This window comes from Kitasatospora sp. NPDC048540 (assembly GCF_040651175.1).
GTDB lineage: Bacteria > Actinomycetota > Actinomycetes > Streptomycetales > Streptomycetaceae > Kitasatospora.
The window spans coordinates 38618-96055 of sequence record NZ_JBEZIR010000006.1 but is presented as its reverse complement, the minus strand read 5'-3'; the positions used below and the strand labels follow the sequence as shown (position 1 = coordinate 96055).

47 protein-coding genes, 4 tRNA genes and 1 pseudogene (1 of these 52 running past the window's edge) are annotated in these 57438 nt (G+C 70.2%); 24 read left to right on the top strand and 28 right to left on the bottom strand.

The genetic code is table 11. The features are described 5' to 3' along the window. A protein-coding gene (locus AB0D08_RS05115) for a helix-turn-helix transcriptional regulator (protein WP_359886236.1) crosses the window boundary here: on the bottom strand, positions 1 to 814 show its 5' portion. Its footprint begins 434 nt before the window's first position; the window shows 814 of its 1248 coding nt (coding positions 1–814); it begins with the start codon at positions 812 to 814; the stop codon falls past the left edge of the window. Positions 815 to 968: 154 nt separating this feature from the next. On the opposite strand from AB0D08_RS05115, the gene AB0D08_RS05110 reads away from it, so the two are divergent. Further along, positions 969 to 2627: a PE-PGRS family protein gene (locus tag AB0D08_RS05110; RefSeq protein WP_359886235.1), complete on the top strand. Its 1659-nt coding sequence runs from the start codon at positions 969 to 971 to the stop codon at positions 2625 to 2627. On the opposite strand, the gene AB0D08_RS05105 is transcribed toward AB0D08_RS05110, so the two are convergent. The 5 genes and pseudogenes from AB0D08_RS05105 to AB0D08_RS05085 all read right to left on the bottom strand — a co-directional run bounded on the left by AB0D08_RS05105 (position 2557) and on the right by AB0D08_RS05085 (position 6242). Next, on the bottom strand, positions 2557 to 3402 hold the full coding sequence (locus AB0D08_RS05105) for a PE-PGRS family protein (protein WP_359886234.1): 846 nt from the start codon (positions 3400 to 3402) through the stop codon (positions 2557 to 2559). The two genes, AB0D08_RS05110 and AB0D08_RS05105, sit on opposite strands and share 71 nt — an antisense overlap. A 123-nt stretch (positions 3403 to 3525) precedes the next feature. Further along, the gene (locus AB0D08_RS05100) at positions 3526 to 4053 is read right to left on the bottom strand and encodes a hypothetical protein (protein WP_359886233.1); all 528 of its coding nucleotides are present in this window, start codon (positions 4051 to 4053) and stop codon (positions 3526 to 3528) included. 354 nt (positions 4054 to 4407) lie between these two features. After that, complete coding sequence (locus AB0D08_RS05095; protein WP_359886232.1) at positions 4408 to 5364, bottom strand: pirin family protein; 957 nt, start codon at positions 5362 to 5364, stop codon at positions 4408 to 4410. Between the two features lie 92 nt (positions 5365 to 5456). After that, positions 5457 to 5690, bottom strand: a pseudogene (locus AB0D08_RS05090) (pirin family protein); the annotation flags it as partial. A gap of 123 nt (positions 5691 to 5813) precedes the next feature. Continuing rightward, positions 5814 to 6242 (bottom strand): SseB family protein, encoded by a 429-nt coding sequence (locus tag AB0D08_RS05085; protein ID WP_359886260.1) that lies wholly within the window; start codon positions 6240 to 6242, stop codon positions 5814 to 5816. Positions 6243 to 6529: 287 nt separating this feature from the next. Between AB0D08_RS05085 and AB0D08_RS05080 the strand changes: the two genes are divergently transcribed. Beyond that, positions 6530 to 8359: an acyl-CoA dehydrogenase gene (locus AB0D08_RS05080; protein WP_033823613.1), complete on the top strand. Its 1830-nt coding sequence runs from the start codon at positions 6530 to 6532 to the stop codon at positions 8357 to 8359. A 279-nt stretch (positions 8360 to 8638) separates the two neighbouring features. Further along, positions 8639 to 9940 carry a M18 family aminopeptidase gene (locus AB0D08_RS05075; RefSeq protein WP_033823612.1) on the top strand — a complete coding sequence of 434 codons (1302 nt, stop codon included), beginning with the start codon at positions 8639 to 8641 and terminating at the stop codon, positions 9938 to 9940. A 57-nt stretch (positions 9941 to 9997) separates the two neighbouring features. Here the strand turns inward: AB0D08_RS05075 and AB0D08_RS05070 are convergent, their stop codons facing one another. Then, positions 9998 to 11818 (bottom strand): NHL domain-containing thioredoxin family protein, encoded by a 1821-nt coding sequence (locus AB0D08_RS05070; RefSeq protein ID WP_051813812.1) that lies wholly within the window; start codon positions 11816 to 11818, stop codon positions 9998 to 10000. 155 nt (positions 11819 to 11973) lie between these two features. Here AB0D08_RS05070 and AB0D08_RS05065 point away from each other — a divergent pair, with 155 nt between their 5' ends. Both AB0D08_RS05065 and AB0D08_RS05060 read left to right on the top strand, forming a co-directional pair. After that, entirely contained in the window at positions 11974 to 12468 is a 495-nt protein-coding gene (locus tag AB0D08_RS05065; RefSeq protein WP_359886231.1) for an LURP-one-related family protein, read from the top strand. A gap of 88 nt (positions 12469 to 12556) precedes the next feature. Further along, on the top strand, positions 12557 to 12979 hold the full coding sequence (locus tag AB0D08_RS05060; protein ID WP_033823609.1) for a DUF350 domain-containing protein: 423 nt from the start codon (positions 12557 to 12559) through the stop codon (positions 12977 to 12979). Positions 12980 to 13050: 71 nt separating this feature from the next. Here AB0D08_RS05060 and AB0D08_RS05055 read toward each other — a convergent pair whose 3' ends face one another. Then, a complete protein-coding gene (locus tag AB0D08_RS05055) occupies positions 13051 to 13644 on the bottom strand; it encodes a GNAT family protein (RefSeq protein WP_359886230.1) in 594 nt (197 codons plus the stop codon). 138 nt (positions 13645 to 13782) lie between these two features. Beyond that, on the bottom strand, positions 13783 to 15066 hold the full coding sequence (locus AB0D08_RS05050) for an adenylosuccinate synthase (protein ID WP_033823607.1): 1284 nt from the start codon (positions 15064 to 15066) through the stop codon (positions 13783 to 13785). Between the two features lie 126 nt (positions 15067 to 15192). On the opposite strand from AB0D08_RS05050, the gene AB0D08_RS05045 reads away from it, so the two are divergent. The 3 genes from AB0D08_RS05045 to purM all read left to right on the top strand — a co-directional run bounded on the left by AB0D08_RS05045 (position 15193) and on the right by purM (position 19067). Further along, complete coding sequence (locus AB0D08_RS05045; RefSeq protein WP_359886229.1) at positions 15193 to 16026, top strand: diacylglycerol kinase; 834 nt, start codon at positions 15193 to 15195, stop codon at positions 16024 to 16026. A gap of 219 nt (positions 16027 to 16245) precedes the next feature. Next, positions 16246 to 17823, top strand: coding sequence for an amidophosphoribosyltransferase (gene purF, locus AB0D08_RS05040; RefSeq protein ID WP_033823606.1), 1578 nt, complete (start codon positions 16246 to 16248; stop codon positions 17821 to 17823). Between the two features lie 158 nt (positions 17824 to 17981). Then, entirely contained in the window at positions 17982 to 19067 is a 1086-nt protein-coding gene (gene purM, locus AB0D08_RS05035) for a phosphoribosylformylglycinamidine cyclo-ligase (protein WP_033823605.1), read from the top strand. A gap of 138 nt (positions 19068 to 19205) precedes the next feature. Here purM and AB0D08_RS05030 read toward each other — a convergent pair whose 3' ends face one another. After that, positions 19206 to 19451 carry a DUF3073 domain-containing protein gene (locus AB0D08_RS05030; protein WP_033823604.1) on the bottom strand — a complete coding sequence of 82 codons (246 nt, stop codon included), beginning with the start codon at positions 19449 to 19451 and terminating at the stop codon, positions 19206 to 19208. 364 nt (positions 19452 to 19815) lie between these two features. After that, a complete protein-coding gene (locus tag AB0D08_RS05025; protein WP_033823648.1) occupies positions 19816 to 20931 on the bottom strand; it encodes a Glu/Leu/Phe/Val dehydrogenase dimerization domain-containing protein in 1116 nt (371 codons plus the stop codon). 217 nt (positions 20932 to 21148) lie between these two features. On the opposite strand from AB0D08_RS05025, the gene AB0D08_RS05020 reads away from it, so the two are divergent. Then, entirely contained in the window at positions 21149 to 22072 is a 924-nt protein-coding gene (locus tag AB0D08_RS05020; protein ID WP_233289267.1) for a hypothetical protein, read from the top strand. 572 nt (positions 22073 to 22644) lie between these two features. Beyond that, a complete protein-coding gene (gene bldC, locus AB0D08_RS05015; RefSeq protein WP_014137253.1) occupies positions 22645 to 22851 on the top strand; it encodes a developmental transcriptional regulator BldC in 207 nt (68 codons plus the stop codon). 351 nt (positions 22852 to 23202) lie between these two features. Here bldC and AB0D08_RS05010 read toward each other — a convergent pair. From AB0D08_RS05010 to AB0D08_RS04995, 4 genes are all read right to left on the bottom strand, one after another. Next, positions 23203 to 23276, bottom strand: a tRNA-Asp gene (locus tag AB0D08_RS05010). 104 nt (positions 23277 to 23380) lie between these two features. Then, a complete protein-coding gene (gene hrpA, locus AB0D08_RS05005) occupies positions 23381 to 27346 on the bottom strand; it encodes an ATP-dependent RNA helicase HrpA (RefSeq protein WP_359886228.1) in 3966 nt (1321 codons plus the stop codon). Between the two features lie 121 nt (positions 27347 to 27467). Continuing rightward, positions 27468 to 28139, bottom strand: coding sequence for a hypothetical protein (locus AB0D08_RS05000; RefSeq protein ID WP_359886227.1), 672 nt, complete (start codon positions 28137 to 28139; stop codon positions 27468 to 27470). A 149-nt stretch (positions 28140 to 28288) separates the two neighbouring features. Beyond that, positions 28289 to 28834, bottom strand: coding sequence for a PaaI family thioesterase (locus AB0D08_RS04995; protein ID WP_033823599.1), 546 nt, complete (start codon positions 28832 to 28834; stop codon positions 28289 to 28291). On the opposite strand from AB0D08_RS04995, the gene AB0D08_RS04990 reads away from it, so the two are divergent. Then, positions 28833 to 29579 carry a helix-turn-helix domain-containing protein gene (locus tag AB0D08_RS04990; protein WP_199520453.1) on the top strand — a complete coding sequence of 249 codons (747 nt, stop codon included), beginning with the start codon at positions 28833 to 28835 and terminating at the stop codon, positions 29577 to 29579. The genes AB0D08_RS04995 and AB0D08_RS04990 overlap by 2 nt on opposite strands. Positions 29580 to 29641: 62 nt before the next feature. On the opposite strand, the gene AB0D08_RS04985 is transcribed toward AB0D08_RS04990, so the two are convergent. Then, positions 29642 to 31018 carry an FAD-binding oxidoreductase gene (locus AB0D08_RS04985; RefSeq protein ID WP_033823598.1) on the bottom strand — a complete coding sequence of 459 codons (1377 nt, stop codon included), beginning with the start codon at positions 31016 to 31018 and terminating at the stop codon, positions 29642 to 29644. Positions 31019 to 31485: 467 nt separating this feature from the next. On the opposite strand from AB0D08_RS04985, the gene AB0D08_RS04980 reads away from it, so the two are divergent. Continuing rightward, positions 31486 to 32523: a glycosyltransferase family 2 protein gene (locus AB0D08_RS04980; protein ID WP_359886226.1), complete on the top strand. Its 1038-nt coding sequence runs from the start codon at positions 31486 to 31488 to the stop codon at positions 32521 to 32523. 131 nt (positions 32524 to 32654) lie between these two features. On the opposite strand, the gene AB0D08_RS04975 is transcribed toward AB0D08_RS04980, so the two are convergent. Then, on the bottom strand, positions 32655 to 32882 hold the full coding sequence (locus tag AB0D08_RS04975; protein ID WP_033823596.1) for a hypothetical protein: 228 nt from the start codon (positions 32880 to 32882) through the stop codon (positions 32655 to 32657). A 373-nt stretch (positions 32883 to 33255) separates the two neighbouring features. Here AB0D08_RS04975 and AB0D08_RS04970 point away from each other — a divergent pair, with 373 nt between their 5' ends. Further along, positions 33256 to 33459 (top strand): cold-shock protein, encoded by a 204-nt coding sequence (locus tag AB0D08_RS04970; RefSeq protein ID WP_359886225.1) that lies wholly within the window; start codon positions 33256 to 33258, stop codon positions 33457 to 33459. A gap of 115 nt (positions 33460 to 33574) precedes the next feature. Here AB0D08_RS04970 and AB0D08_RS04965 read toward each other — a convergent pair whose 3' ends face one another. Continuing rightward, positions 33575 to 34177: a CGNR zinc finger domain-containing protein gene (locus AB0D08_RS04965; RefSeq protein WP_359886224.1), complete on the bottom strand. Its 603-nt coding sequence runs from the start codon at positions 34175 to 34177 to the stop codon at positions 33575 to 33577. Positions 34178 to 34407: 230 nt separating this feature from the next. Between AB0D08_RS04965 and AB0D08_RS04960 the strand changes: the two genes are divergently transcribed. Beyond that, the gene (locus AB0D08_RS04960; protein ID WP_359886223.1) at positions 34408 to 36090 is read left to right on the top strand and encodes an FAD-dependent monooxygenase; all 1683 of its coding nucleotides are present in this window, start codon (positions 34408 to 34410) and stop codon (positions 36088 to 36090) included. Positions 36091 to 36257: 167 nt separating this feature from the next. Beyond that, a complete protein-coding gene (locus tag AB0D08_RS04955) occupies positions 36258 to 37580 on the top strand; it encodes an ALF repeat-containing protein (RefSeq protein WP_359886222.1) in 1323 nt (440 codons plus the stop codon). A 114-nt stretch (positions 37581 to 37694) separates the two neighbouring features. Here AB0D08_RS04955 and AB0D08_RS04950 read toward each other — a convergent pair whose 3' ends face one another. The 4 genes from AB0D08_RS04950 to AB0D08_RS04935 all read right to left on the bottom strand — a co-directional run bounded on the left by AB0D08_RS04950 (position 37695) and on the right by AB0D08_RS04935 (position 41408). Continuing rightward, a complete protein-coding gene (locus tag AB0D08_RS04950) occupies positions 37695 to 38240 on the bottom strand; it encodes a Uma2 family endonuclease (protein WP_033823593.1) in 546 nt (181 codons plus the stop codon). A gap of 106 nt (positions 38241 to 38346) precedes the next feature. Next, positions 38347 to 39087: an SMI1/KNR4 family protein gene (locus tag AB0D08_RS04945; RefSeq protein ID WP_359886221.1), complete on the bottom strand. Its 741-nt coding sequence runs from the start codon at positions 39085 to 39087 to the stop codon at positions 38347 to 38349. 376 nt (positions 39088 to 39463) lie between these two features. Then, positions 39464 to 40126, bottom strand: coding sequence for a hypothetical protein (locus tag AB0D08_RS04940; protein ID WP_359886220.1), 663 nt, complete (start codon positions 40124 to 40126; stop codon positions 39464 to 39466). A gap of 55 nt (positions 40127 to 40181) precedes the next feature. After that, positions 40182 to 41408 carry a DNA sulfur modification protein DndB gene (locus AB0D08_RS04935; protein WP_359886219.1) on the bottom strand — a complete coding sequence of 409 codons (1227 nt, stop codon included), beginning with the start codon at positions 41406 to 41408 and terminating at the stop codon, positions 40182 to 40184. A 263-nt stretch (positions 41409 to 41671) separates the two neighbouring features. Here AB0D08_RS04935 and AB0D08_RS04930 point away from each other — a divergent pair, with 263 nt between their 5' ends. From AB0D08_RS04930 to AB0D08_RS04910, 5 genes are all read left to right on the top strand, one after another. Continuing rightward, complete coding sequence (locus tag AB0D08_RS04930) at positions 41672 to 43843, top strand: N-6 DNA methylase (protein WP_359886218.1); 2172 nt, start codon at positions 41672 to 41674, stop codon at positions 43841 to 43843. A 32-nt stretch (positions 43844 to 43875) separates the two neighbouring features. Further along, a complete protein-coding gene (locus AB0D08_RS04925) occupies positions 43876 to 45510 on the top strand; it encodes a class I SAM-dependent DNA methyltransferase (RefSeq protein WP_359886217.1) in 1635 nt (544 codons plus the stop codon). After that, positions 45503 to 46726: a restriction endonuclease subunit S gene (locus AB0D08_RS04920; RefSeq protein ID WP_359886216.1), complete on the top strand. Its 1224-nt coding sequence runs from the start codon at positions 45503 to 45505 to the stop codon at positions 46724 to 46726. Before AB0D08_RS04925 ends, AB0D08_RS04920 begins: the two co-directional genes overlap by 8 nt. 29 nt (positions 46727 to 46755) lie before the next feature. Continuing rightward, positions 46756 to 49944 (top strand): type I restriction endonuclease subunit R, encoded by a 3189-nt coding sequence (locus AB0D08_RS04915; protein ID WP_359886215.1) that lies wholly within the window; start codon positions 46756 to 46758, stop codon positions 49942 to 49944. Between the two features lie 261 nt (positions 49945 to 50205). Next, positions 50206 to 50760, top strand: coding sequence for an NUDIX hydrolase (locus AB0D08_RS04910; protein WP_359886214.1), 555 nt, complete (start codon positions 50206 to 50208; stop codon positions 50758 to 50760). Between the two features lie 138 nt (positions 50761 to 50898). Here AB0D08_RS04910 and AB0D08_RS04905 read toward each other — a convergent pair whose 3' ends face one another. The 6 genes from AB0D08_RS04905 to AB0D08_RS04880 form a co-directional block, all read right to left on the bottom strand. Beyond that, positions 50899 to 51486: a hypothetical protein gene (locus tag AB0D08_RS04905; protein ID WP_359886213.1), complete on the bottom strand. Its 588-nt coding sequence runs from the start codon at positions 51484 to 51486 to the stop codon at positions 50899 to 50901. A 208-nt stretch (positions 51487 to 51694) separates the two neighbouring features. Then, positions 51695 to 52213: a hypothetical protein gene (locus tag AB0D08_RS04900; protein ID WP_359886212.1), complete on the bottom strand. Its 519-nt coding sequence runs from the start codon at positions 52211 to 52213 to the stop codon at positions 51695 to 51697. A gap of 254 nt (positions 52214 to 52467) precedes the next feature. Further along, a tRNA-Phe gene (locus AB0D08_RS04895) sits at positions 52468 to 52541 on the bottom strand. Positions 52542 to 52568: 27 nt separating this feature from the next. After that, positions 52569 to 52642: transfer RNA gene (locus tag AB0D08_RS04890), tRNA-Asp, on the bottom strand. A gap of 59 nt (positions 52643 to 52701) precedes the next feature. Further along, positions 52702 to 52774: transfer RNA gene (locus tag AB0D08_RS04885), tRNA-Glu, on the bottom strand. 148 nt (positions 52775 to 52922) lie between these two features. Continuing rightward, positions 52923 to 53264: a metallopeptidase family protein gene (locus AB0D08_RS04880; protein ID WP_033823592.1), complete on the bottom strand. Its 342-nt coding sequence runs from the start codon at positions 53262 to 53264 to the stop codon at positions 52923 to 52925. A 177-nt stretch (positions 53265 to 53441) separates the two neighbouring features. On the opposite strand from AB0D08_RS04880, the gene crcB (AB0D08_RS04875) reads away from it, so the two are divergent. The 4 genes from crcB (AB0D08_RS04875) to AB0D08_RS04860 all read left to right on the top strand — a co-directional run. After that, entirely contained in the window at positions 53442 to 53825 is a 384-nt protein-coding gene (crcB, locus tag AB0D08_RS04875; RefSeq protein ID WP_033823591.1) for a fluoride efflux transporter CrcB, read from the top strand. Next, positions 53822 to 54208 carry a DUF190 domain-containing protein gene (locus AB0D08_RS04870; RefSeq protein ID WP_051813805.1) on the top strand — a complete coding sequence of 129 codons (387 nt, stop codon included), beginning with the start codon at positions 53822 to 53824 and terminating at the stop codon, positions 54206 to 54208. The genes crcB (AB0D08_RS04875) and AB0D08_RS04870 overlap by 4 nt, the downstream gene beginning before the upstream one ends. Beyond that, positions 54205 to 54579: a fluoride efflux transporter CrcB gene (gene crcB / locus AB0D08_RS04865; protein WP_033823590.1), complete on the top strand. Its 375-nt coding sequence runs from the start codon at positions 54205 to 54207 to the stop codon at positions 54577 to 54579. The genes AB0D08_RS04870 and crcB (AB0D08_RS04865) overlap by 4 nt, the downstream gene beginning before the upstream one ends. Before the next feature lie 931 nt (positions 54580 to 55510). Continuing rightward, positions 55511 to 57438 (top strand): DEAD/DEAH box helicase (locus AB0D08_RS04860; protein WP_359886259.1); only part of this gene is annotated, 1928 nt, incomplete at its 3' end.

Sequence of the window (57438 nt, the reverse complement as noted above, 5' to 3'; positions counted from 1 at the left end):
CGACCGAATCCTCAGTGACCACGAGCAAACCTCTCCGCTCCAGCGCGTGCACCGTCTGTCCGGCCCCCGGGTCGTGCACACCATGCTGGCGTAGCCTTTCCTGCAACCGGGTGTACCCGACAAGAGAAGGCGCGGCCTTTAGCGTCAGCGGCAACTTGCGCCACTCGGTGGCTTTCGGCACAGGCAGCCGCTGGACCCGGCGCATCCACATCTCGGTCTCCGTCATGCGGTCGTCCCGCATGATCTCGCCCAAGTAGACCTGCTGGCGTTCATTCAGCGACTCCCACGTCGCCAACGCCGCCCGTGAAGGCTCCTGCTTCCGCTTCGTGACCAAGGTTGGAGCCTGCTCGTCCGGCCTCGTGCGCATCCAAGCGTCCAGGACCATCCGTACCGGGACTCCGTACGCCTTCGCCAGGGGGGCAAGAAGCCGCCCCGTCGCCTCGGGGTCCTGCCAGTGCCGCCCCTGGACCTGCAGCCCCTTCTCCAGTGCAGAGATCTTGGGCGCCGAGACAGACAACTGACGGCCTGGCACCGACGCCCGCAGAAGCTCGGCGACCCGTTCCAGCGTCAGCCCGGCGGCATACCTTAGATCGACCAGGGTCTCCTGTCCCTGCGGAGCCCCGGTGAGCGCATCCACCTCACAGCCGAGAGCGGATGCCAACTGCTCCAGTCGAGGCGGAGTGGGCGTGTGCCGGCCCTCCTCGTAGAAGAAGATCATCCGAGACGAGACCCCAGCCCTCGCAGCCAGCACTTCGCGTGTCAACCCCAGCTCGACACGTCTGGACACCAATCGCGCCGGGTCGATCGTGCGCAAGGGAAGAGGCATACAGCCATGGAAGTCTAATGAAGACTTCATTGCAACAGAGCCACACCTCGAAAGCCGCAGTGCGGATGCCGAGCGGTCCTCTTCTCGGCAGATTTGATCAATCGGCTTGTGCCGGACGGAAGTGAGGCGGTACCACGGCGGTATGCACCGCTGGACTCCTCTCAACGAGCGTCAGCTCGCTCTCCTGACTCGTATCAGTGCGGGTGTCGAACCCGTCACCTCGGACGAACCCGCGCTCGCCGTTACGGCACGGGCACTCAAGGGCCGCGGGCTCATCCTCATGCCGAAGGCTGCTGACACGAAGTGGCGGGCAGAGATCACCGACGTTGGACGGTTCTATCTGGACCATGGCCATCACCCGGACCAGCCGGCCAAGAAGGTCGGTCGGTCTGCTGAGCGAGGCCAGGTTCAGGAACCGGCTGCGAAGGTCGTCCAGCAGGACGCTCAGCCGGGCGAAGGGGCCATGAGCCCGAAGTCGGCGGCGCCTACCCGCCCCGCCCGCCCGCTGCCACCTCCTCGCTCGGTGACTGGGCCGGCGTTGGTCGAGCAGGTTCAGCAGGCCGGGCGCTTCCTGCGTATCTCGGATCCGTCTCCCGAGGAACGTGCGCGGCTACGGCGGGCCTTTGACGCCGCTCGCGAGTACGCGCCCGACGGCTACCAGCTGAAGTACAGCGGACGGGAGAAGGGCGACTTCTTCCTCGGCCTGCTGCGGACGAACGGGCTCGACGAGACCGAGTGGAACCGAATCCGCCTCCAGCGGAGCAGGGTCATCACGGACGTCGACGACGTGATCGCGGCGGTCAAGGCCGACCACAGCGCCTTCGAGATCTCCGAAGACGTGCTCCCACGAGTCCTGTCGATCGTCCGTCTGATCGCCGAGGAAGCCCTGTCGAGGCACGGGGACGTGACGATCCTGAAGAAGCGGCGCCAGGTCAGGCCGATGCTCAACGTCCACGGCAAGAGCTGGGAGATCGAATTCAAGGAGCGGCAGAGGCACGTCAAGTACGTTCCCGCCCCCAAGGGGCGACGCAAGACCTACGACTGGCAACGGGTCACACCCGCCCACCGATCTGAGCCGTCCGGCGAGCTCGACCTCTACCTGGTCGAACCTCACCACGGCTACAACCGCGCCAACGCCTGGACGAAGGAGTGCGGAGACACACCCAGCCGGCAGCTGGAGGAACAGATCGGGGCTGCCTTCCGGGCCCTGAGAGCACGCGCCGAGGAGCAGGAAACGCACCGTCTGGCGTACGAGGCCGAGCAACGACGGCTCAAGGAGGAGCGGGAACGGGCGGAGACCGAGCGGCGACGACTGGAGGCCGAGGAGAAGGAGCGCAAGCAGCGGAAGTGGGAGAAAGCCATCGCTGCCGCCAAGGTCCACGCCGCCGAGGCTGCGCGGGCGGAGACCTTCGGGGCGGCCCTGGACCGGTGGCGTGCTGCGGCTGAGATCCGCCGGTTCTGCACGGAGCTGGAGGAATCCGTATCTCGCGCCACGTCCGTCGCGGAGGCCGAGCGCCTGCGTCAGTGGGCCAAGTGGGGCGAGGAAGAGGCGGACAGGATCGACCCGACGTCGCCCGGCCGCGGGCTCGGCGTCGAGGACTTCGAGACCGAACCCACTGACGAGGCTCTGCGCCCCTTCCTCAAGGGCTGGAGCCCGCACCGGCCCGTCAAGGAAACACCGCCGGCTGAGCCTGCCCAGCCACCCCGCCAGCCAGACCCCTGGCGCGACCTCAGCGCCTCACCTCGGGACCAAGGCTGGAAATACGGACCCCAAGGTCGCGCTCAATGGTGGAGGCGATGACGCCGTGCCCGCGCTCGCGCAACGCCTTCACGGCCCGCTCGATAAGGGTGTTCAGCCGCTCCACCTCTTCGCGAAGCGCGAGCAGTTCGTCGTAACGGTCCACCCGCTCCTGGCCACACCACTCGCGGATGGTGCGGAGGGCGTCGTCCTCGGCCTTCAGCTTCCCCTCGTCCCGGCGGCGCTCCCAGGAGTGCCATGACGGAACGGCCCGCTCGCGGTCCACGGATTCCTGCCGGCGGTCGACCTCCGGCAGGATCTCCTCGGCCAGCATTTCCGCAACGCGCCGGGCGATCCGCTCGACGACCGGCCAGCCCGCCAGGCACAGCCCGGAGTGGTTCTCGTAGACCATCGGATCGGCGCGCAGCTCGGCCGGATCGAGGCCCAGACGCTGTGCTGTGGCATCCAGGTCTGCCAGCTCCAACACGCCAGCGTCAGCCACGCCTTTGCGCAGCCGGACCTGGCTCTTCGGGCGGACGAACCCCAGGATCGTCCGGGCCGCCTCGAACTCGGGGCTCTTGCGCACCTGCCGGGACGCCTCGGTCAGCCTCAGCTCCGCAGCATCGTCAGCACGGAAGACCTCAACGTCGGCCCACCGGGCGACCAGTGATGCCTGCGTCACCCACTCCTGCAGTCCGGCCTCCTCACCTTCAAGGAACCGGACGTGCACCTGGGCCGACCGACGCGGGCCTCCCACTCGGACGATCTCCACACGGCGGACAGCGCCACCGAGTAGCTTGGGCTGGGCACGATAGGCCCAGTTCTCGTTGATCTCCACGCACCTATTGAGCCAAAGCGGCGCCCTGCCGCGCTACCGCTTCCCAGGACCGTTACCGGCTGGGAATGGAGCTCGGACCGCCGTGATGACGCGCAGCGGACGATAGCTCCGTTGCAGCTGGCCTCAGGAACCCCGCGCAGTCTTGAGCCGCGCATTCTCGGCCTCCAAGGCCGCGATACGTTGTTCAAGCTGGGTGCGGGTGAGGCGGTTACTCTTGGGGGCTTGAGCGGGGGGCTTTCTGGCATTCGGTGGTTCAGCTACAGGCCCGAGTGGCTCGTAGGCCACGATGACCGACGGGTCCTTGCAACAGTCCGGGCACCGCATCGACGATGATCCGTGCATCGTGGGATTGGCGATGGAGCAGTGCCGCTTCGTCTCCACGATGTGGCCGCAGTAGAGACGCACGCGCCAGCGCATGATCTGATGATCTGGGTTCTTGAACGATCTGATCATCTCAAGCGCCTTTGCGCGGTGAGCGTTGCGCTGCCGCCCAAGCTCCGGATCCGCTGCCTCCTTGGCTTGCCGCTCTTCCGCCTGCTTGTTGACGGCGTTACGGATCTGATCTGAGGTCTTCTGTGAAGCATGATCTCGCCGAGTCAATTCATACGCTTCGAGCGGGACTCCATGCCTTTCATGAACAACATCGGCCATGTGTGAACCGTATCGATGGCTGGATCGGACTGCCCAGGCTGACCGATTGGTCTCCGCCAATCGGTCATGTGCCGAAGTATTTAATGGGGTGGATGCCTGTATCGGATCGCAAGTGATCAGTTGAGGACTGGATAGTGGCAGGCTGTCCGATGCGCTCGGACGTCGGCCCGACACCGGGTGACTTCGCCGTCCCAGCCTGCCCGCTACCCTGTCGCCGTTAGGCGTGGTTGGGGCTTTGGCCGTCCGGGGCAGGAGACCTCGGCCTGGGGACCGGGCTCAAGGTTCTCGGGACATGCACGGCGAGACCCCGGCCGCGGGGTGCGGTCGGGGTCTCGTCCGGCGTGGCGGTACGGGTCAGTTGGCGTCGGCGGGGATGGTGCCGAGGCGGCCGGCCTGGAAGTCCTCCATGGCCTGCTGGAGCTCGCGGTGGCTGTTCATCACGAACGGGCCGTAGTGGGCGACCGGCTCCCGGATCGGCTGACCACCGAGCAGGACGACCTCGAAGTTGGCACTGCGGGAGTCCTGGGTGTCGTCCGCCCGGATGGTGAGGGAGTCGCCCTCGCCGAAGACCACGGACTGGCCCATGTGGAACGGGCGCCGCTCCTCGCCCGCCGAGCCAGTGCCCGCCAGGCCGTACGCCAGGCCGTTGAAGTCGGCCCGCCAGGGCAGGGTGACCTCGGCTCCCGGGTTCACCGACACGTGGATCATCGTGATGGGCGTGTGGGTGGCGCCGGGGCCCTGGTGGCCCGCGATGTCACCGGCGATGAGCCGGACGAGCGCGCCGCCGTCCGAGGAGGCGAGCAGCTTCACGTTCGTGCCGCGGATGTCCTGGTACTTCGGCGCGATCATCTTGTCGGCGGCGGGCAGGTTCACCCAGAGCTGGAGGCCGTGGAAGAGGCCGCCGGACATGACGAGCGACTCCGGCGGGGTCTCGATGTGGAGCAGGCCGGAGCCGGCCGTCATCCACTGGGTGTCGCCGTCGGTGATGACACCGCCGCCGCCGTGCGAGTCCTGGTGGATGAAGGTGCCGTCGATGATGTAGGTGACCGTCTCGAAACCGCGGTGCGGATGCCAAGGGGTTCCCTTCGGCTCCCCAGCGGCATAATCCACCTCGCCCATCTGGTCCATCATGATGAACGGGTCGAGGTACTTCTGGTTGATCTTGGCGAAGGCGCGGCGGACGGGGAAGCCTTCGCCCTCGAAGCCCTCGGGGGCGGTCGACACGGCCAGCACGGGACGCGGCCGGGAGCCCTTTGCAGGGGCTGCGATGCGCGGCAGGACGAGCGGGTTTTCGACGGTCACGGCAGGCATGTCGACCTCCTCGGTCGGGTCTTTCTCAGGTGTGCGGTCCTGCTTTTTCGCAGGTCAGGCCCTATCGGTTGACTAGTCCCCCAACTGGTCTAACCTTTGGGCTCGCCCGCGGCGTACTCCACCTCGCCCATCTGGTCCATCATGATGAACGGGTCGAGGTACTTCTGGTTGACCTTGGCGAAGGCCCGGCGGACCGGGAAGCCCTCGCCCTCGAAGCCCTCGGGAGCGGTGACCACCGTCAGGACCGGCCGGGGCACCGTGAGGGTCGGGTCGGGGGTGGCGACGCGCGGGAGGGTCAGCGGGTTGTCGACGGTCACGGCGGGCATGTCGGCCTCCTTCGGGGGTTCTGTGGCCTACATCCAGCAGGTTAGTTCAATTCTCAACCAAAGGCAAGTTGAAACTTAAACCATTACTCCGTGCCGACCGTCCGGCCGCCCCTCGGCGGTCGGTCAGCCGTACATCCGGTGCATGGTGAACTCGACCATCTGCTCCACCGCCTTGGCGTCGAACACCATCCGGTGCTCGCCCTCCATGTCCAGGGCGAAGCCGTACCCGGTCGGCAGCAGGTCCAGCACCTCGGCGCCGCTGACGCTGAAGTGCTTGGACTCCTTGCCGGCGTAGCGGCGCAGCTCCTTGACCGAGCTGAACATCGGGATCACCGGGGTCGGCGTGTTGTGCAGGGCGAGGAAGCCCGGCCGGTCGCCGCGCGGGCAGAAAACCTTGGAGGTGATGAAGATGGCCTGGAAGTCCTCCACCGGCATCGAGCCGGTGGTGAAGGCCCGGACGGCGTCGGCCAGGGATGGCGGCGACGGTTCGGGGTACAGGGACTGCTGGGGTGCACCCTGCTGCGGCTCGCCGTACGGGGCGCCCCCGGGCATGCCGTTCATCCCCTGCTGCATGGCCTGCTGGTAGGGGTCTCCCTGGTACGCGGTCTGCTCATAGCCGTACACACGGACAGGCTATCGGGCCCGGGGGCACTGTGCGGCGGCTGATCCGGACAACTCGGATGGGCTCCGGGTTGTGGGACGTGACCACGTTCATAGCCGGGTTTCCGGTCCGAGGGCTTGAACAAGTTACCAACGGGTAGCATCATGGTGCCTACTGGTGGGTAAGTGGGGCGCTCGTAGCGGCGGACCCCCGGAGCGACGAACCGGAGATAACGGTCATGGGTCACTACAAGTCCAACCTGCGGGACGTGGAGTTCAACCTCTTCGAGGTGTTCGGCCGCGAGCAGGTGTACGGCACCGGTCCCTTCGCGGACATGGACGTCGAGACCGCGAAGAACATCCTCAGCGAGATCTCGCGCCTCGCCGAGAACGACCTCGCCGCGTCCTTCGTCGACGCCGACCGCAACCCGCCGGTGTTCGACCCGGAGACCAGCACCGCCCCGGTGCCGGCCTCCTTCAGGAAGAGCTACCAGACCTTCATGGACGCCGAGTGGTGGCGCCTGGGCATCCCGGAGGCCATCGGCGGCCAGGTCACCCCGTCCTCCCTGGTCTGGGCCTTCGCCGAGCAGATCCTCGGCGCCAACCCGGCGATCTGGATGTACTCCTCCGGCCCGGCCTTCGCCGGCGTCGTGAGCGACGAGGGCACCGAGGAGCAGCAGCAGGTCGCCCTGCGCATGGTCGAGCGCCAGTGGGGCGCCACCATGGTGCTGACCGAGCCGGACGCCGGCTCCGACGTGGGCGCCGGCCGCACCAAGGCGGTCAAGCAGGAGGACGGCTCCTGGCACATCGAGGGCGTCAAGCGCTTCATCACCTCGGGCGAGCACGACATGTCCGAGAACATCATCCACCTGGTGCTGGCCCGCCCCGAGGGCGGCAAGCTCGGCACCAAGGGCCTCGGCCTGTACATCGTGCCGAAGTTCGACTTCGACTGGGCGACCGGCGAGCTCGGCGAGCGCAACGGCGTCTACGCCACCAACGTCGAGCACAAGATGGGCCTCAAGGCCTCCAACACCTGCGAGCTGACCTTCGGCGCCAAGCACCCGGCCAAGGGCTGGCTGCTCGGCGAGACCGTCGACGGCATCCGCCAGATGTTCAAGATCATCGAGTTTGCCCGGATGATGGTCGGCACGAAGGCCATCGCCACCCTCTCCACCGGCTACCTGAACGCGCTGGAGTACGCCAAGGAGCGCGTGCAGGGCGCCGACATCTCCAACTTCCTGGACAAGGCCGCCCCCCGGGTCACCATCACCAACCACCCGGACGTCCGCCGCTCGCTGCTGACCCAGAAGGCCTACGCCGAGGGCATGCGCGCGCTGGTCCTGTTCACCGCCTCCACCCAGGACGACGTGCTCGCCGCCCGCCTGCGCGGCGAGAGTGACGAGGCCGCCGAGCGCCTGAACGACCTGCTGCTGCCGATCGTCAAGGGCTACGGCTCGGAGAAGTCCTACGAGCAGCTCGCCCAGTCCCTGCAGACCTTCGGTGGCTCCGGCTACCTGCAGGAGTACCCGATCGAGCAGTACATCCGGGACGCCAAGATCGACACCCTCTACGAGGGCACCACCGCCATCCAGGGCCTGGACTTCTTCTTCCGGAAGATCGTCAAGGACGGCGGCCAGGCGCTGACCGCCGTCTCCGAGCAGATCCAGAAGTTCCTCGGCGCGGCCGAGGGCGGCGACGCCCTGGCCACCGAGCGCGAGCTGCTCGCCAAGGCCGCCGGTGACCTGGAGGCGATCGTCGGCAAGATGCTGGCCGACCTCTCCTCGGTCGAGCAGGACGTCAAGAACATGTACAAGGTGGGCCTCAACGCCACCCGCCTGCTGATGGTCTCCGGCGACGTGGTGGTCGGCTGGCTGCTGCTGCGTCAGGCCACCGTGGCCCTGGCCAAGCTGGAGGCGGGCGCCTCGGAGAAGGACGTCGCGTTCTACCAGGGCAAGGTCGCCGCGGCCCGCTTCTTCGCCCGCAACGTGCTGCCCGCCGTCGCCCCGCAGCGCCTGATCGCCGAGGGCGTCGACAACGAGATCATGGAGCTCGCGGAGGAGGCCTTCTAGGCCCCGCTGCCACGACCGCCTGACCCACCCTCACACCGCGGGGCCCGGTACACCACCGGGCCCCGCGGTGTTCCGTCCACCCGCCGCCCGGGCTTCCGGCACGGCGGCGGACGGCGACGCAGGGCCGTTCCGGGCGGTCCGGTGTAGCAGCTGGGCACCAATGCTCACCGTTGTGTCACCGTTCTTGAGTTCACGGTGTCATGTCCGTGTACGGGCATATGCTCAGGTGCGGAGCCGGTCCCCCATCCGGCGTCCGAACTCCCTCAACTCAGGAGCAACATGTCGACCGCTGCCCGCCCGGCCTACTTCGACCGGACGCACACCGACGACCTGATCGCCTACCTCGGTACCTCGCCGTCGCCCTTCCACGCGGTGGCGAGTGCCGCGGAGCGACTGGAGAAGGCCGGCTTCCGCCGGATCTCCGAGACCGACGCCTGGGACGCGGCGACCGGCGGCCGGTACGTGATCCGCGGAGGCGCGCTGATCGCCTGGTACGTCCCCGAGGGAGCCGGACCCGAGACGCCGTTCCGGATCGTCGGCTCGCACACCGACTCGCCCAACCTGCGCGTCAAGCCGGTGCCGGACACCGGCACGGCCGGCTGGCGGCAGGTCGCCGTGGAGATCTACGGCGGCGTCCCGCTCAACACCTGGCTCGACCGCGACCTCGGCCTCTCCGGCCGGCTCGCGCTGCGCGACGGCTCGGTCCGGCTGGTCCAGATCGACGAGCCGCTGCTGCGCGTCCCGCAGCTCGCCATCCACCTCGACCGCCAGGTCAACGACGGCCTCAAGCTCGACAAGCAGCGTCACCTCACGCCGATCTGGGGAATCGGCGACGTCACCGAGGGCCTGCTGATCGAGTTCGTCGCCGACCGGGCCGGGGTGGCCGCCGCCGACGTGGCCGGCTGGGACCTGATGACCCACGACGTGCAGCCGCCCTCCTACCTCGGCCGCAACCGCGAGATGCTGGCCGGCCCCCGCCTGGACAACCTGCTCTCGGTGCACGCCTCCACGGCCGCGCTGGCCGCCGTCGCCACCGCGGGCGCCCCGCTGCCGTACATCCCGGTGATCGCCGCCTTCGACCACGAGGAGACCGGCAGCGAGTCCGACACCGGCGCCCAGGGCCCGCTGCTCGGCAACGTCCTGGAGCGCAGCGTGCACGCCCGCGGCGGTTCCCCCGAGGACCGCGCCCGGGCCATGGCCGGCACCGTCTGCCTCTCCTCGGACATGGGCCACGCCGTGCACCCGAACTACAGCGAGCGGCACGAGCCCGGCCACCACCCGATGCCCAACGGCGGCCCGATCCTCAAGGTCAACGTCAACAACCGCTACGCCACCGACGCCATCGGCCGGGCCGTGTTCGCCGCCGCCTGCGAGAAGGCCGGCGTGCCGTGGCAGACCTTCGTCTCCAACAACGCGATGCCCTGCGGCACCACGATCGGCCCGATCACCGCCGCCCGGCTCGGCATCACCACGGTGGACTGCGGCATCGCCGCGCTGTCCATGCACTCGGCCCGTGAACTGTGCGGCGCCGACGACCCGTTCCTGCTGGCCGCCGCCCTCAAGGCGTTCCTGGAGGGCTGAGCCCGGCCGGTGGCCGACGGACCGTCGGGGCCCGGCCGGGCCCCGACGGACGGTGCGTCACTCCATGCCCGCCAGCACCAGCGGCAGCCGCTCGGCGCCGCCCGGCGTCAGCTTCACCGGCACACCCCAGTCCTGCTGGTGCACATGGCAGGCCGGGTACTCGATCTCCGGGTCGTCGTCGCAGGACGCCGCCATCGCCGAGACGTGCAGCACCCCCTCGGTGACCGTCTCCGAGAGCACCAGCTCCCGGCTGAGCGCCGAGTCCGCGCCCGCGCCCGCGACCAGCAGCTCCGGCGGGGTGGAACTGACCAGCAGCCGGGTGGAGGGGCCGTAGCGCTCGTCCAGCTTCTGGCCGCTCGGCGCGGAGAACACCACGTCCAGCAGCAGCCGGCCCGGCGCCACCTCGGTGGCCGCCCGCTGGGTGCGGTGCGCGACCGACTCGACCCGGACGGCCTCCTCGGGCAGCCGCAGCCTGGTCAACCGGTGCCGCGCGGACTCGACCACCACGATGTCACCGTCCACCACCACCGCGCCCGAGGGCTCCCGCAGGTCGGTGGCGAGGGTGGTGACCTCGCCGGTGCCGGGCTCGTAGCGGCGCAGCGCGTGGTTGTAGGTGTCCGCGATCGCCACCGAGCCGTCGGGGAGGACGGTCACGCCCAGCGGGTGCTGCAGCAGTGCCTGGCCGGCGTCGCCGTCGCGGTGGCCGAAGTCGAACAGGCCGGTGCCGACCGCGGTGTGGACGGTGAGTGTTTCACGTGAAACCCAGCGCACCGCCGAGGTCTCCGAGTCCGCCACCCAGAGCCGCTCGCCGTCCGCGGACACCGCGAGACCCGACGGCTGCGCGAACCACGCCTCGTCGGCGGGGCCGTCGACCAGGCCCTCGTTGGTGGTCCCCGCCGTCACCCCGACCGTGCCCGCGGCCGGGTCGAACGCCCAGAGCTGGTGCACGCCCGCCATCGCGATCCACACCCGGCCGTCGAAGAAGGCCACGTCCCACGGCGAGGACAGGTCGACCTCGCGTGCCGGGCCCGCGGTGGCGGAACCCTGCCACCACTGCTTCCCGGTGCCGGCCAGGGTGGTCACCGAGCCGTCGGACAGCCGCACGCCGCGCAGCGCGTGGTTGACGGTGTCCGCCACCACCACGTCGTAGCCGAGGCCGAGGCCGGCCGGGACCAGCGCGAGGCCCTGCGGCTCGCTGAACCGCGGCGCCGTCCCGTCCAACAGCCCGCGCTCGCCGTCGCCGATCCGGCGCACCACGCTCTCGCCGTCCTCGGCCAGCTCCACCAGCGAGTGGTGGCCCGAGTCGGCGACCAGGTAGTGGCCGTCGGGCAGCCGGACCGCCTTGCCGGGGAAGCTCAGGTCGCCCGCCTGCGGCTCGGCCGGCACGTACGGGGAGTCGCCGCGCCGCAGGGTGCCCTTGGCCGCGTGCTCCTCCTCCAGCTCCTCCACCAGCCGGGCGATCGCGTGCGCGTGCCCCTCGCCGGCGTGCTGCGCGACCACGTAGCCCTCGGGGTCGATCACCACCAGGGTCGGCCAGGCGCGCACCGCGTACTGCTTCCAGGTGGCCAGCTCCGGGTCGTCCAGCACCGGGTGGTGCACCTCGTAGCGGGCGGTGGCGTCGACCACGGCCTGGTGGTCCGCCTCGTGGACGAACTTGGGGGAGTGCACGCCGACGATCACCACGGTGTCGCGGTGCTTCTCCTCCAGCTCCCGGAGTTCGTCCAGGACGTGGAGGCAGTTGATGCAGCAGAAGGTCCAGAAGTCCAGGATTGTGATCTTGCCGCGGAAGTCCGCCAGCGACAGGTCCTTGCCACCGGTGTTGAGCCATCCGCCCTTGCCCACCAGCTGGGGGGCGCGTACGCGTGCACGAGAAGCCATGTCCTCATCCAACCCCATCGGGCTGCGGAAGCATTCCGGCCTCGTCGCCCGGGCCTGCCGGACGGTGGGGCGGGTGCGGGTCTACGCTGGCGGCGGCCGCGGGTGGTGCTGCGCGGCCGTCACGGTGTTCGAGGCGACGACAGGCGGGTTGCGGCATGAAGTACGTGGTCAGGGAACGGCTGTTCGCGGTGGGCGACGACTACTGGATCGAGAGTGAGGACGGCGAGAAGGCCTTCCTGGTGGACGGCAAGGTGCTGCGGCTGCGGGACACCTTCGAGCTGAAGGACGCGGCCGGGCAGGTGGTGGCCGTGATCAAGGAGAAGGTGCTCACGGTCCGGGACGCGATGAAGATCGAGAACGCCGACGGGGACGTGGTCGCGACCGTCCGCAAGAAGCTGTTCACGCCGTTCCGCGACAAGTACCACGTGGAGTTCGAGGACGGCCGGGAGTGGGAGATCCACGGCGACCTGCTCGACAAGGACTTCCGGATCGAGCAGGACGGCGACGAGATCGCCGAGGTCTCCCGCAAGTGGTTCACCATCCGGGACGCGTACGGCGTCAAGGTCGCGGACGGGATCGCGGGGGCCGACGCCGGGCTGGTCCTGGCGGTGGCGGTCTGCGTCGACCAGCTGGTGTCGCACAACGACTGAGCGGGCCGCGGGAACGGCCACTCGGCCGGTCCGGGGCTGGGGCGATGGGATATGTTTTGCCGATCCTTGACGCGAGGGGGACCCCGGCATGAACGACATCGTCAACGGCCTCGGACACGCCGCCGTGTTCGGCCTGGTCGGCATAGCCCTGCTGCTGCTCGGCGTCGGCCTGGTCGACCTGCTGACCCCGGGCAGGCTCGGTCACCAGATCTGGCAGGAGCGCAACCGCAACGCCGCCCTGGTGCTCAGCTCCGCCCTGCTCGGGATCGGCGGCATCGTCTTCACCGCGATCCTCTACACCTACGACGAGTTCGCGAAGGGCCTGGCCTCCACCGCGCTGTTCGGGCTGCTCGGCCTGGTGCTGATGGCGGTCGCGTTCTGGCTGGTCGACCTGCTCACCCCGGGCAGGCTCGGCGCGATCCTGGTCGACCCCGAGCCGCACCCCGCGGTGTGGGTCACCGCCGCGTGCAACATCTCGGTCGCCGCGATCGTGGCCGCCGCCATCGCCTGAGGCCGCGCCGCCCGTCGCCCGCCGGCCGTCGCCCGCCGGCCGTCGCCCGCCGGCCACCGGCCTGCCGGTCCTCAGCCCGCCGCCAGCCGCTCGCTCAGCCGGGCCCTGGCGGCGGGCCACTCGTCCTTCAGCATCGAGAACCACACGCTGTCCCGCCAGCTGCCGTCCGGCCGCCGCTTCGCCCGCCGGAACGTGCCCTCGTAGCTGGCCCCGAGCCGCCGGATCGCGTTCTGCGAGCGCTCGTTGAGGTGGTCGGTCTTCCAGCACACCCGGCCCATGCCGAGCTCCCCGAAGGCGTGCTCCAGCAGCAGCAGCTTCGCCTCCGTGTTGACCTCGGTGCGCCAGGCCGAGCGGCCGTACCAGGTGCCGCCGATCTCCAGCAGCTCGTCCTCGGCGCTGAATTCGAAGTAGCAGGTCACCCCGACCGCGCGGCCGGTGGCGAGCCGGATCACCGCGAACGGCAGGCAGCGCTCGTCCGCGATCCGGGCGTCGTTGGTCTCGCGCAGCTCCTGCTCGGTGCGGGGCACGGGGACCGGGATCCAGCGCCAGACCTCCTCGTCCCCGCCGGCCGCCTCGAACAGGTCGGGGACGTGGGCGCGGGTCAGCGGCTCCAGGCGGACGTGGCGGCCGGTGAGGGTGACGGGGACGGGAAGCTTCGCGGTCATGGGGCAGAAACTAACCCCAGTTTGAACTAGATGCAAGAGATATCTGCACTAGTGCAATTGCGTGGAGGGAGCGAAAAGGCCCCGCACCGAGGTGCGGGGCCCAGTCGTGGCCGGCCGGATGAAGGACCGGATGAAGGATCAGATGAAGGAGTTGATCTGGATCGTCTCGGTCCGGCCCGGGCCGACGCCGATCGCGGAGATCGGGGCGCCCGACATCTCCTCCAGCGCCTTCACGTAGGCCTGCGCGTTCTTCGGCAGGTCGGCGAAGGTCTGGGCCTTGCTGATGTCCTCGGTCCAGCCCGGCAGCGTCTCGTAGATCGGCTTGGCGTGGTGGAAGTCGGACTGGTTGTACGGGAGTTCCTCGACGCGCTTGCCGTCGATCTCGTACGCGACGCAGACCGGGATCTGCTCCCAGCCGGTCAGCACGTCCAGCTTGGTGAGGAAGAAGTCGGTCAGGCCGTTGACCCGGGTCGCGTAGCGGGCGATCACCGCGTCGAACCAGCCGCAGCGGCGGTCACGGCCGGTGGTGACACCGCGCTCGCCGCCGATCCGGCGCAGCGCGTCGCCGTCCTCGTCCAGCAGCTCGGTCGGGAACGGGCCCGAGCCGACCCGGGTGGTGTACGCCTTGAGGATGCCGATGACCCGGTCGATCTTGGTCGGGCCGATGCCCGCACCGGTGCAGGCGCCGCCCGCGGTCGGGTTCGACGAGGTCACGAAGGGGTACGTGCCGTGGTCGACGTCGAGCAGGGTGCCCTGGCCGCCCTCCAGCAGGACGACCTTGTTCGCCTTCAGCGCCTCGTCCAGGACGAGGGTGGTGTCGGCGAGGAAGGGCCGGATCTTGTCGGCGTAGCCGAGGTACTCCTCCACCACCAGCTCGGCCGGGATGGCGCGGCGGTTGTAGAGCTTGACCAGCAGCTGGTTCTTGTCGTGCAGCGCCGCTTCGACCTTCTGGCGCAGGATCGACTCGTCGAAGAGGTCCTGGACCCGGATGCCGACGCGGTTGATCTTGTCCGCGTAGGTCGGGCCGATGCCGCGGCCGGTGGTGCCGATCCGGCGCTTGCCGAGGAAGCGCTCGGTGACCTTGTCCAGGGTGCGGTGGTACGGGGTGATCAGGTGGGCGTTGCCCGAGATCAGCAGCTTCGAGGTGTCGATGCCGCGCTCGTTCAGGCCGCTCAGCTCGGAGAGCAGCACACCCGGGTCGATGACCACGCCGTTGCCGATGACCGGGACCACGTTCGAGCTGAGGATGCCGGAAGGCAGCAGGTGCAGTGCATACTTCTGGTCGCCGATGACCACCGTGTGGCCGGCGTTGTTGCCGCCCTGGTAACGGACGACGTAGTCGACGGAGCCACCGAGGAGGTCGGTCGCCTTCCCCTTGCCCTCGTCCCCCCACTGGGCGCCAACGAGCACGAGTGCCGGCACAGGCGTACACCCCTTCCGGTTGGGGCATCCTGCGTAGGCCGCAGTCTGACCCGAGATAGACGAAGCCCCTGGCGCAATAGCGCAAGGGGCTCTTGCACCGAGAGATTACCTGAGGAAGGACCGGTCGTGTCGTCCCTGTCCACGCCCGCATCCCACCGCGCGGACCACGGTGGGCCCGGTCCGCTCCTGGTGATCCTCGACCCGGCGGCGAAGCAGGCCGACGGGGAGTCGGTGCGCGTCGCCAAGGACGTGCTGTGCGGGGGTGCGGACGTGAAGGTGGCGCTGCCGGAGAGCCCGTCCGAACTCGACCGGGTCCTGTCGCACCGCGGCCGTCGCCGGCCGGTGGTGATCGGGGCCGATCCGGCGCTGCAGCGGGTGCTGCAGGCGCTGCACCGCCAGCGCGAGTTGGGTACGGACCCGGTCGGCGTGGTGCCGGTCGGCCGGCCCGTCGCGACCGGTGCGCTGCGGGCCCTCGGGGTGCCGGTGGAGCCGGTCGCCGCGGCCCGTGCGGTGCTCGCGGGCACCCCGCGCAAGCTGGACCTGCTGGTGGACGACGGCGGTGGGGTGGTGCTCGCCGAGGTGCGGATCGCGCCGCTGCGACCCGGCGACGGGCTGAGCCGTTCAGGTGGCTTGCGTTCGCTATGGGCGAAATTCGCTGCGGCCGAGCAGGGGAAGTCCTCGGTGAACGGCCCGGTGGTCGAACTCAGGGTCGAGGCGGACGGCCGGCTGCTGGCCGATCTGCACCAGCGGGTCCGGCTGCTACGGGTGGCGCCCGCCGACGGCGTCCTGGAGCTGACCCTGCGGCTGGACGGCCACACCCACCGGCACCGGGTCGCCAGCCTCACCGTGACCGGCCGGCACTTCGGCTACGAGGCCGACGGCGCACCCGTGGGGCCGGTCCGGGCGCGCACCTGGACGGTGCACGCCGGGGCGTGGGAGCTGATGCTGCCTGCCGGGTGAGCAGCATCACGTCCGGGCGTGCGGCGCGACGGTGCGTCAGACCCCCGACCCGCCCGCCGGGCGCGCGTGACAAGGGCACGCGCCGTCCAGCCGAATTGCCCGCCGGGAAATGCCGTGGTGTGTAAGGGGTTTTGTCTACGCGCGTCGCCATTCGATCGGCCAATAACCGGGGCCTCCCCTGTTCGGGAAGGCGTACGGAACTGCCCTAGACTCGAAGACGTGCCACGTGGTGACGGACGACTCAATCACGATCTTCTTCCCGGCGAGAAAGGACCCCAGGACGCTTGCGGCGTCTTCGGTGTCTGGGCCCCCGGCGAGGAAGTCGCGAAGCTCACGTACTTCGGCCTCTATGCCCTGCAGCACCGCGGACAGGAATCCGCGGGCATCGCAGTGAGCAACGGGTCCCAGATTCTGGTCTTCAAGGACATGGGACTCGTCTCCCAGGTCTTCGACGAGGCCTCGCTGGGATCCCTGCACGGGCATATCGCCGTCGGACATGCCCGCTACTCGACCACCGGGTCCTCGGTCTGGGAGAACGCCCAGCCGACCTTCCGTGCGACCGTCCACGGTTCGCTCGCCCTCGGGCACAACGGAAACCTGGTGAACACCGCCGAACTGGCGGCGATGGTCGCCGAGCTGCCCGGCGAGGAGCACGTCTCGCGCTCCGGCCGGACCGCCGCGACCAACGACACCGACCTGGTGACCGCGCTGCTGGCCGGCTACCCGGACCTGTCCATCGAGGACACCGCCAAGCAGATCCTGCCCAAGGTCAAGGGCGCGTTCTCGCTGGTCTTCATGGACGAGCACACCCTGTACGCGGCCCGCGACCCGCAGGGCATCCGCCCGCTGGTGCTCGGCCGCCTGGAGCGCGGCTGGGTGGTCGCCTCCGAGACGGCGGCGCTCGACATCTGCGGCGCCTCCTTCATCCGCGAGGTGGAGCCCGGCGAGCTGATCGCCATCGACGAGAACGGCATGCGGACCTCCCGCTTCGCCGAGGCCAAGCCCAAGGGCTGCGTCTTCGAGTACGTCTACCTGGCCCGCCCCGACACCTCCATCGCCGGCCGCAACGTGCACCTCTCCCGGGTGGAGATGGGCCGCAAGCTGGCCAAGGAGGCCCCGGTCGAGGCCGACCTGGTGATAGCGACCCCCGAGTCCGGCACCCCCGCCGCGATCGGCTACGCCGAGGCCAGCGGCATCCCGTACGGCTCCGGCCTGGTGAAGAACGCCTACGTCGGGCGCACCTTCATCCAGCCCAGCCAGACCATCCGCCAGCTCGGCATCCGGCTCAAGCTCAACCCGCTCAAGGAAGTCATCCAGGGCAAGCGCCTGGTCGTCGTCGACGACTCGATCGTGCGCGGCAACACCCAGCGCGCGCTGGTGCGGATGCTCCGCGAGGCGGGCGCCGCCGAGGTGCACATCCGGATCTCCTCCCCGCCGGTCAAGTGGCCCTGCTTCTTCGGCATCGACTTCGCCACCCGGGCGGAGCTGATCGCCAACGGGATGACCGTCGAGGAGATCGGCCGCACGCTCGGCGCGGACTCGCTGGCGTACATCTCGATCGAGGGCATGATCGAGGCCACCGCGCAGCCCAAGGACAACCTCTGCCGGGCCTGTTTCGACGGCGAGTACCCGATGGAGCTGCCGGACCCGGCGCTGCTCGGCAAGCTCCTCCTGGAGGCCGAGATCGCCGGGAGCCAGAAGCCCCCGGCCGTCCGCGGCAAGCCCACCAGCGACCTGGACGGCGTCCAGTCGCTGATCGGCGGCCACGGCGCGGCAGACGCCCTGCGGCGCCCGTAGGAAGGGCAACGCACCGGCCATGCACCAGCAGGGGCGCGGGAACCGCCCGCCCGGCGCACGTACTCCGTGCCGGGCGCACGGTTCCCGGCGCCCCTGTCCCGGTTGTGCCGGGTGCCCCAAGGTTTCCACCCCCCACTGACCCGGAAGGGCCACAGCACGTGACCAGCAACCAGACCGGTGCCACCTACGCCGCCGCGGGCGTCGACATCGAGGCGGGCGACCGCGCCGTCGAGCTCATGAAGCAGTGGGTGCGCAGGACCGACCGGCCCGAGGTGGTCGGCGGCCTCGGCGGCTTCGCCGGCCTCTTCGACGCGTCCGCCTTCAAGCGCTACGAGCGACCGCTGCTGGCCTCCGCCACGGACGGGGTGGGCACCAAGGTCGCCATCGCGCAGGCGATGGACAAGCACGACACGATCGGCCACGACCTGGTCGGCATGGTCGTCGACGACCTGGTGGTCTGCGGCGCGGAGCCGCTGTTCATGACCGACTACATCTGCGTCGGCAAGGTGCACCCCGAGCGGGTCGCCGCCATCGTCAAGGGCATCGCCGAGGGCTGCACGCTGGCCGGCTGCTCGCTGATCGGCGGCGAGACCGCCGAGCACCCCGGCCTGCTGGGCCCGGACGACTACGACGTGGCCGGCGCCGGCACCGGCGTGGTGGAGGCGGACGCGCTGCTGGGCGCCGAGCGGGTCCGCGCGGGCGACGTGGTGATCGCGATGGCCGCCTCCGGCCTGCACTCCAACGGCTACTCGCTGGTGCGCCACGTCCTGCTGAACCAGGCGGGCTGGAAGCTGGACCGCCAGGTCGAGGAGTTCGGCCGCACCCTCGGCGAGGAACTGCTCGAGCCGACCCGGATCTACTCGCTGGACTGCCTGGCGCTCACCCGCGCCACCGAGATCCACGCCTTCTCGCACGTCACCGGGGGCGGCCTGGCCGCCAACCTGGCCCGGGTCATCCCGGACGGCCTGCACGCCCGCCTGGACCGCGGCACCTGGTCCCCGCTGCCGGTCTTCCAGACCGTCGCCGAGGTCGGGAAGATGACCGCCCTGGAGATCGAGAAGACCCTGAACATGGGCGTCGGCATGGTGGCCGTGGTCCCGCCGGAGTCGGTCGACGTGGTGCTGGCGATCCTGGAGGACCGCGGCATCGAGTCCTGGCTGCTCGGTGACATCGTGGACCGCGCCGCCGAGCACGACGGCGGCGCCGCGCTCTACAACGCCTACGACGGCTTCGAGCTGGCCTGACCGGCCGGCATCCGGCAGCGGGGCCCCCGGGATCTCCCGGGGGCCCCGCTGCCGTCGCTGCTCCCGTCGGCGGCCCGCGGGCACGCCGAAGACCGGCCCGGCGCTGGTGGAGCGCCGGGCCGGCCCGGAGTCAGCTGTTTACGCCCGGCGACGCGACTGGCCGCTGTCGGCCTCCGCCTCGTCGTCCTCATCGTCCGCGTAGTAATCCGCGTACGCCGCGTAGGGATCGTCGTCCTCGTCCTCGATCGGCTCAGGCTCGATCGAAGCAGGAGCCGGCGATACGCCCAGCTCACTGGACAGACGGTTTGCGTCGAACCCGCCGCTGTTGTACTTCAGCTCGCGGGCGACCTTCGTCTGCTTGGCCTTGGCCCGGCCGCGCCCCATGGGTCGACCCCCTCAACGATGGGGCTCACGGCCCCGAGTCTGACACGTGTGGATCATCAGGCCGGCCGCCCTGAGTGGGAGAGCCGTCCCTTGGAGCATTAACGGTACCTGTTTCCGCCGCCGTACGGTACGTCTCGCGTGTGACGTGGCGCGCACCGTCGCCCCCCGAGACCAGGTCCATCCAGGTCACAGGAGGGTTTTCGGGCTTTTGCAGGCTGCCCGGAGCTTGGCCGGACCCGTCGTACCCGCAGAGATTATCCCCCGCCGGAGGCCGGAGGATCCCCCGATCGGGCTACGAACTGAGAATCCGGTTCCACATTGTGATGCGAGGGGGGCGAATCGGATCCGCCCCCCTCACCCAGCGTCAGGCCCTGCGTGCACCCGGCAGCAGGACCGAGCGCAGCGCACTGATCTCCCGCATCCGCTTCTCGGCCAGCCGGTCGGCCGCCACCGCCGGCGGCACGCCGTCCAGCGCGGCCCGGGTGAAGATCTCCAGCGTGGTGTCGAAGATCTTGGTGGCCTTGTTCTTCGCGCGCTCGAAGTTGAAGCCCTCGATCTCGTCGGCGACCTGGATCACGCCGCCGGAGTTCACCAGGTAGTCCGGCGCGTAGAGGATGCCGCGGTCGGCCAGGTCCTTCTCGACCCCGGGGTGGGCCAGCTGGTTGTTGGCCGCGCCGCAGACCACCGCGGTGCCCTCCGCGCCCAGCGCGGCCACCGTGAGGTCGTCCAGCGCGCCGCCGAGCGCGCAGGGGGCGTAGACGTCCAGCTTGGCCTGGAGGAGGGCGGCGGTGTCGGCCACCACCTCGACCTCCGGGTGGGCCGCGCGCACGCGGTTGACGGCCGCCTCGGAGACGTCCGTGATCACCACGCTGGCGCCGTCCGCGACCAGGTGCCCGACCAGGTAGTGGCCGACCTTGCCGACGCCCGCCACACCGACCCGCTTGCCGCGCAGGGTGGGCTGGCCCCAGCGGGCCTGCGCGGAGGCGCGCATGCCCTGGAAGACGCCGAAGGCGGTCAGGATCGAGGAGTCGCCGGCGCCGCCGTGCTCCGGCGAGCGGCCGGTGACGAAGTCGGTCTCCCGGGCCACGACGTCCATGTCCTGGACGTAGGTGCCCACGTCGCAGGCGGTGATGTAGCGGCCGCGCAGGGACTCCACGAAGCGGCCGTAGGCGCGCAGCAGCGCCTCGGTCTTCACCTCGTTCGGGTCGCCGATGATCACGGCCTTGCCGCCGCCCAGGTCGAGGCCGGCCAGCGCGTTCTTGTAGCTCATGCCGCGGGACAGCCGCAGCGCGTCCTCCAGCGCCTCCTCCTCGGTGTCGTACCGGTGGAAGCGGGTGCCGCCGAGGGCCGGGCCCAGGGCGGTGGAGTGGATGGCGATGATGGCCTTGAGACCGGAGGACCGGTCGTGGCAGAGGACGACCTGCTCGTGCCCGTCGCCGGCGGCGCCGTCCTGAGCGGTACCGAAGATCCTGCCGAGCACGCCGGGTGCGGGGTGCGAGACGGATGCGGTGTGTACGTCGGTCACTGTGGTGACTCCAGTAATTGCGGGCCCGCGGCGGTGGTGCGGGCGTCTGTGTCGAAGCCTAGCCCTGGAGGTGGGCCCGGATCTGCCCCCTGACGGTCCCTGAGACATAACGAGCGGACCGCCCGGTCGGCACCCTCCCCGGTGGCCCGGGGTACGTGCGACGATGCGGTCTGTGACCGCTGTGCGAACTTCGGTGATCCCGCCCTACGCCGCCCACCTGCGGGTGTACGAGCCCCTCGCCGCCTACCCGGAGCCGGACCGGACCCGCTGGCAGGCCTGGGCCGCCGCGCACGGCCCGGACGCGGACGGCCCGCGGCGGCCGGTCGCCGGGGCGGCGCTCGCCGAGCAGCGCGCGGCGCTGGCCGAGCTGGCGGCGCGCACGCCCCGCCCGCTGCCGGAGCACGAGGACGACCGGGCCTACGTCAGGGTGGTGGACGGGGTCACCTACGTCTGCCCTTGGACCACCCGGCTGCGCAGCTGGCAGGCGCTGGAGGAGCTGTCCGCGGCGCTGCCGGCCGCGCTGCTGGACACCGTGCTGCCGCCGGCCGTGCGGGCCGCCGCGGTGGCCGACCGGGAGCGCTGGCGGGCCGAGCACCCGGACGCCCGGCCGTGGATCCTGACCAGCCGCTGGGAGGTGCCGCTGCGCTGGTTCCCGCTGTTCGGGGAGGAGGACCGGCGCTACCTGCCGGCGGTGCCGGACCGGGGCGAGGAGGGCGGGGCCGAGCCGGCCGCCCTCTTCTACCTGACCTCGATGGTGCAGGCGCGCCGCCGGGTGGCCCGCGGGTACCGGGCGCTGCGGCTGCGGCCGTCCTCCGGGTCCGGGGAGCGCGAGGCGCGCTCGCGCGCCCTGGTGAAGGGGGTGGAGCAGGTCGGGCGGTGGCTGGAGGAGTTCCACCCGCGCTCGCTGGTGGAGCTGGACTACGGCGGCCTGGTGCACCTGCTCGGGCCGCGCTGGCTGGCCGAGGAGCGGTCGGTCGGGGAGATCGAGGCGGGCCTCGCCGCGTTGCGCTCCGGGGACGGCGCGGCGGCCGCCAGGGCGTACGAGTCGGTGACGGCGCGTTGGCGGCAGGTGCTGGCGCTGCGGCAGAGCAGCTGAGCGCAGGAGCGGGCGGGACGGGCCGGGCGGCCGGGACTGACGGCCGTTCACGTCGGGGCTGCCGGGGTCTGGCCCGATGTCAGTGGGCCGGGTGAGGATGGGGTGAGGAAGGTACGGACCTTCGGCCCTGGCCGGGCGACCATGGTCCCGGTTCGGGTCAATACCTGTCGAACGTGACACTACTCACCGTTGACGCGAACTTACCCCTATGTGCAAAAATGGGACAACCAGCCCAAGTTCACTCAAGTGTGTCCACTTTTGGGTGGATCTGCCGGTGGTGTGTGCTTTGCGGAGAAACAGCGGGTCTGGTCCTGCCGTAACCGGATGTCACCGTGGGGTGACTGTCCGCTATGGGAGGGTCCATGGCCATCCGTCGCTCTTGAACCCGTGAGGGGTCAATTTTGGCGGTTTGGTCGATGGGGCTGGACGGATGGTGTAGTTGTAGACACCAGGACAAGCCGTTCGTCCTATAACCGACTCGGCCCGTCTGTGCCATTTCGGGCATCGCGGGCCAAGGTGCAGAATTTGAAGGATAGAACCGCCCTGGTTCGGTTCTCCCGAGGAGGCCGCTCATGACCGCTCGTACCCCTGACGCTGAGCCGCTGCTGACGCCGGCAGAGGTAGCCACGATGTTTCGCGTTGACCCGAAGACGGTGACCCGTTGGGCCAAGGCAGGCAAGCTCACGTCTATTCGCACTCTCGGCGGCCACCGCCGGTACCGTGAGGCGGAGGTGCGTGCTCTGCTGGCCGGGATTCCGGCGCAGCGTACCGAGGCCTGAGGGCCTCGCTGAAGTCTTTCCGAAGGGGCTGTATCCCTGGACTCCGCCGGGTCCGGGATGCGGCCCCTTCGGTGTGCCCGGAATCCGTTCCGCCGGCCCCGGAGGCGGGCATTCCTATTGGGGCTGGTGGGGGTGGGGGCAATTAGCGTGAATGCATGTGCAATTTTATATATTAAATGACGACGTGTCCGAGGGGGGTCCATCCTGTGTGGTCCCGGGAGAAGATACGTGATGACCGTCACTCGCCCGTTACCTTGAGGTCTAGACCTAGACTGGGGTAAGTGGGCCTGAGGGGGAGTCAGGAAAAACAGCAAGGCCCGGAACCTTGCGGTTCCGGGCCTTGCCTCACTGCGATCCCGACGGGACTTGAACCCGCGACCTCCACCTTGACAGGGTGGCGAGCTAACCAACTGCTCCACGGGACCAGAGATCTGATCCTTGCCCGCCTGCTCTCGCCTGCGAACAAGACAGATCGTACTGCATGTGGGGCCCCCAGGTCGAACCGGCCGCCGGCGGCCCCCGCCGCAGCTCAGAGCGTGCCCGCGGCGGCCTCCATCGCCTTCAGGATCCGCTTCTCGGAGACCGGGCTCGGGGTGCCCAGGCCCTGCGCGAAGAAGCTCACCCGCAGCTCCTCGATCATCCAGCGGATCTGCCGGACCTCCGGCGACGGCTGCCGGCCGGCCGGCACCCGGGCCAGCAGCTCGCCGTAGGCCCGCTGGACCTCCTGCACCTTCTGCAGGTGCTGCATGTCCCGCTGCGGGTGGTTGGGCAGCGCCTCCAGGCGGCGGTCGACCGCGATCAGATAGCGCTTCAGGTCGGGCAGCCGCTGCCAGCCGGTCTCGGTCACGAAACCCGGGTGCACCAGCGAGGCCAGGTGCAGCCGGACGTCGTTCACCGCGGTCAGCAGGACCGGGCTGCTCACCGACTTCAGCCGGTTCGAGGCCTTCTGGAAGGCGATCAGCGCGGTGGCCGTCTTGAGGGTGGTGTCCGCCGACAGCTCGTACAGGTCGGCCCGGACCTTGTCGTACAGCTTGGTGAACGACTCCTCGTCCCAGGCCGGGCCGCCGTTCAGGGCCATCAGCCGGTCGGTGGCGGCCGCCACGATGTCCTCGAACAGCGCGGGCACCGAACCGTGCGGGTTGTTCGACAGGGCGAGCTTGGCCTGGTTGCCCAGCCGGCCCTGGATCGACTTGGCCGGGGAGTTGACCCGGAGCATCAGCAGCCGCCGGGTGCCCGCCCACATCGCCTGCTGCTGGTCCTCCGGGGTGTCGAACAGCTTGATCGCCACCGACTCGCCCTCGTCCACCAGCGCCGGGTAGGCCCGCAGCGAGTGGCCGCGCGAGCGCTGCTCGAAGGTGCGCTGCAGGGTGGGCAGACCGGCCGGCCAGGCGTCCAGCCCGCGCTGCTCGATGCCCCTGCCGGAGGCGGCCGAGGAGAGCGTCTCGCTCAGCTTGGGCTTGAGCTTGCGCCGCAGCTCCTCCAGGTCCTTGGACTCGGCCAGCTTCCGCTTGCCGTCCACCACCCGGAAGGTCACCTTCAGGTGGTCCGGGACCCGGGCGTCGTCCCAGGCCTCCGGCGGGATCACGATGCCCGACATCCGCTGCAGGACCCGCTCCAGGGTCGGCAGCAGCGGCTCCTGACGGTCCTGAACCTGCTTCAGGGCGGCCGCCGCGAAGTCCGGCGCCGGGACGAAGTTGCGCCGCAGCGCCTTCGGCAGCGCCCGGATGTACGCGGTGACCAGCTCCGCCCGCAGCCCCGGGATCTGCCAGTCGAAGCCCTCGCCGGTGACCTGGTTGAGCACCGGCAGCGGGATGTGGACGGTGACCCCGTCCGCGTCGCTGCCCGGCTCGAACTGGTACGTCAGCCGGAACCGGAGCTTGCCCTGCTGCCAGTGGTCCGGGTAGTCGGCCTCGGTGACCCCGTCGGCCGACTCGTTGATCAGCATCGACTTCTCGAAGTTCAGCAGGTCCGGCTGCTCGTGCCGGGCCTTCTTCCACCAGGAGTCGAAGTGCCGGGTGGAGACGATCTCCTCCGGCAGCCGGGCGTCGTAGAAGTCGAACAGGGTCTGGTCGTCGACCATGATGTCGCGGCGCCGGGCCCGGTTCTCCAGCTCCTCGACCTCGGACAGCAGCGTCCGGTTCTCCGCGAAGAACCTGTGGTGGGTCTCCCAGTCGCCCTCGACCAGGGCGTTGCGGATGAACAGCTCGCGGCAGAGCTCCTGGTCGATCCGGCCGTAGTTGACCTTGCGCTGGGCCACGATCGGCATCCCGTACAGGGTCACCTTCTCGTAGGCCAGCACCGCGCCGGCCTTCTTCTCCCAGTGCGGCTCGCTGTACGTGCGCTTGATCAGGTGGCCGGCCAGCGGCTCCACCCACTCCGGCTCGATCTTGGCGTTCACCCGGGCCCACAGCCGCGAGGTCTCCACCAGCTCGGCCGACATCACCCAGCGCGGCGGCTTCTTGAACAGGCCGGAGCCCGGGAAGACCGCGAACCGCGAGCCGCGGGCGCCGCCGTACTCACGCTTCTCCACGTCGAACAGGCCGATGTGCGACAGCAGGCCGGAGAGCAGCGCCTGGTGGATCCGGTCGGCGTCCGGCTCCGCGTCGGGGTGCGGCTCGTCGATGGTCACCCCGAGCTGCTTGGCCACCGTGCGCAGCTGGGTGTAGACGTCCTGCCACTCCCGTATCCGCAGGTAGTTCAGGAACTCGGACTTGCACATCCGGCGGAAGGCCGAGGAGGAGAGCTCCTGCTGCTGCTCCCTGACGTAGCGCCACATGGCGAGGTAGGAGAGGAAGTCGGAGGTCTCGGAGGTGAACCGGCGGTGCCGGTCGTCGGCGGCCTGGCGCTTGTCGGCCGGGCGCTCGCGCGGGTCCTGGATGGAGAGCGCGGCGGCGATCACCATCACGTCGCGGACGCAGCCGAGCCCGTCGGCGGTCAGCACCATCCGGGCCATCCGCGGGTCCACCGGCAGCTGGGCGAGCTTGCGGCCGAGCGGGGTGAGCCGCTTGCGGTGGTCCTTCTCCTCCGGATCGAGGGCGCCGAGCTCGTGCAGCAGGGCGACGCCGTCCTTGATGTTGCGCGAGTCCGGCGGGTCCAGGAACGGGAAGGCGGCGATGTCGCCGAGGCCGGCCGCGGTCATCTGCAGGATCACCGAGGCCAGGTTGGTGCGCAGGATCTCGGCGTCGGTGAACTCGGGGCGGGAGAGGAAGTCCTCCTCCGAGTACAGCCGGATGCAGATGCCGTCCGAGGTACGGCCGCAGCGGCCCTTGCGCTGGTTGGCGCTGGCCTGGCTGACCGCCTCGATCGGCAGCCGCTGCACCTTGGTGCGGTGGCTGTAGCGGGAGATCCGGGCGGTGCCCGGGTCGATCACGTACTTGATGCCGGGGACGGTCAGCGAGGTCTCGGCGACGTTGGTGGCCAGCACCACCCGGCGGGAGTTCGAGCGCTGGAAGACCCGGTGCTGTTCGGCCGAGGACAGCCGGGCGTACAGCGGGAGGATCTCGGTGAACTTCAGTTTCAGCTTGGTCAGGGCGTCCGCGGTGTCGCGGATCTCCCGCTCGCCGGACAGGAAGACCAGGACGTCGCCCGGGCCCTCGGCCTGGAGCTCCTCGACCGCCTCGCAGATCGCCTGCACCTGGTCGCGGTCGCGGTCCACCTCCTCGTCCTCGGCGCCCTCCTCGACGATCGGCCGGTAGCGGACCTCGACCGGGTAGGTGCGGCCGGAGACCTCGACGATCGGCGCGCCGTGGAAGTGCTCGGCGAACCGCTCCGGGTCGATGGTCGCCGAGGTGATCACGACCTTGAGGTCGGGGCGGCGGGGGAGCAGCTGCTTCAGGTAGCCGAGCAGGAAGTCGATGTTGAGGCTGCGCTCGTGCGCCTCGTCGATGATCAGGGTGTCGTACTGGCGCAGCTCGCGGTCGGTCTGGATCTCGGCCAGCAGGATGCCGTCGGTCATCAGCTTGACCAGGGTGTCCGGGCCGACCTGGTCGGTGAAGCGGACCTTCCAGCCGACCGCCTCGCCGAGCGGGGTGTCCAGCTCCTCGGCGACCCGGTCGGCGACCGTCCGGGCGGCGATCCGGCGCGGCTGGGTGTGGCCGATCAGGCCCTTCACCCCGCGGCCGAGCTCCAGACAGATCTTCGGGATCTGGGTGGTCTTCCCGGAGCCGGTCTCACCGGCGACGATCACCACCTGGTGGTCGCGGATCGCCGCCAGGATCTCGTCCTTCTTCTGGCTGACCGGCAGCTCGGCGGGGTACCGGATCGCCGGGACGGCCGCCCGCCGCTGCGCCACCCGCAGCTCGGCCTTGGCGACGTCGGCGGCCAGCTCCTCGGCGATCTTGAGGCGGGCTTCGGGGCTGCGGACCCGGCGGGTGCCGTCCAGCCGCCGGCCGATCCGCTGCTGGTCGCGGAGCATCAGCTCGGGCAGCCGGGCGGCCAGCGCTCCGATGGTGGCTGCATCGGCGGGCTGGGATACGGGAGAACTCACGGGGGGCATCCCTCTAGGTTGCAGGGAGGCACGGGCGGGGCGCACCTCGGTTTTTCAACGCCTCAAGTGTCACAGAACCACGGGAGAGGGCGGTGAGGCGGCCGGGGCGGGGGCGCGGGACGGCCGGGGGCTACTTGCGGGCGGGCGTCCACTTCATCCCGAACCGGTACGCCCGGGAGATCACGTCCTGGATCCCCGGCCCGTCCGCGGGCGTGAACCAGCGCACCTCGCGGCTGACCACCAGCTCCCCCTTCTGCCGCTGCAGCAGGGCGATGGCGCAGGCGTGGGCCCTGGGCGGGCAGTCGTCCAGCCGGACCTCGATGTGGTCGCCGCGGTCGGAGGCGAGGGTCACCACCGCGTCCAGCCCGCGGAAGTCGCCGGCTCCCTCGTAGATGTAGACGAAGAGCAGCAGCTTGGCGAAGCCGCCCTGGTGGTCGAGGTTGATCGTCAGGTTCTCGCCGGTGGCGACGGCGCCGGTACGGTCGTCGCCGTCCAGCGCCACGTACGGGAACCGGTCGACCGCGCCGAAGGAGTCGCCGAGCGCCTGGACCACCGTGCGGCGGCCGTCGGTGAACTTGACCATGCAGCCCAGGTCGAGATCGATGTCCGGCGCCGCGCCGGCCCGCAGGCCGGCCCGGATGCGGTGCAGCAGGCCCTTGGCCTCCTTGGCGGTGGCGAGGGCGGCCGCCCGCGGGGAGGTCCAGTTGAGGTTGACCCGGATCAGCCCGGAGGTGACTCCGCGCTTGGTGAGAGAGACGGCGGGTGCGGTCTTGGTCAGGACGACGTGGCTGGGACGGGACATGGGTGGGCCGCCTTCCGGAGGAGTCCGTCGCTGCCCGGGGGCAGGCGGGACCGGTGCCGGCCCGCCGTGCCCCGGGGGAGCGAGAACTTACGCCGGTCGCCGGGCCTTCTCGCGGACTTGGCCGATTCGTGACCGGCCGGAGGCAGGTCCTAGGGCGCGGCGGGGGCCGGGCGGGGCGGCAGCACGGCGCAGGTGGTGGTGCCGTGGGCGTACAGCCGGCCGTCGGCCACGCCGGTCACCCGGGCCTCGGCGGTCGCCACCGTCCGGCCCACGTGCAGCGCCAGCGCCTCGCAGCGCAGCAGCCCGGTGTCGGCGAACACCGGGCGGACCAGGTGCACGTTGAGCTGGGTGGTGGTGTAGCCGGTGCCGGCCGGCAGCAGGCTCATCACGGCGCACCCGAGCGCGGAGTCCAGCAGGGTGGCGAGGTAGCCGCCGTGGACGCTGCCGAGCGGGTTGTAGAGGTGCTCGCCGGTGGTGCCCTCGAAGACGGCGCTGCCGGGGCCGACCTCGGCGAGCCGGAACCCCAGGGTGCTCGCGATCGGCGGTGCCGGGATCTCGCCCGCGACGATGGCCCGCAGCACCTGCTCGCCCGACAGGCCGGTGTACGAGGCGGCCGGCGGGGCGGGCGTCCAGTGGTGGGTCCGGGTGCGGATGCCGTCGGCGGTACGGGCGGCGGCCCGAAGATCGGTGGTCATGGCACCCAACCTGCCCGCCGGCCGCGGCCCGCTCAAGTACGGAATCCGTACCTGCGGCGGCGGTACCCTGGCCCGCATGGACGGCAACCCCCGAGGCTACGGCCAGTTCTGCGCGGTGGCCCGGGCCCTGGAGGTGCTCGGCGAGCGCTGGACGCTGCTGGTGGTCCGCGAACTGCTGCTCGGCTCGACCCGCTTCTCCGAACTCCGGGCCGGACTCCCGCAGATCTCCCGCACCATGCTCTCCGCCCGGCTGCGGACCCTGGAGGGGGCCGGGCTGGTCGAGCGTCCGGCCACCGGCGGTTACCGGCTCACCGAGGCCGGCCGGGCCCTGCGCGGCGTGGTCGCCGAACTCGGCGGCTGGGCCACCACCTGGGACCGCACCGCCCTGCGGCCCGACCACCTCGACGCCCGGGTGCTCGGCTGGGACATGCACCGCCGGGTCCACCACGACCGGTTGCCCGGCCGGCCGACCCTGGTCGAGCTGCACTTCCCCGACGCCACGCCGGACCGCTTCTTCCTGCACACCGCCCCGGGCGGCGTCACCCTGTGCGCGGACGACCTCGGCCGGCCGGTCGCACTGCGGGTCGAGGCCGAACTGGCGGCCTTCACCGGCTGGTGGATGGGCGAGCTGAGCTGGGACCGGCTGCTGAAGAGCGGCGCGGCCCGGCTGGAGGGCCCGAGCGAGCTGCGCCGGGCCTTCCCGACCTGGTTCCGCGGGTACGTCTTCGCCCCCGGCGCCGGCTGAGCGGCCTCGGGCGAGCGGCCGCAGGTGGGCGGCCGCGGCTGGGCGGCCCCACCCGGGCGGCCTCAGCGCGCCGGGGCGATGTTCTGGTTGGCGCGGAACAGGTTGTCCGGGTCGTACGTCCCCTTCACCCGGGCCAGCCGGTCGTAGTGGTCGCGGTAGGTCGCGCGGACCCGGTCCTCGCCCTCGTCCATCATGAAGTTCACGTACGCCCCGCCCATCGAGTACGGGTGCAGCTCCTCCCAGTAGCCGACGCACCAGTCCCGGATCACGCCGGCGTTGGCGGGATCCGGGTCGATGCCGCCGAACACCCCGGACCACACCGCGTCCCGGTAGCTCCACGCGGTGTCGTCCCGGCCGACCCGGTGGGCCGCGCCGTCGACCGGGTACAGGTGCATGGTCGACAGGCCGGTCGGGATGGCGGCCGCGTACTTGGCGTGCACCTCGATCGCCTCGTCGGTGATCCGGTCGAAGAAGTCCCCGCGCCAGTACCACTGCAGTCCCGGCGGGAGCAGCGGGTCGAAGGTGCTCTGCAGCGCCGGGTAGGGGATCGGCGTCGCGAAGTGGAAGGCCGGCGGGCCGGCGTCGGCCACCGGCGCCAGGGCCGCGTCGAGGCCGTCCAGGTCGCCGGTCCAGCACCACACCACGCCCGCCATCTTGCGGCCGTGGATCTCCTCGGGGAACGGCGGCCCGGGCGGGATCACCAGCGCCGCGAAGAAGCCGCTCAGCTCGTCGGGCTGGTGCGGGAGGAACTCGCGGTACCAGCGCAGCACCTCGGGCGTGTGCTCGACCGGCCAGACCGTGACCCCCAGCCCCACCGTGCCGACCGGGTGCAGCCGGAAGGTGAAGGAGGTGACCACCCCGAAGTTGCCGCCGCCACCGCGCAGCGCCCAGAACAGGTCCGGATGGTGGCTCTCGTCCGCGGTCACGAAGCTGCCGTCGGCGAGCACCACATCGGCCGACAGCAGGCTGTCGATGGTAAGGCCGTAGCGGCGGGTGAGGTGGCCGTGGCCACCGCCGAGGGTCAGGCCGCCCACCCCGGTGGTCGAGATGATGCCGGCCGGCACCCCGAGCCCGAAACCGTCCGCGGCGTGGTCGAGTTCGCCGATCAGCGCGCCGCCGGCGACCTGCGCCGTGGCGGCCACCGGATCCACCCGCACCCCGCGCATCGCCGCCAGATCGATGATCATCCCGTCGTCGACCAGGCACAGCCCGCCGCCGCTGTGGCCACCGCCGCGCACCGCGACGGCCAGGCCGTTGTCCCGGCCGAATCCGACCGCCGACATCACATCGGCCGCGTCCGCGCACGGCACGATGGCGGCCGGCCTCCGGTCGATCATCGCGTTGTAGATCTTGCGAGCCTCGTCGTACCCCGGGTCGCCCGGTCCGGTGACCGGGCCGCGCAGGGTGCCCCGCAGCGATTCGTAGGTTGCCGTGTCCATCACGCTCTCCTTGCTGCGGACCGGCCCGGCACCCGGATCGACGCGTCGCGCCCCCACCGGTCGCCCTCCGTGACCGCAGCCCACCACTCGCCCGTGCCCCTCGGGCCCGGGCCGGATGCGCGAGGGCGGGCACCGCGAGCTTGGGCGCCGCGTGAGCCGCCCGCACCTTCCAGCATGCGCCGCCGCCCCGCCCGCCGCACGGCAGCCCGACCGGTCCACGGCCAACGCCGCACCCGCCCCCGCGAGTTCGGGCAACCGTGCGGCCACCGAGCCGCCGTACGCCTCCCGCGGATCCGACGCGCACGACCCGCCGGGCGGTCCGGAACCGGCCGGTCGGGAGCCGGAACCCCGGGCGACATCCGGCGTTAGCACAACGGCCGCATCGGCCCCCGAGACTGGTGCGCGATCACCCCCGGTGACCGCTCCCGGGCTGGGAGTAGGCCCTTGATCGAAAGGCTGCGCAGCCAATGGCACCCCGCCTGTCCGTCGTCGTCCCGATCTACAACGTCGAGCCCTACCTGAAGGAGTGCCTCGACTCGATCGCCGCCCAGACCTTCACCGACTTCGAGTGCGTGATGGTCGACGACGGTTCCCCCGACGGCAGCGCGGCCATCGCCACCGCCTACGCCGCCGAGGACCCCCGCTTCCGGCTGGTCCGCCAGGAGAACCGCGGACTCGGTGCCGCCCGCAACACCGGCTGGCGGCACGCCGACCCGGGCGCCCAGTACCTGGCCTTCGTGGACAGCGACGACACCCTGCCGCCCAGCGCCTACCAGCTGATGATCGAGACCCTGGACCGGACCGGCTCCGACTTCGCCGCCGGCAACGCGCTGCGCTTCCGCGACGCCTCCGGCTACTACCCGTCCCACGCCCACCGCAAGCCGTTCGGGGAGACCCGGCTGCGCACCCACGTGACCGAGATCCCGTCCCTGGTCACCGACCGCACGGCGTGGAACAAGGTGTACCGGCGGTCCTTCTTCGACGGCGCCGGCATCCTCTACCCCGAGGGCATCCTGTACGAGGACGCCCCGGTCAGCGTGCCGCACCACTACCTGGCCAAGAGCGTGGACGTGCTCTCCGAGCCGATCTACCACTGGCGGGTGCGCGAAGGATCCGACGCGTCCATCACCCAGCAGAAGACCGACCCCCGCGGGGTGATCGACCGGGTCCGCTCGATGGAGCTGGTCCGCGAGTGGCTGCTCGCCCGCCCCGAACCCGAGTTCCGCGACTACCTGAGCTCCTACGACGCCAACAGCCTCGCCGAGGAGATCCCGATGTTCTTCTGGTCCGTCCCGGACGGCGCCCGGCCGTTCCGCGAGGCCTACCAGCAGCACGTCAGCCGTCTGCTGCACGCGATCGGCCCGGAGCAGATCGGCCGCCTCGGCGCCCAACTGCGGGTCAAGTACCGCCTCACGCTGGCCAACCGGATGCTGGAGTTCGTGCTGCTGCAGCGCCTCCACCGGCTGGCCCGCTGCCGCCCCCGGCTGCGCCGCGCCACGGCCTGAAGGGGGCGGGCGGGGCCGCAGAGGCGCCCCCCGCGTCGACGGCGCACGCCCGCGCGGACGGGGGCGTGCCCGTGCCCGGGCCGGTGGTCACCGACCCGGGGGCACCTGCCGGGAAGTCAGCTGTGCGCAGGTCACAGCAGGAAGAGCTTGGTGAAGGGTGAGGTGATCCGCTCCTGCCGGGAGCCGAAGTCGACAAGGACCGCGATCTCGCCGTTGCCCTCGACGCTGATGGTCCGGCCGAGGCCGTACTCGTCATGCGTCACACGGTCACCAACGGCGAATCGCTTGGGCGGCGGTGGGGCCGCGGTACGGAAGGGGCTGGTGGGAAGGTGGCGCCGGGGCGCGGCTGAATTCGTCATCGATGCCAGTATGCGCCTGATCCGATGTACGGGGGTGATCCGGGACCTCAAATTTCTGAATCACACGGCCCCGGCGGCGGTCCGTGCCGCCCTCGCCCGCCCGCGAGTTGATCACCACCCGGCGCGGACGGGCCACGGAGGGCCCGGTGGCGGCCCCGGAAAGTCGGCGTGAGGAAATCCCCCGTTTCGGCTCGGACCCTGCTACAGTCGTGCTAGTTGCAGTTTTGGTTCCCATGAACTTTGTGTGCGCCTGCTGGTTGTGACCGCAGGCGCATTTTGTTTCCCGGTTTTTTCTCCCGGGCGGGTCATCATGGCGGCGACGCGGAGCTCGCGAGCTGTGAGTTTCGGACTGCCCATTGAAGGAGATTTTTTTATGGCTACTGGCACCGTGAAGTGGTTCAACTCGGAAAAGGGCTTCGGCTTCATCGAGCAGGAGGGTGGCGGCCCGGACGTGTTCGCCCACTACTCGAACATCAACGCCAACGGCTTCCGTGAGCTGCTCGAGGGCCAGAAGGTCGAGTTCGACGTCACGCAGGGCCAGAAGGGCCCGCAGGCGGAGAACATTCGCCCGCTCTGACATTCGCTGCCCGGCGCACACTGCCGACAGCCGAGGCCCGCACCGCGTCCGCGCGGTGCGGGCCTCTCGGCGTTTCCGGCCCCGCCGGGCCCCCGCCGGGCCCCGCGGGGCTCTCTCATGGGCGCCCGCCGGGTCCGTGCGGCGCGGCCTGGCCCGGGGTGCCGTGGGCCGGGTGTGCCGCGGGTGTGCGCTGGGCGCGGTGGGCGGCCACCCGGACGCGGGTCGCGCAGCGGGGGGAGCAGTAGCGCTGGGGCGTACGGCGGCCGGTGTCGAAGAACCAGTGCTCGCAGTCGGGCGCGGCGCAGCTCCCCCAGGCGCAGCCGCCGCGTTCGCCGAGCCACAGGCCGAGGGCCAGGGCGGCGGTCGACAGCAGCCAGTGCGTCAGGCCGGCCTCCCGGGGTGCCCGGGAGTGCAGGGACCACGGGCGCCCCGGGAGGCGGACCAGCGTGGGGCGGGCGGGGTAGCGGTCGAGCAGGTCGTTGATCAGCCCCGCGGCCGTGTCCTCGTCGGTGGTGGCCAGGATGCGGACCAGGTGGGCGGTGGCCCGCCTGAGCTCGTCCGCGTCGGCGTCGGTGAGCGTGAACGGCGGGCCGCCGTGGCGTTCGACGAGGGCCTGGAGAGCGGCCGGGCCCGCGCCGGGATCGTCCTGGACGGTGTTGGCCAGGTCGGCGATGAAGTGGAGCCCGCGGGGATTGTTGTCGCCGAGTTCCGCAGCCATGGCCTGGTCCTCCGTGTTCTGTCGCGTTGGGTCGGTGGCCGGCGGCCGGTGTCCGATTTTCGGGATCAACGGTCCGAAATCCGGTGCGCGGCCGGGCCCGAAGGGTGAGCCCGACCCAATGGTAACGTCTAATCACATAAGTTGACGTTACGCCCTGGGGGCGTGCCGTCCCACTCGCCGTGCCCCGGGGCCGTACGTCCTGCGGGGGTGGCCGGGCCCTGGGGAGAGCCATGCGTGTCCCGACGACGACGCCGGTACTGATCGTGGGCGGCGGCCCGGTCGGCCTGACCCTGTCGGTCCTGCTGTCCGAGTACGGCGTGGACCACCTGCTGGCCGAGGCGCGCCCGGGTACCTCCCGTCATCCCAAGGCCCGTGGCGTCTCGGCCCGTTCGATGGAGATCCTCCGGCGCTGCGGCCTGGAGGACGCCGTCCGGCAGGCGGGGCTCCCGGCCTCCCAGGTCTTCTTCTACCGCGGCCGCGACCTGGTCGACCCGGAGTTCGTCCGCACCGGCGTTCCCGTACCGGCGCAGGACGGCCGGGAGCCCACGCCCGCGCCCGGCCTGATCTGCTCCCAGGACGCCCTGGAGCGCGTCCTGGCCGACCGGGCCCGCCGGCTCGCAGGGCCGGCCGTACGGTTCGGCACCCGGCTGGAGTCCTTCACCGAGCGGGACGGCGCCGTCCACGCCGTTCTGGAGGACCGTGCCACCGGCCGTCGGCAGACCGTACGGGCCCACTGGCTGATCGGCTGCGACGGGGCGTCCAGCACCGTCCGTACCGGCGCGGGCATCGCCATGGAGGGACCCACGGGCCTCGGCCACTACCTCAGCATCCGGTTCGAGGCGCCGCTCGGTCCGGTGGTGGCGGACCGCGCCAGCGCCTCGTACTTCCTCACCGCGCCCGGGCGCGGCGGCTTCATGGCGGTCGACAACGACCGGCACTGGATCTACCAGCACCCCTTCGACCCCTCGGCCGGGGACATCGACGGGGGTCCCGGCGGGGGTCCCGGCGGGGATCCCGCCGGGAATCTCGGCGGGGATCCCGGCGGGGATCCCGGTGAGCCGGCGGCCGGCCGGGACCGGACCTCCCGGCTGGTCGCGCTGGTCCGGGCGGCCGCCGGCATCCCGGACCTGGAGGTCACGGTCCGGGACACCATGGCCTGGCGGATGGATGCGCGGCTGGCCGCCGGGTACCGCCGCTCACGGGTGCTGCTGGCCGGCGACGCGGCGCACGTGGTGCCGCCGACCGGCGGGCACGGGATGAACACCGGGATCGGCGACGCCGACAACCTCGCCTGGAAGCTCGCCGCCGTCACCGCGGGCCGCGCCGCCGACGCGCTGCTGGACACCTACGAGGCCGAGCGCCGCCCACTCGCCCGGCAGGTCATCGACCTGTCGCTGGCCAATGCCAGGGCCCGCGCGGGCTACCGCATCGATGACGAGCTCCTGCTCACCGCCGCCTACCGTTCCACCGCGGTCCTCCCCGACCCGGGCGCGGCCGACCACGCCTCTGCCGGCCGGTCTCCGCTGGACCCCGCCGGCCTCGGCCCGGACGCCGCCCCCGGGGAACGCGCCCCGCACGTACGGCTGACGGGCGCCGACGGGATCACCTCCACCCTGGACCTGGCCGGCCACGGCTTCACCCTGCTCACCCCGGCCGAGGCCCCGGCCTGGCGACGGCAGGCCGAGCACGCGGCGGCCGCCGGGCTCCCCGTCACGGCCCGGACGGTCACGGGCGGCGACAGGAACGAGAGCGAACCCGGCAGCTGGGCGGCCCGCTGCGGCATCCCCGGCAGCGGCGCGGTCCTGGTCCGTCCCGACGGCCACCTCGCCTGGCGGGCCACCGGCCCGGCGCCCGCCGACACGGGCCACCTCACGGCCGTGCTCCGGAACATCCTCGGAATCCCGGGCGCCTGAGGCAGCAACAGCCGCCGCTGGTGGGCGGCAGATCCGGCGACTGCGGGAGCGTCAGGTCGTGACGGAAATGTGTTCGCGTGTGGGCGATGTCGTTGATGTACGATCACCCGGCTGACCGCCGCGAAGCCCGCAGCGGGGCTCGTACGTATTCGTATCCCGGGGGACTGTTGAAGATTCGTCGTTCGCTCGCCGCTGCCGTTTTCCTGGCGACCGCCGCCGCACCCGTCGCCATGGGCGCCGCCCCGGCGTTCGCCGACACCGCCCCGGCGGGGCACGAGCAGACCGACCCGGCCGAGACCAAGGCGGCCGAGACGAAGGCGGACGAGGCGAAGACGGACGAGGCGAACCGGGCCGCCATCGAGAAGCTGCTCGTTTACCCGAACGACTACCTGCTCACGGACCCGAGCGCCTACCTGCGCGAGCACGCGGCCGCGGCCCTGGCCGGCACCCCGGCCGACCGGGCGCACTTCCTGGCCGTGGAGGTGGACGGGATCCGCCGGGACGACGCGCGGATCGCGATCGCCCGGATCATGAACGCCGCAGGCCCGGTGCTCAAGAAGCAGTGCAGGGCTCTCGTCGACTCGGACGACGTCGAGGCGCTCCGCGCGTTCCTGAAGACCGGCCAGTACGTCGCCCGGGCGGAGGACGAGAAGCGCGCCGCGGAGGACGACGACCGGCTCCGGCTCAGCCAGATCATGTCGGCCGGTGGCCCGGCGGTGCGCAAGGCCGCCGGAGCGGCGTTGGACGGCAGCATCGAGGACGTTCGCGCGTTCCTGAAGACCGGCCAGTACGTGGCCCGGGCGGAGGACGAGAACCGCGCCGAGGTGCAGCGCCTCCTCGACGACCCGAACAGCGGGCCGGTGGTGCGGGAGGCCGCGCAGAAGGCGCTCGCGGGCTCGGCCGCGGACGTCGAGCACTTCCTCAAGGCCGGGCTGAAGAACGCCGCGGAGACCGACGACCGGATCCGGACCACCCGGATCATGTCGGCCGGCGGCCCGGCGGTGCGCAAGGCCGCCAACGCGGCCCTGAGCGGCAGCATCGAGGACATCCGCACGTTCCTGAAGACCGGCCAGTACGTGGCCCGGGCCGAGGACGAGAACCGTGCCGAGGTGCAGCGGATCCTCGACGACCCGAACAGCGGGCCGGTGGTGCGGGAGGCCGCGCAGAAGGCGCTCGCGGGCTCGGCCGCCGACGTCGAACACTTCCTGAAGGAGGGCCAGTTCACGGCCCGCGCCGCGGACAAGGCTGCGGCGGAGGCCGCCCGTGGCACCTCCGGCTCCGCCCAGCCGGGCACCACCGTGGTCCCCGCCGCCGCCACCGCCGGTGGGACGGCGCCCGCCGCGGCCGCCGACGTCCGGACCGTCGGCGAGGACTCGCTGGCCAGCACCGGCCCGACCACCCCGCTCGGACAGCTCGCCGCCGCCGGCGGCGCGGCCGTCCTGCTGGGCGCCGGCGCACTCGTCGCCGCGCGCCGCCGCCCGCAGGCCTGATCACTCCCCTCCGCCGGTCGGTGCGCCCGTCGCGCCGGCCGGCGGAGTGCTTCCGTCGCCCCGGACCCGCCCGCCCCGGACCCGGGCTCCGCGGCGGCTCCGCGCGGGCGTCGGTCAGTACGGGAGCAGTTCGGCGGTGACCAGGTCGAAGTCGAACGGCTCCGGGACGTGCAGCGTCTCGCCGAACTCGATGTCCTCGCGGCGGTGGTACCTGGTGCCATCCGGCCGGCTGAAGAGCGTGACGGTCTTCTGCCGAGCGTCGACCAGCAGATACAGCGGGATCCCCATCAGCGGGTAGTCGCGTACCTTCCCGACCCAGTCGTTCTCCGGGTTGGACGGGGAGACCAGCTCGACGGCGACCGCGGCGACTTCGGAAGGGACCTGGTTCTCGGTCGTCTCCAACGCCTCGCCCGGAAGGTACGTCAGGTCCGGGTTCCGGCTCTTGCCCACGTGCGGTGAGACGAGGTCGGTGTTCTCGCTCGGCAGCAGATCCGACGGAGCGTGTGCGTCGAACTGGCGGCGGACCAGGAGGAGGTTCCGCTGGTGGATGCCCGAGGGACTGACCATCATGACGATGGTGTCGCCCGACAGCTCCACCTTGAATCCGTCGGGCAGGCTCCTACGGGCCTCTTCGAGGAGTGCGAAGTGCTCCGGGTTCATGCGCGATGCCTCCTGGATTGCGCCGGACAGCACCTCAGCGTAGTCCGGGCCGCCCGACTATCGGCCAGGCTGGGCCAGCGCCGAGGTCGAACCCGGCGCTCTGGGCTCAACGGCCGTGGGCCTCGCGGTCGGCCTGGGCCAGCCAGCCCAGGTACCACTCGCCGAAGCTCACCCGGTCGCGGCCGGTGCCAGCGAGCGGCTCGATGGGGCCGTCGCACGCCCGGAGGTCGGTCCAGAGGGTGCCATGCTCCGGCCCGGTCACCACGAGCCAGGTGTAGTAGCCGCATCCCTCGTGGCTGAGGCGGATCGCTCCGGCGGTCATCTCGTCGTGGAGCCTCTCCCACTCCTCGCTCCAGACGCGGTACGCCGCGAGATAGGACTGTTCGTCGGGGAAGTCGTCCGAGACCGGCTCGCGAGCGTCGAGGTCCGCCGACCAACGAGCCCGTTGGTCCGCAGCGGGGAACGGCCTCCACAGTAGCGAGTTGTCGCTTCGGACCGTGTCGTCCAGCCAGTGCCAGCCCTGCCCGTCACACCGCAGTGGGAAGAGGCCGTAGAAGGGGCCCGCTCCGCCTGCGCCGACCTCGACGAGGAAGTTGCGGTAGTCGGTCGGGAGCGCGACACCGAGTTCTTCCTCGGCCTCTGCCAGGTCGGCCTCACTCAGCGGCGGCTGCAGCACGAAGTCATGCCCGAAGCCCTGCTGACGAGCCCCGAAGACCTTCTCCGTGAACGGGGATTCCCGCAGAGCTGTCACCCGCTCGCGGACTCCCGACCAGTCGACCCCCGCGCCGGTGTTCGCCGGCTGCCACCCAACACCGGTCACGTCCATCTCGTCGCCGGTCGCGCCCATCTCGCCCCCACAGGTCCGGCGCCGCCCCACCGGCCGAGGAGCTCCGCCGGAGCCACCACCAGGCGAAGCGGCACGAAAATGCCCCCGAAGCGAGTGCTTCAGGGGCATCATGCCTGTTCAGGCTGGTGTGGCCAGGGCCGGGGTCGAACCGGCGACCTTCCGCTTTTCAGGCCAAGCCGGGGCGGTGAGATGCCCCGGTTTGGGTGATTCTGCCGTCCGCGGAAGGCTGCCGTCGGACGCCATTGTTCGGGCCGGTTGGCGTCAGCGTTGGCGTCAACCGGGGGCCAGTCCGAGGCATGGCGGCCGGTAGGACGGAGGCTCGGGGTGCCACACGGGGCACCTCACCCGTCGCCTGGTCGTGCGACGGGTGAGGTGTCTACGAGTCCTTCTGCGAAAACAGCCAGGTCTCGAAGCCGGACAGGAACTCACCCATCGCCCCGAGCGATGACGGGTCTGCCTCGTACTGGATCGACAGGTTGACCTCGTACAGCTTGTACGCGGGCCGTGCGTCGCGCGCTGCTGCAGCGGCGGCTGCCAGCGCACGGACCGCGTCGTCGCGCCGGCCGGTCTCGACTGACTCGATGAGCTCGGGCCAGAGGTTGTCTCCGATGTGGTCGAAGAGCTCTATCAGATGCAGGCCGGCCTTGTGGGCACGGTTACGGATAGCCTCCTGCTCGGCGCTCCGGTGGTCCTCGGCTTCCCCAGCTTCGAACAGCTCGACCGGCACCGTGAGGTCGGGGGTGGGCGTGCCTTCCAGGAGCGCGGTCAGCAGCAAGACGGCGTCGATCTTGGGAAGGATCTCCGCGACGTCCACGAGGCCCCCGAGGGTTCCGACCGCCTGCTCGACAGCCGAGTAGTCGTGCTCGGCGATCTGGTTGTCAAGGTCGAAATGAAGGTCGAGGATCGCACTGCCGATGCCGCGAAGGTCGTCCAGATGTGCGTCGACCTCGGCCTCGATGCGTTCGAGGGTCTGTCGAAGTTCGCGAGCCTCGGCGGCCTGTTCCTCAAGCGCGGCTACCGCTTTGGCAATCTCACTCACACCGTGCCCCTTGTCCCGTGAGAATCCGTCTCAACTTCCTGGACTGGCAACCCTATTACCAGCCGCGGACCTTGCGTCCGTACTCGGTGTCGGGGTGCAGCAGAGCGTCGGCGACCCGACCGCCAGCGTCCTTGGCGCCACCTCCGAAGTTCAGCACGCCGACGGCGTTCGCGCTGGCGGCGATGCCGTCCCAGAAGCGGGCATCGCGGTCCCAGCGCACGGAGTCCAGCAGGCTGGTCAGCTGGTCCTCGGTGAGCCGCTGGCCGGAGGCAGCCCAGCTGGTGGCCTGGTGAGCGGCGACGCCGAGACCGGCCAGGACGGCCGGGGCGGACACAGCGCTGCGGGCGGCGAAGTGCGGGTAGAGGCGGGCGATGAGGCGCGAGAGCAGCGGAACGAGCTGCTGCTCGATGTGCTCGGTGGTGACGCCCTCGGGCAAGGCGTCTTCATGCATGGTCGCGGACGACAGTCCGAGCCCGCGCCGCCCATGCAGGCTGGTGATCACCAGCGCCCGGAGGGCGGAGAGAGTCACGACCTCCGGATCGGTCTTGGTCAGCTGCCGCTTGCGGGCCTGAACGAGCTTGGCGAACGGAATGATCTTCCCGTCGTGCTCGATCTTGACGGTGCTCGCGACGCGGTGGGCGAGCTGGGTGCCGATGTCGCGCTGGTCCATGGACATGGCCAGGTTCTTGGCGACAGGGACGCCCTCGACGTTGCGGTCGTAGAAGATCTGCCGGGCGTCCTCGACACTCAGGCCGAAGTACAGCTCGAACGGCACCCGGACGGCGCTCAGCTTCTGGTAGGTGGTTCCGAAGCGCTCCGGGTTGTCGTACAGCTCGTGCCAGGCGGTGACCTGGGTCTCGCCGTCGATGGCAACGACGGGGGAGCCAGGGAGGACGGTGACGGTACGGATGCCGCTGCCGGGTACCAGTTCCTCGCTCACGGCGCCGGGGTGCCCGTCCAGCCACAGGGTGATGGGCGGGGTCGACCACGCGCAGCCGTGGTCACCGTTGATCCCGGAAGCGATGTACGAGGCGTACGAGACAACGTTCCGGCCCTTCTGAGATGCCTTCAGCATCCGCTGGACCAGCGCGCGCACCTCGGCGTGCCGGCGCAGGGTGCCGGAGGCGTACTTCAGGGCCCGCGTGTCCTCCTCGGCCTTCGGGGAGGGCACGAGCTGCAGGAGGGTCGGCAGTGCCATCGTTCCGATAACCGCGTCCGGGCGGAACGGGGTCACGGTCAGCTGGATGCCCTCAACGGTGGCGGTCGGCATGGTCAGGCTCATGGGGCGGCTTCCTCTCGGTGCGACAGGCGGCGGGGCACGGCGGGCGGTCCGCGGTGCTGGTCCGAACGACGAGTGGTGCGATCCGAGAGTGACCGAGCTGGCGCGACTCAAGCCACTTGTCACTTGATAACCGGGGTTATCAGTCCACCATGCAGATCCTCCGACGATGGCGTCCTAGAGTGGCGGCATCCGAAGCACCGAGAGTCGGCGAACGCCTCAACTCGAGGCCGCTTAGTGACCAGCCGAGAGAGGAGATCAGCGCCATGCCCGCCGAGTCGTTAATCCCTGGCACCGCGAGGGTGAGTGGCGGTGTGCTGCTGGTTTCCATGGCTGAGATCGCGGAACTGGCACAGGTCAAGCGGCCGGTGGTCTCCACCTGGCGCCGGAGATACGCCGACTTTCCCGCGCCCGCTGCCCAGAACGCCGGCCACCCCTTGTTCGACGGTCAGCAGGTGGTCGAGTGGCTCATCGCCACCGGTCTGGGCAACACCCACCCGGGCCAGTTGCGCGCAGAGATCGTTCTCCACGGCATCGCCGCCCAGGCCGACCGAACCGACCCCCTTCGCATCGTCGAGACCCTCGGCGCTCTGCTGTGTCTGCGCCACCTGGACGAACGGCCGGTCGCCGACGAAGCGACGGTGAGCACGCCCGAGGAAGCCCGCACTGCCCTCCTGCGCCGGGCCGAGCGTATGGACCCGGAGGATGAGTTCGTCCTTCGCGAGCTGCGGACGGCCGGCGCCGACGTAGTCCCGCTCGCCCACCTCGCCGAAGCCATCGTGGAGGCCGCCTACGGAGAGCGAGGAGCGCACGAGTGGCTGCTTGCCTCACGCTCCCGGCTCCGCCTGCCCGCGCTGACCGCCGATGCCTTGACCGCCGAGCTCCAGAGTCTCCTCGTCGATCTCACCGACCTGCGAGGCCGCCTCGACCGACAAGGCTCGGTCACGCTTGCCGATCCGCATGCCCGCGCGGGCGACCTGCTCGTCGCCCAAATCCGCGAGGCCGACGCGTCCGACGCCATCACGGCCATGGCGGCCGACCCGGAGGAGCGGCTGGCCCGTATCGCCCGGCGTCGCCTGCTGCTGGCCGGCATCGACGAGTTCTCGCTCGACGTTCAGGTCGGTCAGGCTCTCGAGGAGAGCTTCGCGGACCCTGACCTGATCGTCACCCAGCTTCCCTTCCAGCCCGGCGAAGACCGGTCGGTGCTCGCCGCTCTGGAGGGCATCGAGCGCGTCGCCGACCTGCTCGGTCCCGGTTGTACTGCCCTTGTTCTCGGCCCGGCTGACGCACTCGTCGACGCTCTGCCCGGCACAGCGGAGTCCCAGCTGCGCTCCGCCCTGCTGCGAAGCAAGGTCGTGGAGGCTGTGATCGCCCTGCCCGGCGGCGTGCTGCCCTACCGGCCCGGCTACCGCGCGGCGCTGTGGGTGCTCACCCGCGGCCAGGTCTCGACGGCGGAGGGCAACGTGTTGCTCGCCGATATCAGTGCCGAGCCCCTCACTGAGGTGGTACGCATGCGGCTGGCCGAGGACATCCTTCTGTGGCGTACCGAAGGCTTCCGTGCCCTCGACGGCCACGACCCTCGCTACGGTCGCGCGGTGCGCGTCGCCGAGCTGGACCATGCCTTCGGTGGCCCACTCACCCCGCCGGGTCCGCCTGCCTCTCAGATCCTGGCCCTTGCCGTCAGGGAGCGTCCCGCCCTCATCGCCGAGGCCGAGGGCCGCCTGGAGCGAGCTGCCAAGACAGGCCGATCGTACGACGACGAGTACGGCCCCTACCGGGGCGGCGTCGTTCGCCGCACCGGACCGCGTCCCCGCCGCACTACCCTCGGCGCGTTGATCGCCGAGGACCGGGTCACCAAGATCAAGGGCCACCGCCTTGACCAGCGGCACCTGATCGGAGGCGGCCAAGGCGGCCACCACACCGTGCTCGGCCCCGAGGAGGTCACCGGACGAAGTGGTGTCGGGGCCCGGCGTATCGACCGGCTGGTACTGGCGACGGTGTACGAGCACGTCGCGCTCACCGAACCGGGCGATCTCGTCTACACCCTGACGCCCGAACTCGGCTTGCTCATCGACCACGATGGGTTCAGCGTTGCGGCCTTCCCGGCGCGCGTGCTGCGCGTCAACCCGGACGCCGAACGCCCGCTGACACCGCGCGTGCTGGCCGCCCTACTTGGAGCAGCCCGAGGTACCGGCCGCAGCCCCAGCGCCGTACGCCCTGCCCACCGCATCGAGGAGTACCAGCTCCCCGACCTTGACCCGGACGAGGTGGCGCGCTTCGACGCGTTACTGGCCGAGACCGAGCGCCGCGAGCGGATGCTGTGCACACAAGTCGAAGCGCTCGCCGAAGCATGCCAGCTGACCATCGCGGGCCTGGCCGACGGCACCCTCACTTTCGGCGATACCCGGCCCTTACCACCGCGCTCACTGACAGACTGACCCATCGAACCACGGACCAGGAAGAAGGAACGATGCCCCCGCGCAAGCGAGCCACTACAGCCCAGGGCGAACTGCCTGGTGTCTCCAGCACCAAGGAGATCCAGGACATCCTGTGGAAGGCCGCGGACAAGCTCCGCGGCTCCATGGACGCCGCCCAGTACAAGGAGTTCGTCCTGGGCCTGGTGTTCCTGAAGTACGTCTCGGATGCGTTCGCTGAGCGCCGAGCGGAACTTGCTGCCGACCCGGAGCTGGCGGAGATCCCCGAGCACCGGCGGGCTGCATTCCTGGAGGAGAAGGACGAATACACCGAGAAGAACGTCTTCTGGGTGCCGCCCACTGCCCGCTGGGACTACATCGCTGAGAACGCGACCAGCGCGGAGGGCGGCGTCGGCAAGCTCCTCGACGACGCCATGGACGAGGTCATGAAGGCCAACAAGGCCCTCACCGGCGTCCTTCCGAAGATCTTCAACCGCGACAATGTCGACCGAAAGCGCCTGAAGGAGCTCGTTGACCTCATCAGCGATGCCCGTTTCACCGGGCACGGCGATCGTCCGGCGCAGGACGTGCTCGGCGAGGTCTACGAGTATTTTTTGGAGAAGTTCGCGAGGGCTGAGGGCAAGCGCGCCGGCGAGTTCTACACTCCCGCGAGCGTGGTGCGGCTGCTCGTCGAGGTGCTGGAGCCGTATGAGGGGCGTGTCTACGACCCGGCCTGCGGCTCGGGCGGCATGTTCGTCCAGGCGGAGAAGTTCGTGCTGCGGCACCGAGGACGCGACCACAGCCACGACATCGCCGTGTACGGCCAAGAGGCTAACGAGCGCACCTGGCGCCTGGCCAAGATGAACCTCGCCATCCACGGCATCGACCCCAAGGGCGTCGGTGACCGTTGGGCCGACACGTTCGCCGACGACAAACTGCCCGACCTCAAGGCCGACTTCATCATGGCCAACCCCCCGTTCAACATGTCCGACTGGGCACGTAGGACGGATGACCCGCGCTGGACGTACGGCGTCCCGCCGCAGTCCAACGCCAACTATGCCTGGCTTCAGCACATTGCGTCGAAGCTTGGGGACCGCGGCAGCGCCGGCGTCGTCCTCTCCAACGGCTCCATGTCCTCGAAGCAGTCCGGAGAGGGTGAGATCCGCGCCGCGCTCGTCGAGGCCGACCTGATCGCCTGCATGGTTGCCCTCCCCGGCAACCTGTTCCGTACGACGGCTATCCCGGCCTGCCTGTGGTTCCTCACTAGGGACAAGACACCACAGGGCGCGAAGGCCCTGACCGACCGCCGCAGCGAGGTGCTGTTCATCGACGCGCGTGCGATGGGCACGATGATCGACCGCACCGAGCGCATCCTCACGGGCGACGACCTGGAGAAGATCTCCGACACCTACCATGCATGGCGCGGCACCAAGTCCGCGAAGAAGAAGGCACTTTCCTACGAGGATGTCCCCGGCTTCTGCTACAGCGCCACGCTGCAAGAGATCGCCAAGCACGACCACGAGCTCACCCCGGGACGGTATGTCGGGGCGGCGGAGGCAGAGGAAGACCCGGATGCCGAGCCGGTGGGGGAGCGCATTGCGCGGCTGACGAAGGAACTGTTCGAGCAGTTGGACGAATCGGCGCGGCTCGACACCGTGGTGCGTGACCAGTTGGGGAGGATCGATGGCTGACGCAATCGTCGACGCAGTGCCGAGTCCATGGGAAGCCACCACTCTGGCCGAGATCTGTGAACGCGGCGGCGGGAACATTCAAACTGGCCCATTCGGCAGCCAGCTGCACGCATCTGATTACGTGCCGGTGGGCATTCCCAGCGTCATGCCTCAGGATATCGGCGATAATGTAATCCGCGAAGATTCCATTGCGCGCATTTCTCCAAGTGACGCCCAGAGACTCTCCCGCTACCTCCTAGCTGAGGACGACATCGTGTACTCGCGCCGCGGCGATGTGGAGCGAAGGGCGCTAGTGAGAAGCGAGCAGAATGGGTGGCTCTGCGGAACTGGGTGTCTTCGAATTAGGCCGGGGGGAGGGATCTACTCCCCCTTCCTTTCCTATTATCTGGGGCACCCGGAAGTCCGGCAATGGATCGTGCGACACGCCGTCGGTGCGACGATGCCGAACTTGAATACCAAGATCCTTGGGGCCGTTCCAGTAGTGGTGCCGCCAGCGGCTGAGCAAAGGGCAATCGCGGAATTGCTCGGTGCCTTGGATGGCAAGATCAGGATTAATGAGCGAATTGCGTCCGCAGCCGACGAACTCCGTTCGGCGTCATATGAGGCCGCACTTCTGGAAGCGCCCGGTGAATTCTCCTATCAGCCACTTTCCGGTGTGGCAGAGTTCGTTAACGGTCGCGCCTTCACCAAAGGGGCAACGGGTACAGGGCGAATGGTTGTCCGAATCGCCGAGATCAACTCTGGCCCTGGATCATCGACGGTTTACAACGACATCGAAGTCCCTGGCCATCATCTGGCGCATCCCGGTGACGTACTATTCGCCTGGTCCGGCTCTCTCACGGTAGCTCGGTGGTATCGCCGTGAGGCGATCATCAATCAACACATCTTTAAGGTCATCCCGAGGGGGAATAACCCTTTGTGGCTTGCCTTCGAGCTGATCAATCTGAAATTGGCAGAGTTCCGAGCGATTGCTGCCGATAAGGCAACTACCATGGGGCATATTCAGCGCCGTCATCTTGACGAGCCGGTTCCGACTCCGAGCGTTGCAATGTTGCAGAAGCTCGATGGCCAGCAGCGACCGCTTTGGGCCCGAGCGCTCGAAGCCGAGCGGGAGTCGCTCACACTCACTGCCCTGCGCGACACTCTGCTCCCCCAACTCATGTCCGGCAAGCTGCGCGTGCGCGACGCGGAGAGGATCGTGGAGGACACCGTATGACTAGCGGAAGCGCCGAGGACGGTGGGAAGATGACCGAGTCCACCTGGGAAAGCCTGGCCATGGAGGAACTCGCCGAGCTCGCTTGGCAGCCTATGGCCGGCAAGGACCTCGCCCCCGGTTCCGGGCACCGCAAGGACTGGGACGACCTGATCCTGCACGATGAGCTCAAGTCGGCAATCGAACGGCTGAATCCGGACCTTCCGCCTGCCGCCGTACGCGACGCGCTCCGCATAGCGACCGACCCCGCGTCCCGTGAGGCGTACCCGGAGAACAAGCAAGCGCATGCCCACCTGACCGCCGGTATCCGCCTCACCTACACCGACGACTTCGGGGCCGAGCAGGCGCCCACCGTGCGCCTACTCGACGTCAACTCCCCGGAAGCGAACACGTACCACGCCATCAACCAGGTCACCTTGATGGACGGCGACCACCACCGCCGCTTCGACGTCGTGCTCTACGTCAACGGCCTGCCGCTCGCCGTGATCGAGCTGAAGAGCGCTGCGGCCGAGCACGCGACGCTCAAGGACGCGCACGCGCAGCTGCAGACCTACGTCGCCGAGTTTCCGATCGCTTTTCGTTACAACGTTCTCTGTCTCGTTTCGGACGGGATCACCGCCAAGTACGGTACGGCCTTCACCCCGTACGAGCACTTCGCGCCGTGGAATGTGGACGAGGATGGCGCCCGAGTCGACACCAACGCGTCCGACTACGACGGCGTAGAGGCGCTTAGCCTTGCCCTCCACGGGCTGTTCAACCAGCCCCGCTTCCTCTCCCTCACCGCCAACTTCGTCAACTTCACCGCCACCGGCAAGCGCATCGCCAAGCCGCATCAGTACTTCGCGGTCACCAAGGCCGTGGACGCGATCGTCAAAGCCTCCCGCAGCCACGGGCAGGCCGGCGTGGTCTGGCACACCCAGGGCGCCGGCAAGTCCGAGGAGATGGTGGAGGCCTCCGCTCTGGTCTCCCGCCATCCCGCCCTGAACAACCCCACCATCGTCGTGATCACCGACCGCAACGACCTCGACGACCAGCTCTATGACACCTTCCAGGACAGCCAGATGCTTCTGGGGCAGGCGCCCCTCCAGGTCGCCACCCGGGACGAACTGCGCACCGAACTGCTCAACCGCCGCACCGGCGGAATCGTCTTCACCACCCTGCAGAAGTTCGGCCTCACCCAAGAGGAGAAGGCCGCCGGCGCCGTCCACCCGCTGCTGTCCGAGCGCCGCAATATCCTGGTCATCGTCGACGAGGCGCACCGCTCGCACTACGACAGCCTCGACGGATACGCCCGCCACCTGCGCGACGCGCTCCCGTACGCCACGCTGATCGCCTTCACCGGCACACCGATCTCGAAGGCCGAGGCCGACACTCGGGCCGTGTTCGGCGAGTACATCGACATCTACGACCTCAAGCGGGCCGTGGACGATGACGCGACTGTCCGCGTCTACCACGAACCGCGGGTCATCGACGTGTCGCTCCCGCCGGGCATCGACCCGGACGCCATCGACGAGCAGGCCAACGCCCTTACCGAGGGCATGGACGACGCCGAGCGCCGCCGCGCCGTGCAGTACGCGGCGACCATGAATACTGTCTATGGTGCACCCGACCGCATAGCTACCCTCGCCGACGACCTGGTCTCCCATTGGGACCAGCGCCGCGAGCTGATGAAGCCACAGATCGGCGGGCCGGGCAAGGCGATGATCGTGTGCGCCACTCGGGAGATCTGCGTCCGACTGTACGACGCGCTGGCGGATCTCCGCCCGCAGTGGGCGAGCGACGATGTCGACAAGGGCGTCATGAAGATCGTCTTCCACGGCGACCGTACCGACCCCGAGCACCTGCGCAAGCACGCCCTGCGCAAGTCCCAGCAGAAGGTCGTCCAGGCTCGCGCGAAGAACGCCGACGACGAACTCGAACTGCTCATCGTCCATTCGATGCTGCTTACCGGCTATGACGCGCCGCCCATCCACACCATCTACATGGACCGGCCCATGCGCGGAGCCAACCTGATGCAGGCCCTTGCCCGCGTCAACCGCCGCTTCCGCGGCAAGCAGGACGGCCTTCTCGTCGGGTACGCACCGCTCACCGACAACCTCACCAAGGCCCTGGCCGAGTACTCGCCCAGCGACCAGCAGGACAAGACCCTTGGCGCCGACATCGAGCGCGCCATCACCGAGGTAAAGAACGAACTCACCACCATCAAGGGCCTGCTGGCGGGAACCCACTGGAAGGAGCTGCTCGCCGACACCGCCCACCCCAAGCCGCGCACGCGTGCTCTGCGGCTGGTCTCCAACTACTTGCGTGACCCGCTTACTCCCGGCAACAAGGTCGACCCTGGCGTCAAGCCGCTCTCCGCCCGCTTCAAGGAGAGCGCCGCACGACTGGAGCGCTTCTACCGGCTGTGCTCGATGAGCCGCGATATCACCGAGCGCTGCGCGGACCTCGAGGACTGGCGCCGCGACATCGCATTCTTCACCGAGGTACGGGCCTGGATGGTCAAGCTCGACGCCGCCGACCGCGAGGCGACCGGCCAACCGCTGACCGCGGAGGTTCGGCTCTACCTCGAACAGCTCGCCGCCTCGGTCGTCGACGCCGATGACATCACCGACCTCTACGCCGAGGCTGGCATCGGCAGGCTCGACATCACCCGCCTGAACGAGGCACAGCTGCGGAAGCTGGAGAACTCCGAGACCCCGCACCTGGTTGCCGAGGCCCTGCGCCGCATGATCCAGCAGAAGATGCGCGAGGTGACCAAGCACAACATCGTTCGCCATGAGAGCTTCTCCGAGCGCCTGGACGACCTGATGAAGCGCTACATGCTCCAGCAGCTCACCAGTGCCCAGGTGATCGCCGAACTCGCCGCCATGGCCCAGGAGGTGTCCGCCGAGGCCCGCCGCGGTGAGCGCTTTGACCCGCCCCTCAATCACGCTGAGCTTGCCTTTTACGACGCTGTGGCCCACCGCGACATGGCCGAGCTCATGACTGGCGGCGACGAGACGCTGGCGGAGATCGCCCGTGCCCTGGTCGCCGACATCCGCAAGAACCTGTCCGTCGACTGGCTCTCCCGCGAACCGGTCCGTGCCAAGCTCCGCAGTCGTATCCGCCGGGTCCTCGCGAAGTTCGACTACCCGCCGGAGGAGGAGCGCGAGGCGGTCGACCTCGTCCTCAAGCAGATGGAGACGTTCGCCCAGGAATGGGCTCCCAAGGCCAAGGAGTGAAGGCAAGGCCGGGCCGCGTCAAGATCGGCGCCTCCAACATGCGCCAGGCGATCTTGACGTCGAGACCGTCGAATTGAAGGCGCCGGGGCATGGCGTGGCCCTACGAGCGGGTTGTGCCGTGCTCCAGGTAGACAATCTCGGAGCGGGTTCGGGCGATGCAGGCGGCGTGGTACCTCTGGGGCATTGTGCTCGACGTGCGCCGCCCACTCGGCAGGTGTTGTCAGCTATGCTCACTGCCGCCTTCCCAGGATGTGATTGCTGATGAGCACTCAGGCCGATGGGCTCGAGCCGTGGAAGATCTACGGCGACCGCGTGGTCTATGACAACCCATGGGTACAGCTGGCGCTCGTGGACGTCGAACCGCCTGGCGTGGCGCGCTTCGAGCATCACGTCGTGCGGTTGAAGCGCGTGGCCATCGCCGCGGTGCTGGACGCCGATGACCGCGTGTTGATGCTCTGGCGGTACCGCTTCGTGCCGCAGTCCTGGGGCTGGGAGCTTCCCGGTGGCATCGTCGATCCCGGCGAGGACGGTCTGGGGGCTGCTCTGCGCGAGGTCGAGGAGGAGACCGGCTGGCGACCGGATCACCTCGACCACGTGGTTACGTTCCAGCCGATGGCCGGCATGGTGGACTCGCCGCACGAGGTGTTCGTCGGCCAGGGGGCGACCCTCGTGGGCGCGCCCGAGGACGGCGAGGAGGCCGGCCACGTCGCGTGGGTGCCGATGTCCGAGATCCCGATGCTCATGGCGGAGGAGAAGCTCATGGGCTCGGGAACCCTCGTGGCGCTCCTGCATGTCCTGGCGTCCCGTAGGCAGTGACAGCTGGGCGGATCGCCGCGCTCATCGTGGTGCTTCGAACTTTCCAACCGGCTGGTCGATTCCGGCGCGTTGGCGGGCTATACCCGTGCGGTTGGCCAGGAGCCGCGCCTGACGGAGGTGGTTCACCACGCTGGCGGTTCAGCCGAGGTAGGGGTAGGTGCCGGCTAGGTAGTCGCCGATCTGGTGGCGCATGCTGCGGTGGATGGCGTACTGGGCGAGATCGACGGGCTGGACGAAGCGGACAGCGTCGGCTTCGTCGTTGACCGTCGGCTCGCCGTTGACAGGGCGGCCGATGTAGGTGGTCTCGTACTGCTGGCGGATCTCGCCATCGGCGTAAGCGACGATGTGGTTCGGATCGGTGTAGACACCGAGGAAGCCGCCCCGCTCGGCGACGGGATGACCCTGTACGACGTGCTCTCCGGTCAGCCCACCGCCGACACTTGCTTCGAGGGCTTTGACGACCCGCGCTTGATCGCGATCCTGGACGCTCTCTCCGAGAAGGAGCGGGCGGTGACCATCGCACGCAGCCGCCCCGGGGTCACCAGCTGGCCCGAAGCCGCTCGGGTCGCTGGCCTTCCCCAGCCGGAAGTCGCTGGCGAGCAGATCCGCCGGAAGGTAAAGCGGCTCGCCAAGCAGCTCAGCGACCGCCCCCCCCCGGGGGGGGCTCGGGACGGTGAGGGGAGTGGCCGGTGAGCGCCCCTGCTCAAACTCCGTCGCGCTCGCCACTGTGTGATCGACACAGACGGTGCAGAGGAGCTCACCGGCCCTGATCTGGTGCCGGAGTGGCGGCTGGCAATCAGGTTGGTGGACGTGAAGAGGCCCGCTCCAATGGAGTGGGCCTGTCCATGTCATGCATCGCATCCGGGTTGGCGGCAACGGGTCTCCGAAACATCGACCGTCCGGGTTCCGAGGACGGGGTAACTGACCGGGGCGGTCAGCTGGCGATCAAGCTTCCGATCGACTGCAGTACCGTCCCGAGGGCGGCCAGCGCCAAGCCGACCGACTCCGTGGTGAGGCCCTCGGACATTGCGAGGTCGAGTTTCGCGCCCTGCTCCGCGACCCGTTCCGCCACGTTGGAGTCCAGAGCCTTGATCTGTTCGGCTGCCGAGGCTGAGGACGCCTGAACGGCCCTTTCCAGGCACTGGACGCGCTCCACCAGGTAAGCCATCAACTGGGCCTGCGTCGCATTGGGGTCCGGGCTGGTCGCGATGGCCGCGTTTTCGGCGGTGGCCACGGCATCGACCGCGACAAGATGCGCCGTCTGCTCGGGCGGCTGACGCCGGACCAGGCGCATCCCTGAATCTCGGACCGTGCGCGCGGTCGTACGCAGCGTTCCCCAAGCCCCCAGTCGGTCCGGTGCGTATTGCTCGCGTGTCGACTGCACGCCTAGCCCGGCGAAACACAGGCCGGCGAGCGTCAGGAGTCCGCCTAGGGCCTGCAGAAGGATGGCCACGCGGCTGACTTTAGGCGGGCTGCTGCAGCCTGAACCGACACCACACCGCCAGTCGTCAAGTGCAGCCCCAACGCACGATGGTCGAGGTTGAAGGATTGTGATCGACGTCACGTGGCTTTGGCGCTCAGGCGGCCTGACAGGGCTGCCCGGATTCGCTGCGATTCGGAGCCGTTGGCGTCAGCGTTGGCGTCAAACAGCACAAAAATGCCCCCGAAGCGAGCTGCTTCGAGGGCATCGTGCCTGGTCAGGCTATGTGGCCAGGGCCGGGGTCGAACCGGCGACCTTCCGCTTTTCAGGCGGACGCTCGTACCAACTGAGCTACCTGGCCGTACTGCATCGCCTCTTGCGAGACGAGCGATCCTGACGGGACTTGAACCCGCGACCTCCACCTTGACAGGGTGGCGAGCTAACCAACTGCTCCACAGGACCTCGTGCGGATCTCATCCGCCTCAGCGCCTTGCGGCACTGACTTTACTACGGTACTACCGTGCCCCCAACGGGATTCGAACCCGTGCTACCGCCTTGAAAGGGCGACGTCCTGGGCCACTAGACGATGAGGGCTTGCGGCCCGCCCGGCTGGCTTTCAGCGGTCGGGGACGTGAGAAGCATATGGGATGCCGGGCGGGAAAGCCAAAACGGTTTCGGCCCGGCGGGTCAGCGGCCCAGCTCAGGACCGGTCGGGTGACCCCGCGCGGTGCGCACCCGGCGGTCAGGACCAGCCCAGTTCGTGCAGTTCGTGGTCGTCGAAGCCGAAGTGGTGCGCCACCTCGTGGATCACGGTGATGCGGACCTCCGCCACCGCCTCCTCCTGGGTCTCGCACTGCCGCAGGGTCGGCCCCATGTAGATGATGATCCGATCGGGCAGCACCCCGGCGTACCACTCGCCCCGCTCGGTCAGCGGGGTGCCCTCGTACAGGCCGAGCAGGTCGGGGGCGGCCGGGTCCGGTTCGTCCTCGACGAAGACCGCGACGTTGTCCATCAGGGCCGCGAGCTGCGGCGGGATCTGGTCGAGGGCGTCGGAGACCAGCGTCTCGAACTCGTCCCGGGTCATGTCCACCGCCTCATTGTCGGATGTCCCGTGACGACGTGCCAGATGATCGACGCCAGCGATTCGCCGGGGTGATTCACCGGGGTGGTTCACTGAGGTGTGAAATCGAACCCCGCCGGAGCGCCGCCCCGGGCAGCAGCGCCCCGGCGCCCGGCCCCGCTGCGCGGCCAGGGACCGACCGTGGCCGTCGTCGCTGTCGGCGGGGCCCTCGGTGCGGTCGCCCGGTACGGCGCCGGGCTGCTGCGGCCGGCCGCCCCCGCGGCGTTCCCCTGGACCACCCTGCTGATCAACACGGCGGGCTGCGCCGCCATCGGGGTCCTGCTGGTGCTGGTCACCGAGGCCCGGTGGGGGCACCCGCTGCTGCGGCCGTTCCTGGGCACCGGGGTGCTGGGCGGGTTCACCACGTTCTCGACCTACACCGTGGACGTCCAGCGGCTGATCGACCTCGGCGAGCCCGGGCGCGCCCTGTCCTACCTGCTGGGCACCGTCCTCGCGGCGCTCGCCGCGGTCTGGGCGGCCGCGACGCTCACCCGACTGGCCGTCGTCGGCCGGAGGCCGGCATGACCGCCGGGGACGCGGCCGCTCCGGCCGTGCCCGCCCGGGAACTGCGCGCCACCGTGCTGATCGGCGACCACGACACCTGGCACCACCGGCCGCTGTCCGCCGAGATCGTCCGCCGGGCGCACGCCGCCGGCCTGGCCGGGGCGAGCGTGTTCCACGGCGTCGAGGGCTTCGGTGCCGGCGCCACCGTGCACACCTCGCGGCTGCTGTCGCTGAGCGAGGGCCTGCCGGTGGCCGTGGTGATCGTCGACGAGGCCGAGCGGGTCCGCGCCTTCCTGCCGGAGCTGGACGGGCTGATCGGCAGCGGCCTGGTGGTGCTCGACGAGGTCGAGGTGGTCCGCTACGGCCGGGGCACGCCGGGCCGCGGCCGGGGAGACGACCGGTGACCTGGCTGCTGGTGATCGCCGGGGCCGTGGTCGGTGCGCCGCTGCGCTATCTGACGGACCGTACGATCCAGTCCCGGCACGACTCGGCCTTCCCCTGGGGCACCTTCGTGGTGAACGTCGCCGGCAGCCTGGTGCTCGGCCTGCTGGCGGGCGCGGTGGCTGCCGGCGCGGCCTCCTCCCGGCTCCAGCTGCTGATCGGCACGGGTCTGTGCGGGGCGCTCACCACCTACTCGACGTTCTCGTACGAGACGCTGCGGCTGGCCGAGACGGGCGCGCGGCTGTACGCGGTGGCGAACGTGGCCGGCAGCGTGCTGGCGGGGATCGGCGCCGCGTACACCGGGACGGCGGCCGCCCGCGCCCTGTGGGGCTGACGGCCGGGGCTGACGGCCGGTGACGCGGGGCCGGTGACGGATGTCCGGGCCGCAGGGACCCGGGACGCGGCCGACCGGGCGGTTGCCCGTGTCCGGCGGGGCGGCCGCGCGTTGGGCACCGAGAACGACGGACCGGCCCGGGTGGGGCGGCACGGGAGGTGGCTCGGTGGTGGCGGATCGTACGGCTGGTCCCGGGACGGGACGGCGGATGGCGGCGGGTGTCGCCGCGGCGGTGCTCGCGGGGTTCGGGCTGAGCGGGTGCATGTCGGTCGGTGCGGGCTCCGCGGACCAGCAGGGCACCGCCCGGCCGAGCGGCCCCGTCGGGGCGTCCGGCAAGGCCGGCAACGTCGGCGGCGCGGCCCGCAACTCCGGCAACGGCCAGCACGGCGAGCACGGCGCCGTGGTCGCGGGCGAGGGCGTCTCGCCGGGGACGACGCCGGCGGCGGAGGTGGCGGGGGTGGTGCCGGTCCCGGCCGAGTCGGGGGCGGTCGTCGCCCCGGTGGTGGTGCCAGGTGCGCCGAGCGACAGCGCGGGTGCGCCGAGCCCGGCCGGCCCGGCCAGCCCGGACGCCAGCCCCTCGGTGCCGTCCCACCCGTCACCAAGCTCACATCCGAGTTCCGCCCTCCCATCTGTCACACTGGGACCAGAACCATCCGCCAGTAACTCCGGATCATCGGCTCCAAGTGCGACTCCGGCCGGGCAATAGCGCTCTGGCCAGCGAGTTTGCCTTTGATCCCGAGGTTCCTCTATGGTGGTAGATCGTTCGTTTGATTCATTTGATTGGCGCCTCCATCTGTACCCGGCGCCCTTGGCGCGTTCCGGCGATCCGTGGCTGACCGCATAGAGGCGGTCTTAACAGAACCCCGGACTTTGGCGCGTGCCACTTCCGGAAGGTTTTGCATTGTCTCTCGTTGACGACGCCCGCTTCGCCATGCCCGCGAACGGGTCGGACGCCGCCGACTCCGTCCTGACCGACACCAACGACATCCTCGAGGCCGCCGAGGCCGAGACCGCCGCCGCGGTCGACCTCGACACCGCCTCGGACGTCGACTCCGACTCCGACGCCGCGCCGGCCGAGCCCACCATCACCTTCGGTGACCTGGGCCTCCCGGACGAGATCGTCCGGGCCCTCGCCAAGCGCGAGGTGGTCACCCCGTTCCCGATCCAGGCCGCGACCATTCCGGACGCCCTGGCCGGCAAGGACGTGCTGGGCCGTGGCCGTACCGGCTCCGGCAAGACCCTCAGCTTCGGCCTCCCGCTGCTCACCCGCCTCGCCGGCGGCGAGCGCACCCGGGCCAAGCACCCGCGCGGTCTGATCCTGGTCCCCACCCGTGAGCTGGCGATGCAGGTCGCCGACGCGCTGGAGCCGTTCGGCTCGGTGCTCGGCCTCAAGCTCAAGGTCGTCTGCGGCGGCACCTCGATGTCCAACCAGATGTACGCGCTGGAGCGCGGCGTGGACGTCCTGGTCGCCACCCCGGGCCGCCTGCGCGACCTGATCAACCGCGGCTCTGCCAAGCTCGCCGACGTCCAGGTCGCCGTGCTGGACGAGGCTGACCAGATGGCCGACATGGGCTTCCTGCCCGAGGTCACCGAGATCCTCGACCAGGTGCCGGCCGGCGGCCAGCGCCTGCTGTTCTCCGCCACCCTGGAGAACGAGATCGACACCCTGGTCAAGCGCTACCTGAACAACCCGGTCACCCACGAGGTCGACCCGTCGGCCGGCGCGGTCACCACCATGACCCACCACATCCTCGTGGTGAAGCCGAAGGACAAGGCGCCGATCACCAACGCCATCGCCGCCCGCAAGGGCCGGACGATCATCTTCGTCCGCACCCAGATGGGCGCCGACCGCGTCGCCGAGCAGCTGGTCGAGGCCGGCGTGAAGGCCGACGCGCTGCACGGCGGTATGACCCAGGGCGCCCGTACCCGGGTGCTGGGCGACTTCAAGGACGGCTACGTCAACGTGGTCGTCGCCACCGACGTCGCCGCCCGCGGCATCCACGTCGACGGCATCGACCTGGTGCTCAACGTCGACCCGGCCGGTGACCACAAGGACTACCTGCACCGCTCGGGCCGTACCGCCCGGGCCGGCCGCTCCGGCACCGTCGTCACCCTGGTGCTGCCGCACCAGCGCCGCGGCGTCTTCCGCCTGATGGAGGACGCAGGCGTGGACGCCTCGCGCCACATCCTCGACCACGCCTTCGACCCCGAGGTGTCCCGGATCACCGGTGCCCGCTCGCTGGTCGAGGTGCAGGCCGAGTCCGCGTCCGGCATCGCCGGTGCCGCGGAGCGCGAGGTCGCCGAGATGACCCGCCAGCTGGAGCGCGCCCAGCGTCGTGCCGCCGAGCTGCGCGAGGAGGCCGACCGCCTGGCCGCCCGTGCCGCCCGTGAGCGCGCCGCGCTCGGCATCGAGGACGAGGAGCCGGCCGCCGAGGCCGCCGACGCGACCACCGAGCCGGCCGCCGTCGAGACCGCCCCGGCGGTCGAGGAGGAGCGCGTCCCCGCGTACCGCGAGGCCCGCGCCGAGCGCCCGTCGTTCAACCGCGACCGTGACGAGCGCGGTGGGTTCAACCGCGACGACCGCGGCCGGGACCGGGACCGGGACGACCGTGGTGGCCGATCCTTCGGCCGGGACCGTGACGACCGTTCGGGTGGCCGCTCCTTCGGTGGCGACCGTGACAACCGTTCGGGTGGCTTCAACCGGGACAACCGTTCCGGTGGCTTCAACCGTGACGACCGTTCGGGTGGCCGCTCCTTCGGCGGTGACCGTGACAACCGTTCGGGTGGCTTCAACCGGGACAACCGTTCCGGTGGCTTCAACCGTGACGACCGTTCGGGTGGCCGCTCCTTCGGCGGTGA

Bases quoted from the DNA above. Each gene is read 5' to 3' on its own strand.
- AB0D08_RS05110 (WP_359886235.1), top strand. From the start codon at position 969: ATGCACCGCTGGACTCCTCTCAACGAGCGTCAGCTCGCTCTCCTGACT.
- AB0D08_RS05100 (WP_359886233.1), bottom strand. From the start codon at position 4,053: ATGGCCGATGTTGTTCATGAAAGGCATGGAGTCCCGCTCGAAGCGTAT.
- AB0D08_RS05095 (WP_359886232.1), bottom strand. From the start codon at position 5,364: ATGCCTGCCGTGACCGTCGAAAACCCGCTCGTCCTGCCGCGCATCGCA.
- AB0D08_RS05085 (WP_359886260.1), bottom strand. From the start codon at position 6,242: ATGCCCGGGGGCGCCCCGTACGGCGAGCCGCAGCAGGGTGCACCCCAG.
- AB0D08_RS05080 (WP_033823613.1), top strand. From the start codon at position 6,530: ATGGGTCACTACAAGTCCAACCTGCGGGACGTGGAGTTCAACCTCTTC.
- AB0D08_RS05075 (WP_033823612.1), top strand. From the start codon at position 8,639: ATGTCGACCGCTGCCCGCCCGGCCTACTTCGACCGGACGCACACCGAC.
- AB0D08_RS05070 (WP_051813812.1), bottom strand. From the start codon at position 11,818: ATGGCTTCTCGTGCACGCGTACGCGCCCCCCAGCTGGTGGGCAAGGGC.
- AB0D08_RS05065 (WP_359886231.1), top strand. From the start codon at position 11,974: ATGAAGTACGTGGTCAGGGAACGGCTGTTCGCGGTGGGCGACGACTAC.
- AB0D08_RS05060 (WP_033823609.1), top strand. From the start codon at position 12,557: ATGAACGACATCGTCAACGGCCTCGGACACGCCGCCGTGTTCGGCCTG.
- AB0D08_RS05055 (WP_359886230.1), bottom strand. From the start codon at position 13,644: ATGACCGCGAAGCTTCCCGTCCCCGTCACCCTCACCGGCCGCCACGTC.
- AB0D08_RS05030 (WP_033823604.1), bottom strand. From the start codon at position 19,451: ATGGGGCGCGGCCGGGCCAAGGCCAAGCAGACGAAGGTCGCCCGCGAG.
- bldC (WP_014137253.1), top strand. From the start codon at position 22,645: ATGACCGCTCGTACCCCTGACGCTGAGCCGCTGCTGACGCCGGCAGAG.
- hrpA (WP_359886228.1), bottom strand. From the start codon at position 27,346: ATGCCCCCCGTGAGTTCTCCCGTATCCCAGCCCGCCGATGCAGCCACC.
- AB0D08_RS05000 (WP_359886227.1), bottom strand. From the start codon at position 28,139: ATGTCCCGTCCCAGCCACGTCGTCCTGACCAAGACCGCACCCGCCGTC.
- AB0D08_RS04990 (WP_199520453.1), top strand. From the start codon at position 28,833: ATGGCACCCAACCTGCCCGCCGGCCGCGGCCCGCTCAAGTACGGAATC.
- AB0D08_RS04995 (WP_033823599.1), bottom strand. From the start codon at position 28,834: ATGACCACCGATCTTCGGGCCGCCGCCCGTACCGCCGACGGCATCCGC.
- AB0D08_RS04985 (WP_033823598.1), bottom strand. From the start codon at position 31,018: ATGGACACGGCAACCTACGAATCGCTGCGGGGCACCCTGCGCGGCCCG.
- AB0D08_RS04980 (WP_359886226.1), top strand. From the start codon at position 31,486: ATGGCACCCCGCCTGTCCGTCGTCGTCCCGATCTACAACGTCGAGCCC.
- AB0D08_RS04975 (WP_033823596.1), bottom strand. From the start codon at position 32,882: ATGACGAATTCAGCCGCGCCCCGGCGCCACCTTCCCACCAGCCCCTTC.
- AB0D08_RS04970 (WP_359886225.1), top strand. From the start codon at position 33,256: ATGGCTACTGGCACCGTGAAGTGGTTCAACTCGGAAAAGGGCTTCGGC.
- AB0D08_RS04965 (WP_359886224.1), bottom strand. From the start codon at position 34,177: ATGGCTGCGGAACTCGGCGACAACAATCCCCGCGGGCTCCACTTCATC.
- AB0D08_RS04960 (WP_359886223.1), top strand. From the start codon at position 34,408: ATGCGTGTCCCGACGACGACGCCGGTACTGATCGTGGGCGGCGGCCCG.
- AB0D08_RS04950 (WP_033823593.1), bottom strand. From the start codon at position 38,240: ATGAACCCGGAGCACTTCGCACTCCTCGAAGAGGCCCGTAGGAGCCTG.
- AB0D08_RS04945 (WP_359886221.1), bottom strand. From the start codon at position 39,087: ATGGGCGCGACCGGCGACGAGATGGACGTGACCGGTGTTGGGTGGCAG.
- AB0D08_RS04935 (WP_359886219.1), bottom strand. From the start codon at position 41,408: ATGAGCCTGACCATGCCGACCGCCACCGTTGAGGGCATCCAGCTGACC.
- AB0D08_RS04930 (WP_359886218.1), top strand. From the start codon at position 41,672: ATGCCCGCCGAGTCGTTAATCCCTGGCACCGCGAGGGTGAGTGGCGGT.
- AB0D08_RS04925 (WP_359886217.1), top strand. From the start codon at position 43,876: ATGCCCCCGCGCAAGCGAGCCACTACAGCCCAGGGCGAACTGCCTGGT.
- AB0D08_RS04920 (WP_359886216.1), top strand. From the start codon at position 45,503: ATGGCTGACGCAATCGTCGACGCAGTGCCGAGTCCATGGGAAGCCACC.
- AB0D08_RS04915 (WP_359886215.1), top strand. From the start codon at position 46,756: ATGACCGAGTCCACCTGGGAAAGCCTGGCCATGGAGGAACTCGCCGAG.
- AB0D08_RS04910 (WP_359886214.1), top strand. From the start codon at position 50,206: ATGAGCACTCAGGCCGATGGGCTCGAGCCGTGGAAGATCTACGGCGAC.
- AB0D08_RS04880 (WP_033823592.1), bottom strand. From the start codon at position 53,264: ATGACCCGGGACGAGTTCGAGACGCTGGTCTCCGACGCCCTCGACCAG.
- AB0D08_RS04870 (WP_051813805.1), top strand. From the start codon at position 53,822: ATGACCGCCGGGGACGCGGCCGCTCCGGCCGTGCCCGCCCGGGAACTG.